Origin of the sequence: Enterobacter sp. BIDMC92, assembly GCF_001030225.1 — a bacterium.
Taxonomy (GTDB): domain Bacteria; phylum Pseudomonadota; class Gammaproteobacteria; order Enterobacterales; family Enterobacteriaceae; genus Enterobacter; species Enterobacter sichuanensis.
Genome location: NZ_KQ087598.1, coordinates 2339479 through 2396993, shown reverse-complemented (window position 1 = coordinate 2396993; position 57515 = coordinate 2339479). Strand labels below are relative to the sequence as shown.

Sequence of the window (57515 nt, the reverse complement as noted above, 5' to 3'; positions counted from 1 at the left end):
TCACGATCGTCGCTGTCGATAGCCAGGGTGATGGTCTTCATGGCCTCCTCCAGCCCTTCGCCAAACAGGGCCAGCAGCTCCTGGACCAGAGCAGGGTCGTCAGCACACTGCTTCAGCAGACGTGCTTCATCCGGGAAGGCAGAAGGGTCATCGTGGCGCGGGAGCACGCGAGCAATCTCCTCAGCGAGACGCTCCTGGCTGATGGGTTTGGCAATGTAGCCGTCGAAACCCATCTGAAGACAGCGCTCTTTATCCCCCTGCATGGCGTGTGCCGTCATGGCGACGGTGGGCTGAGCCGGTCCGGGCCGGGCGCGTTCTTCTTCACGCAGCAGGCGAATGGCGGTCTCACCGTCCATCTCTGGCATCTGAAGATCGATCAGCAAAACGTCCCACACGCCCGCGCGCCAGCGTTCCAGCAGTGCGACGCCATTATCGACGATCTGACAGGTGTGCCCGAGCCGCTCAAGCAGGCGCGCGGCGACCTTCTGGTTGACCAGATTATCTTCCGCAAGGAGGACCCTGAGCCCGGCTGTGTCCGGCGCGACGGTGGCTGCGGGCGCGCTTTCACTCACCTTCCTTGGCGTACGTTCAAACGCCGCGGCAATCGCCTGATGCAATTCATTCTGGGCGATAGGTTTATGCAGGTAGTTCTGGATACCGATCCGCTTCAGCATATTGATATCAAAATGTCGGCTCATGGAGCTCAGCATGATGATATGGCTCTCAGCAACCTGTGGCAGCACCGAAAGTTCGAGAGCCAGCGACACGCCGTCCATATCCGGCATCTGCGCGTCCAGCAGGATCAGGGGCCATGCCGTTCCGGTTTTAACCCGGTTGATGGCCTCGCTGGCATTATTAACGCAGGTGGGTTTCAACCCCATCTGGCTAAGCATGGCGGCCAATAGCCGCAGGTTGGTCGCGTTATCATCAACCACCAGCACGGGTTCCCCGTTAAAGCGATGGCTATGCCGGCGTTCCTCCGGGCCAGGCGCCTGGGCCGCAAGCGGTAGCACGAAGGAAAATTCGCTGCCTTTCCCCGGCTCGCTGGAGACCGTTAATTCGCCGCCCATCGCCGCGACCAGTCGCGCAGAGATGGTTAGCCCGAGCCCCGTACCGCCATAGCGGCGGGTGGTAGAGTTATCCGCCTGGCTGAAGGCTTCAAAAATGGCTTTCTGCTTATCTGCCGGAATGCCAATGCCGCTGTCGCACACCCGGAAACGCCATCGATCCGTGTTATCCGCGGGCTCAACAATCAGGATAACTTCACCCTGATGGGTAAACTTCAGCGCGTTACCCAGCAGATTGGTCAGGATCTGGCGCAGCCGCGCGCCGTCGACAAGCAGCACGTCGGGAACGTCGGGCGCAATATCGACCAGCAGCTCAATGCCTTTTTCGCTCGCCCCCGGCATGTGGGGGCGAATAAGCGACTGAATGAAGGGGCGGACCGGGACGGGCTCCGCCTCCAGCTCCACTTTACCGGCTTCAATCCGGGAAAAGTCGAGAATGTCGTTGATGATATGCAGCAAAGACTGGGCAGAACTCATCACCAGCGTCAGGTAATCGCGCTGATCGGCGCTGAGCGCTGTATCCAGGCACAGTTGAGTCATGCCAATAATGCCGTTCATGGGGGTGCGAATTTCATGACTCATATTCGCCAGGAATGCGCTTTTTGCCTCATTGGCTTTTTGTGCCTCAATGGCTGAGGCGAACGCCTGAATTTCAGCCTCCTTACGGCGCGTAATATCCTGCAGCGTGCCAATCACGCGCTCGGCGTTTCCCTCAATGGAGAGCGTGACCACCTGGCCGGAGAGCAGCATCCAGCGCAGACCTTCGGTAGGGTGATGCACGCGAATTTCACATTCAAAGACCGGACGATGATCCTGCTTCGACGCGTGCAGCGCCTTGCGCAGCGCAGCGCGATCGTTCTCGTGGACCTGATTGAGCAAAAAACGCACCGGATATCGCCACTGGGTGCGCGACTGGCCCAGCATGGCAAGCAGGGTATCGTTGACCTGGAGCGTGTCGCCAGAAACCTGCCAGTCCCAGATCCCGATATGGATGGATTCCGCCGTCAGCAGAAAATCGTCATGCAGCTGATGACGTGCCCGCTGTGCTTCATCCAGCTCCGTGACATCGCTGTGCAGGCTGACAATGCCACCGTCCGCAAGGCGCTGGTGCTGGACGAAGATCCGCCGCTGGCCTGCCTGCCGCACTTCGCAGTGTTTATCCTGCCGACAGTTGCGCACGATCGACTCGCGCAGCGTCAGGCGAAGGCCGGGATCTACGTTGTAAACGGCGTCGATAAAGCGTTCCGCCAGCGACTCCAGCGTTGTACCCACCTTCAGCCACGGGGTAATGACCGGATAAAAAAGGGCCACGTTGTGATTCCAGGCCTGCAGGCGTTCTTCGCGGTCATAAATCATGACGGCGGCCGGCAGCGCGTTAAGATCGTACGTGAATGCGCTCATCGTGATCCTCCTACGCGCGGTAGTGCAGTTCTGCCTGTCGGCGCAGGTATTCCAGCCCGGGCGCGATCGCCATGGCCCAGGCCGTCAGGATCTCATCGTCGCACTGCGGATCGCGCAGGCTCACCGCGTTCAACATCGCTTCGCGCCACAGGGCGAAAAAACGCGGCGGGAGGTGAAGACCGTCGTCACTTTGCTCCCGCGCCAGCCGCTCGAGAAAATCAGGCACGATTAACGCGCCGTCTACCGCAAGCATGGCGAAGAAACTCTTAAACAGAGTCTGCTGACCCTCGCTATCCGGCAGGCGAGAAAAATGCTGCTCCGTCTCGGGTGACATATGGACGAATGCGTCATAGAACGTCTGAAAAAACGCCGTTTTATCATTATCCGGAAAGACGCGGTTAAGACTGGATTCAAACAGATCGCGGTAAAATTTCACGGCGTCCTCCTTACGGCATTTTCGCCCGGTATACAGTGCCCGACGGGCGTATAGTCATCTGCCACACGGCGCGTAAAGTAGCTCTCTTTTTTAGCCCGGCGGGCGTCAAACAGGGGGCCCGCGTTGTGTTTAAAGAACAGGGCTTCCAGCACCGTGGCATTGGTGGAAAGGGTGAGCGCAGCGTTAGTATCGCCCGTGGCTTCCTGGCGGCCTTCGTACCAGCCTTTTTGCGGATCGTTAAGATGCTTTGTCACCGACATCAGCACGTCGGTGTACGGGGTGTCCCACAGGGCCCACAGGGCAAAGACCGCTTTGGTCGACACCTGTGCGAAACGGGTGTAGTCCCGGCCATCGTCACCGACAGAGTTCCAGGCATAGCCATTTCCCCAGACCGTATCCTGGATATGCCAGGGCGCCTGCGGGAGCGAGAAATCTGCCCTGGCCGTCAGGATCTTATCGGTCTCCCAGCGGCTCTTCTGGCTCAGCCAGACGTTTTCGGCCTGCTTGCGCAGGTGCTTTTGCCGATCGGCCGCAACGCCTTCGGGCTCCCAGCCAAACTCCAGGCCCGGAAGCATATAGGGAAGGGTGGTGATCAGGGAGGGCTGCCACGTGGTGCGCGGATCCCGGGCATCGACGGCCAGACGCCGCTGGGCGATGATGACGTGGTGCGCCGGGGGCGTAAACGCTTTCTCCGGGGAAAACCCCCACAGCTGAAACGCCGTTGCGGCATATTCGCTCTCGCCCAGGCGCAGCTCCTCGCGCACCACCGGCTGGCCGTTTTGCAGGGAAGATGACCACAGTTCGCCTTCGCCGTCGATGACCGGACAGAAATTCCAGCGCAGGATGATTTTATCGAGGTATTCGCTGTACTGCGGTTCCCGCTCTGCGGTGAGGCGCAGGGCGAGCATCAGACGCGCCATGTCGCGCGCGGACCAGCCATTTTTAACGGGCTTGCCGCTAAAGTCGATCGGCGTCGCCGTCTGGCTGGAATAGAGTCGACCGGGCGTCCGGGCCTCGGTCAGCATCATGCGGTTGAGGGTGCCCATCAGCCGCGTCAGGCGAGCATCATACTCGGCCTCCTCAATCAGCCCCAGCTCTTTGGCCGCCAGCAGGGCGATAAGCGTATCGCCCATTTGCCAGAGCGTGACGCGGGGCTGTTTGTCGCTGCCGTTGACCAGCCCGGTTTGCGGCTGGGTATTATTGACGAAATAGCGCCAGGCGATCGCCGCCCACGTCTGCTCTTCCGGCGTCAGGGCGGCAATACGCGCGCTGGAGTGCCAGCCGCCACTGATGAGCCAGCGCCAGCCTGCGCCCTGATGGGCAAACAGCGCAAAGACGATCGCGCCTGCAAGGAGTAATCCCGCAAGCCCTCTGGCTAAGGTTTTAAGCATTGCGCAGTCACCGGAGGCAGTTTAACGGGCTCGTCCGCGCTGCATGACGCGCACTGACAGGCCTGACAGGCGGGTTTGGTACGCTGCGTGACGCCGGTCCGGTCGCACCAGTTTTTTACGGCCGGTGTGCTGGTCAGGAACGGGCGACTGCGCAGCGCGTTGTTCTCTTCAAACTGATCGAGCAGCTTTTGATCCCACAGCGACGGCGCAAAATCCTTGCTCTTCGGGTTGTCGGTGTTGAAGGCCAGCAGTTTTCCCTCTTTTTTGAACAACAGGGCCTCCAGCATGATGCCGTTATTGTTCGCGGTGAACTCTTTGATCGGCCCGTCACCGTTTTCATACAGCCCTTCGTAGTAGCCTTTTCCCTCTTCGTTGGCATTCTCAATGGTGTTCAGCAGGCGGTCGGTATAAGGGGAGTTCCACAGCACCCACATGCCCAGCGCCGCCTTCAGCGAAATCGCGGCAGCGTTAGGGACGAACTGGCCCTTATCGGTAATGGTGTTCCAGTTGTATCCGTCGCTGAAGACGGTGTCATAGACGAAGTAAGGCGCCTTATCGAGCTGGTGCTCGGAGCGCGCGGTCAGGACGCCGGTAATGGTATAGCGGTTCTCCTGAGCCTGATAAACCCGGTCAGCAAAGTTTTTCATCCACGTCAGGGAGTAGTCGCGCGGGGCGTTATCCCGGTCGGTCGGTTTATCAAAGCCGAACTCCAGCCCGTAGAGCAGGTAGGATTCTGTCACCACGTAGTTATGCTGCGACGTGTTGCGCGGGTCGCGCGTATCGTACGGGACCAGCACGCAGTAGATTTCGGCCAGCTCGTAAGGCTGCGGACTGCTGGCTTTGCAGGTATTGAACCCCCACAGCTGGAAACCGGCCGCGCCGTACTCTTCATAGCCCAGTCGACCTTCCTGAACGTACTTCGGCTGGCCGTTCTCCAGATAGGCCCCGTACAGCGTGCCGCAGGGGTCGATCGCGTGACTGAAATCCCAGCCGAGCACCACGTTATCAATGCTGTTGCCGTATTCCGGGTAACGCTCCTTGATGATTTTCAGCCAGACCAGCATTCGCCCGATATCCAGTGCCGAGAAGCCAATTTCGCCGGGCTTGTTGGTGTAGTCCACCTTCTGGCCGCTGATGGTGTTATAGGCCTTGTTGGGCAGCTCGTTGCGAAACAGTACCAGGGTGTTTAACGTGGCGAGAAACTTCAGCATCCGGCGGTCAAATTCCGCTTTATCAATGATCCCCAGCTCGCGCGCCGCCGTAAGGGCGGCCAGATAGGAGGCGCTGTCCCACATGGTGGTGGAGGGATATTTGTTGACCGCATTCACCAGACCCGTCGTGGGCTGATAGTTGGTGACGAAATACTGCCAGGCGTTTTTCGCGATGGTCATCTCTCGGGCGGTCAGCTCGCCGCTGCGCGGGGAGTAACCTGATGCAGGGAGCTCGGTATCCGCACGCACGGTCGATAGCGCCAGCCAGCAGATCGTTATTCCCGTGAGCAGGTGGAAAAGGATCGGGGATCGTGGCTTCATGGCGTTGCTCCTGCTGAGGGGGAAGTGTAGAGGCAGGCCAGACAGAGCATCTGGCCATGCGCGATGTAAGACAGACTTTCCAGCACAATGGCGTTGGTATCGGCGTCCACGACGTCATTGACGCTGTTGTTGAGATTTAACCCGCGCTGCCAGCCTTTACCCGGCACCTGAAGCGCCAGAACCTGCTGGCGCAGCGCTTCGCTCCAGCTGTTGCGGAAAAGGGCATACCAGGCAAACGCGGTGCGGGTGGAGGTAATCGCCACTTTCTCCGGCACCTCGTCGCGCAAGTTGCGGGCCTGTACCGGCTGCCTGTCCGGCAGATCGTTAACGTAATCCGGCGCGGGTTCGGCATAATCCGTGCTGACGGGGGGTTTTGGCGTGCGCAGGCCATGACGCCGCTGCTGGATCTGCATAATCCGCCACGCAATTTCAGCGCTCTGCGCATCAAAGCCCAGCTCAAGCCCGGTTAACAGATAGGGGAGACTGATCAGCGAGGTTTGCTTGCCCCAGGGCGTGCGAAGCCCTTCATCGGGCACCATTACGCCATCCAGATCGATCATCTTTTGCCCTTCAGGGGGATTGGTCACCGCGAGGCCTGCCGCGCTGTCTATCAGACGCAGCGTATGGCTGGCATAGAGACGGTAGCCAAAAGTGTCCCGCTGTTCATCGTCGGCCAGCGTCCAGTGGTGGAGCGGCACCGCCGCCTGGCTTTGGGTGCTATTTTCAATCAGCGCCGCGGTGCGCCACACGCTCAACAAATCGCGGATGGCCGCCGCGTGCTGGGGATAGCGCCAGAGCAGGGTCTGTAATGCCGACAGCAGCCGGCTCAGACCAATTGCGGAGGCGTCAGGTTTGCCAAGGATCTTGAGCGTGTCCGCATGGTAATAGGCGGCGGGGAGACCTTTGTCATTGAGCGGCAGTTGCCCCAGCGTGAACACGGCGGTGCTGACCCTCTCATCAAACTCATCGGCGGAAATGATATTGAGCTGCTCTGCGGCAGCGGTCGCAAACAGGTAGCTTCCCACGCTCCAGAGGCTCAGCCAGGGTTCACCGTCGCTGGCATTCGCCAGGCCGTTTGGCTGGGTATTGTTCACGTAGTATTGCCAGGCGACCCGCGCCCAGATGGCTTCGTCATAGGTCAGCGCCCGTTTTGTGGGCAGCGGCGGGAAGTCTTTACTGAGCGCGATGCCGCCGCTGCTTTCCACGCGCGTGGGCATCTGTTTCTCCACCCAGACCACAATGGCAAAGCCGATCAGGAAGCCGAGCAAAATGGTGAGGTAGCTGCGCGCGGGCAGCAGGGCGTCACGTATCCTCATTGGGTGACCTCGTCCTCTTCAGCGGGCGTCCACATGGCCGCGAAAATCAGCGGCAGCATGGCGGCGATGTTCACTCCTCCCCAGAAAATATTGATGACGTAGCCGGAGGGGTCGTCCACCTGTCCACGCGCCACCTGAATACCGCCCCAGATAAGCCCTGCGAGGGTCAGCACCACGATGGCAATCTGCGGCTTCACCAGGTAGAGAAAACGGCCCGTCTGCCGCTCTTTTGGCGTGACGTGAAATTTGATCTGTTCGCCCCGCAGCACCGTATTGAGCGCGCGCAGGTTCATGGAAAAGAAGGAGAGGTATGAGGCCCTGCCATCCCAGGCCGAGATCCCCCAGGTGCCGAACATAAACGCCAGTTCAGAGAAGATAAAAAACGGGAGAAAGTGGAGATAGAACGGCGTCGACCAGGCGGACACCGGCGGAATGCCGGTGAATAGATAGATAATGGGTGAAATCAAAAACACCGTGTTCCACACGCAGGCCATGTAAGACCAGAAGGTGGTGGCATACATCAGCGTCTGGGGGAGTGAAAGCCTGAAGCGGCGACGGCTGAAGATGTTGTCATGAAACAAAATATCCAGCGAGCCGGCGGCGTACTTAAAGCGCTGGATCATCCAGGTGAGCATATCCTGCGGAGAGAGCATCTTCGACTCAACCCGCGGATGCATAACCGAGCGCCAGCGTCGTGCGGCGTCGCCGTGCAGCAGCACCGAGGTGTAAATATCTTCCGAGACGTGGAATTTGTAGGGGGTAAGCTCGGTGTCAAACGCCACGTGCGGACGCATTGCATTCTGCAGTGCGTCCCGGGTCTCCTCATCGCGAATGTCGCGCGTATGACGATGGATCTCCTCTTCGACGGACCAGACATAGCTTCTCAGCGCGGCCTGCATGACCGCCTCGCGACGGTGAATGGACGCTGCGCCGCAGCAGAAAGCCGCGTTCGCCCAGTTGCGCCGCCGCAGGATCACGTCATAGAACATGCGCGGATCGTTAAAAAACGGGTCGCGGCCAATCGTGATCGGGCCAACACACTTTTGAATCAGCCAGCCCAGACCGTAGCCCACTTTTCCGGCTTTTCGCTGGCCCCAGCGCGACAGGTTTTCTCCTTCCGGAAGATCGAAGAACCACTGCGGCGTCTGTACCCAGGCCACGTCCGGATCGCGAAAATAGCCCAGCGTATGGCTGAGCAGGGTGGGAAATACCCGGGTGTCGGCGTCGCAGATAACAATAAAATCGCCGTCGGTTTGCTCAAGGCCGTTGCGAAGGTTGCCGGCCTTAAAGCCGATGTTGGTCTGGCGAGTGATATAGTTAACGCCTTCTTCTTCACAGACGGCTTTCATCTCCGGGCGGCGGCCGTCATCAAGCACGTGGATGCGGTAGTCAATCGGGAACGGGTAAGTCATCTTCAGAGCATCGCGAATGGACAGCCTGACCAGCTCGGTGTCTTCCGAGTAGGTGGCAATGAACAGATCCACCTTGACGGGACGGGGCTCTACGGCCTCTTCTGGCGACAGGCATTCGTTAATTTCGCCGGGCGGCGGACTCTGAGGAGGATCCTGTTCTTTCCACAAATTGATGGTAAACAGCACGGTGCCAATCCACGCCAGGGTTTCGGCGAGGACCAGCGGAATGGCATACCATAATGCGTCAGTATTCAGGGAGGCGGTCCAGCGCCAGTAAATATAATTGGCACCCAGAATAAGTGCCGCGACCGCTAACACCTGCCAGGTGATCATTACCCAGCGAGGTGTTGTTAACGGTTCCGGAGGACGACGATGTTCAAAACGGGAAAAATAAAAATCCATAGTTCCGGCGTTCCTGATTCCGTGAAAATGCAGACCCATTCTGCTGCGCAGACAGTTTCCCAAAAGCGAAAGAAAATAGCGATTAAACAAGATTTAAGATAAGTGTAGAACGCCGAATAAAAGTGTCCAGCCACGTTTTTATTATTATTTAGCGGTGATTAATTCGGTTTAAATTCTGCTTAATGATGTTTCATCCGCCGTCGATAAATTGCGGTTACCATTCCTTTAGGCTATCTAATTTATTTAGACCTTAATTTTCGCTTTCAGGCAAAGGACACCCTATGAGCCATGTTGCGCCGTCGGTAGCGCAAGAAGATGACGCTAAATCAACAGCATGGCGTTATGCCGTAGCAGGTGCACGGGACCTGAGAATTGACTTTATGCGCGGCATAGCCCTCGTCATGATGGTCGTGGCGCATACGGAGGTCATGTCGGTATTTAATATATTCTCCTGGGAACGTTTTGGGCTAACAACCGGTGCAGAAGGCTTTGTCATTCTCTCGGGGTTTATGCTTGGCATGCTGAATCGCGCGCGTCTGCAAAAAGTGGTTTTACTCACGGTTTCCTGGGGGCTTTATCTCAGGGCGTGGAAAATATATCGCGTAAATATCATTATCATAGTGTCATTTATTCTCCTGGCCTATATCCCACATATTAATGTGTTCGAGGTCACCCATTTTACCGACCGTTTTTCGGGTGAAAGTTGGTCGCTTTATCCGGTTACGCCTCAAATAAAAGAGACCTGGTTCAACATTATCCTCTATTTGCAGATTGGCCCTCATCAGACGCAAATTCTGGGGCTGTATATCTTTTTGCTGCTACTCAGCCCGCTATTTTTGGGGATGCTGCAGAAAGGCAAAGTGTGGTGGCTGCTGGGGCTGTCGCTGCTGGTGTACAGCCTGTGGCAGCGATGGCCGCTTCGGCTGACGCCGTCGGAATTCGAATTTGCCTTCCCGCTGCTCGCCTGGCAGTTCATCTTTGTGCTGGGCATGGCCAGCGGCTGGTATAAAGCCGAACTGCTCTCTTTCGCCCGGACGCCTCCGGGGAAAGGGGTGGTAGTGGCGCTGGTCATGGTGTCGCTGGTGCTGGGATTTGTCGCCCAGAACCATACCAACCCGTTTATGCCGCCCGCGCTGCTGATGCACGTCATCCCGCCTGACAGCTTCAATTCGTTTTATCACACCTGGGCGGCGAAGAACGGGCTGGGCCCGGTGAGGGTGTTAAACGATATCGCCCTGATGGTCACCGTCTACCTGGTGCTGACGTATTGCTGGACGCCGCTCAATCGCCTGCTGGGATGGTTCCTGATCCCGCTCGGCCAGCACTCGCTTTATACCTTTATTTTGCATGTGTACGTGGTGCTGCTAGTGAGCCAGTTCATCACCTTCGACTTATGGCGACATGCCTGGATAGAGAACACGTTAGTGCATGCGGCGGCACTGGGTATTTTGTGGCTGATGGCAAAATACGACGTCGGCGCACGCTGGATACCTAACTAAGGATGGCGGTTATGCGCGAAAAATGGCTTCTGGCGGGCGTGCTGCTCGCCGCGATCCCCGCCGCAGAGGCGGCGAAAAGCAGTGAAAATGAATCCCTGCGCGATAAGAACGGTGAACCTGTTCAGGCTGGCGTCTTTACCAGCCGCTGGGGGCGCCTGTTCTCGGGTAACGATAAGAAATTCTCAGGTGCGCTGAGCTTTAGCTCGGGACTGAAAGAGCAGTGGATGAGCATTCCTAACAGTTCAGACACCGCCACGGAAAAGAAAAAGATTAACCAGACGCTGAATCTCAGCCTTCAGTATTCCCCCTACAGCTTCTGGTTTGCCAACATTACGTCCCGACTGCCGGTCAGAGACACCAGCCGCTACACCGCCGATTTTCGCTACAGCTTCGGCTACGATGACTGGCACGCCAACACCGTCAGTCTGGTTTACAGCAACTACGGCGATAACCATTTCTGGACATCGGGCAGCCGACGACACACCTATTTTGAACAGGGCGCCTTCACGCTGGCCTATAAGTTTTCGCTACCGAAACCGGTCGAAAACACGCTCCTGATTAATAAAGGGGATTCCATCATTTGCCAGGTCGGGTACAGCTGGGTGCCACGCTACTACGACCTCAGCAGCGATGACATCCGCAAAAATAAAAACGTCATGCTCGGCGGCTGTGGCTACACCTTCAAACAACATTTCTTCGTTCGCGCGACGGCATTCTGGTTCCCGGACAGCAGCCAGCAGCAGCCCTGGAACGGCGATTACAGCTACAGCTTCGGTTATGCCGGCTATACGCCGGGTTCGTTCTCCATCCAGTACGCGAACTATGCGGGAACGCGCTATCCGGGGCACGGCAACGGGAATGCAAAATTCAGGGAAGGGACCGTGAGCCTCATCTGGTTCTTACCGCTTTAGGAGGGATGTATGTCGGCGCTGCACGTGTTAATCGTTGAAGATTCGCTGATTTATCGTCGGTTACTCTCCCGAATGCTCACCCAGTGGGGGTATATCGTGAGCGAGGCGGAAAATGGCGTCGCCGCGCTGGAAATACTGTCCAGCCAGCCGATCAGCATGGTGATAAGCGACTGGGACATGCCGGAAATGGACGGACTCACGCTCTGTCAGACCATCCGCAACCGTCAGTTTGGCCACTACGTCTATGTCATTCTGCTCACGGCACGCGAAAATGCCGGGGATTTAACGCAGGGCTTTGATGCCGGAGCCGATGATTTTTTAAGCAAGCCGGTCGAGCAGGATGAACTGCGGGCGCGTCTGCACGCCGGGGGCCGTATTTTAACGCTGGAAGCGACCCTCGCGGCGCACAACAAGCGCCTGAGTGAAGCGTTGCATCAGATTGAACAGGATCTTGAACTCGCGGCGCGCGTTCAGCACTCCGTGCTGCCTTCGCACCGCTTACGCTTTGGGAACTACTTTTCCGACTGGCTTTTCTTACCGTCTGCGTGGGTCTCAGGCGATGTGTTCAATATTTTTCCACTCGATTCTCACATTGGGTTCTATTGCGTGGATGTGTCCGGTCACGGCGTGGGGGCCGCGATGATGTCCCTTGCGGTGGCGCGTCAGTTCTTACATGGCCGGGTGGTAGACCGTTTTTTGTTTACCGATCAGGGCGGTATTCAGTCCCCTGCGGAGGTGATCAGGATCCTGAACAGCCGCTTTTGCAGTGAAGAGAGCGACATTACCAGCTATTTCACCATTATCTACGGGGTGATCGACCCCGAGAGCGGACGAGGGGTGTTGTGTCAGGCCGGGCATCCTACTCCCGTCATTGTGAACGCAGACAGCGCCGTCACGTCCGTGGGCGATGGCGGCCCGCCGGTCGGCCTGATCCCAGACCTGAGCTGGGAGGATGTCGCGTTTACCCTCAATCCGGGGGATCGCTTATGCTTATTCAGTGACGGTATTACGGAGTGTGAGAACGTCAGCGGTGAGCAGTTTGGCCCGCAGCGTCTCGAACGCTGGCTTCATGACCATGCCCGACTTCCGGTTGACCAGCTCCTGGCGCGGTTCGGTGACCACCTGACCGGCTGGCGCAACGCAAATCGTGATGAACCGACCGCCTTAACCGATGACGTTTCACTGCTCGTGATCGAGCGTCAGGGAGAAAAGAATGATTATTCACACTGAACGACTACCGCATGCCAACATTCTCACGCCCGCAGTCCGGCGGCTGGATGCCTCCGTTGCCGCGACGTTTAAAGCGTCCGTGACGGAAGAAATTGGCGACGATCGCAAGGCTTTGATTGTCGACTTCAGCAAAGTGGATTTTATCGACAGCAGCGGGCTGGGAATGCTGGTGTCGTTGTTTAAGCTGATGAACGGGAAAGGCGACATGGCGCTGTGCTCTCTGAACCCTGGGATCATGAATATGTTCACCTTGACCCGCATGGACCGCATATTCCGCATCTATCCGGACAAAAGCAGCGCGCTTGCGCAGCTGGGGCAGTAGATGCAGACGCCGGTGCAGGCAGAATTTCCGGCGGTGCTCGGTTCCCTGACGCCGCTGGCCTGCTGGCTGGAAGCGCGGCTGAGCGAGCTTCCCGTAGATGATGAGTGGCGTTTCGCGCTCGATCTCGCCGTTTGTGAGGTGGCGACGAATATCATCCGGCACGCGCTGCATGAGGATGCCTCGCGCACATTCAGCGTACGTTTCGATATCCGCGACAGCGACGTCTGCATTGTTTTTACCGACGCGGGTGACGCGTTTCCGCTGGCGCGGCTTGAGGCCGCCAGGCGAGACCGTTTTTGTGAAATCTCGCCGCTGCTGGAGAGCGGCAGGGGGCTGATGCTCATTTTGCTGAGCGTCGATCGTTTCACTGTGGAACGCGTGACGGGTGAAAACATCGCCACGCTTGAAAAGAAAATCAGCGTATGATCCGTGGGCCATACGCGTGGTGTTTTTATTTCGCGTTGCCAGCAAACAGCTCCGGCGCCCACGGACGCGGATCCACCTCCATAAACGGCGCGCGCTCGAAACGATCCTTCAGCGCCCACGGCACCGTGCAGTCGAAGATCGTCTTGCAGGAGATGCCGTTTCCGCGAATCGAGGTGCTGTAATCCGGCGACTGGGACGGATCCAGCTGGTGGCCGCGGATCCCAGGAATATTGGTGATGCTCACATCGCCCTGCATGCGGGTGGTCATCGCCCACAGGATGTCGTCGCTGTCGAAAATATCCACGTCCTCGTCGACCAGAATAATGTTCTTCAGCTCCGAATAGGTGGCTAAGGCGATAAGCGCCGCCTGGCCCTGACGTCCTTCGTCTGACGGCTGGCGTTTTTTCACCTGCAATATCCCGAGGAACTTGCCGCCGCCCGCGGTATGGGCATAGACGTTTTGCAGGAAGCCCGGAATAGCCTCCTCTACGGCATTGCGGATGCTGGCCTCGGTCGGCAGTCCGGCCAGCGTGGTATGTTCTTCCCCCGGTCCCACCAGCGTTTGCAGGATCGCGTGGTTTCGCATGGTCACGGCTTTCACTTTGATCACCGGCAGGGAGGGATTCGCTTCGCCGCAGTAGCCCGGGAACTCCGGCATCGCGTGGCCGGTATTGGTGTGCTGATCCTCTCTCACGCGCACGCCCGGCAGCAGTTCACCTTCGATGATGATCTCCGCTCGCGCGATGGCTTTCTCTTTGACCGCCACGCCCTGTACCAGCTCAACCGGCTGCTGGCGCAGCGCCCCGGCGACGCCCAGCTCGTTGTAGCCAAACGGCGTGGTAGGGGCCTCAAAGCACGCGCCGATGTAGATGGCGGGGTCGAGACCCATGTTGATCGTCACCGGCAGCGGCTTTCCGGCATCCTCCGCCTTTTTGCGGAAGACTTCGATATGGCGCCCGGCGGCAAGGAACATGGAAAGCTCGTCGCGCTCCTGAACGCAGAGGCGGTGGATGGTGACATCCGTCAGCGAGCTGTCTTCCGGATCGCTTGCCAGCACCAGCCCCAGACAGAAGAACGGACCCGCATCAATCGGCGTGTTGGTTGGGGCCGGAAGCAGCTTGCGAAGGTCGAAGTCAGGATCGTCAGCGTAAAAGACCTGCTCCTGGCAGGGGGCCTGGGAGGCCGGAACGACAACCGGCGCAACCGGCTTTTTCACCGCCTGGCCGACGTGCTTTGCCAGTTCCGAAGGCTCACAGCCCAACAGCAGCGCCGCGCGCTCGCGGCTGGCGTGCATGCCCACCAGGATGCGGGAGTGCGGATAGCCCTTCACGCTGTTGAACATCATCGCCGGGCCCGTGCGGGTCGGACGTTTGACCGTGCCGCCTGCGCCAATATGGCGGTAGACGCCCGCCAGTTCCGCGTTGGGGTTGACCGGACGATCGGTTTCAATGTACTGCCCTTCGTGGCGCTGCAGTAAGGCGATGGCGCTGCGGAGATCGTTAATCTGGTTTTCCATATTTTCCTCCCTCGGTTGAATACCTCCATTTTTATGGCAATGACCAATAGCATCAATTGCATCATTACTGTTAAATTGATAAGTAAATTAATATCAATTCAGGAGGTCGTCTCGTGCAGTTTCGCCAGATGCGCCACTTCATCGTCGTGGCCGAAGAGCTCCATATGCACCGGGCCGCGGAGCGTCTGAACATGGCGCAGCCGGCGCTGAGCCAGCAGATAAAGGCCCTGGAAGAACGTTTAGGCGTCACGCTTTTCAGCAGGGCGAACCGCCGCTTGACCCTGACGCCCGTGGGCGAAGCATTTCTCGTGAAAGCCCGGCTTGCCATCTCGCTGACCGAACAGGCGGTGCTGGACGCCAGACAAACGGCACGGGGCGAGCAAGGTGTGTTAAACCTCGGGTGCGTGTCGAGCGCGATGTTTGACGGCAGGCTACCCGCTGCGCTGCGCCAGATGCACCGCCGCTGGCCCGCCATTACCATGTCGCTGATAACGGGAAATGTGCAGACGCTCTACGCCGCCGTGCAGAGCAACCAGCTGGATGTGGCCATCATCCGCGCGCCGCTGCCGTCGCTGCCGGACGATCTGCAAAGCCGGCCATTCACCTCGGAGAAAACGGTGCTGGCGCTTTATCGTCAGCATCCGCTGGCCGGGTCCGCCGCGCTGACGCTCTCGTCGGTGAAAGACGAAAAATGGATCTCCCTGCGCGACCCGGAGGGAATGGGGCTGGAGCAGTACTTCTATGACGCCTGCAGCGGAGCGGGCTTTCAGCCGGACGTGGTGCAAAATGCGACCGACGTGCCCACGGTGATAAGCCTGGTTTCGGCGGGGTTTGGGCTGGCGCTGCTTCCCGCGTCGGCAAAGGCGGTGAGCGTTGAGAACGTCGTCTACGTGGACATCCTCGACCGACTACGGGAGAGCGAGCTCACCCTGGTTTGCCACCGGATTATTCGCTCAGAGGTGCTTAAAAAGTTTCTGGTTACGCTCGATCACACCTGACGTCCAGCCGCCCGCAGCAACTGCTCGCGCAGCCAGGCGTTCGCCGGGTCCTGGCTGTTTTTCGGGTGCCAGTACATGTTGATGGTAATCGGCTGTAGCGGCAGCGGCGGCGCAAAGAGATCCAGCGTGCTGGCAAACTGCTTCAGCATTCGTTCCGGCAGGGTGCATACCAGGTCGGTACCGGCAACCAGCGCAGGCGCCACGGCGTAGCTCTGCGTGGACATGGCAACGTGTCGCTGGTGGCCCAGCCCGGCGAGGGTTTGATCGACAAAGCCGGTGAACGGATCCCCCGCCGACGACACCACCAGATGAGAAAGCGCGCAGTAGCTTTCCAGATCCAGCGGACCTGTCCCGCGCGGATGGCCTTTACGCTGGGCGGTGGCAAACGCGTCGTCGAGGAGTTTGCGCCTCACCCACCCGTCATGGGCGCCCGCGCTTACGCCGATGTAGATATCCACATCCCCGTTTTCCAGCTGCTGGGGCAGTTCGGCCATCTCGGGCAGGGCGAAGCGCAGGCGAATACCGGGAGCATCGGTAACCACCTGGTTAAGCAGCCCGGTGCCGAGCATCAGCGCCGGGTTTTCATGCAGCGCAATAACAAAGGTCCGGCGGCTGGTTTGCGCCTCGAACGTGGTGGGGGCAAACATCGCGCTGATGCCGCGCAGCACGCTTTCCACCTGGGGCTTAAGCGCTTCCGCTCGCGGCGTAGGTAATACCCCGCGTCCATGTGGGGAGGGGATAAACAGCGGTTCGCCAAACAGCGTGCGCAGACGCGCAAGACGGGCGGACAGCGCGGGCTGGCTGATGCCCAGCCGCGCGGCCGCATGGGTGATGTTCCTGTCCTGAAGCAGGGCATCCAGCGTCAGGAGCAGGTCTATGTCCATGTCAGATATCCGCGTCATCTTATTTCGCGCTGCTGGCGTCCCGGTTGGTATAGGTCACAGGGACCCAGGCATAGCCGCCTTTCTCGCCTTTCGTCACATAGCCGATGCCCGGGAACGGCAGATGAGGCGCGGCAATGAGGTCCTTGTTTTTCACAAAGTCAGCGAACGCATGCTCGCGTACGCTTGCCGCTTTGTTCTCATCTTCATCGTAGGTGATGGTCACCGCAGGCTGCGGGAACTGGACCGCCGCGGCGTGAATGATGTCGCCGACAAAGGTGATCTGCTCGCCTTTACTTTCCAGGGTGTAGAAGGCTGAACCCGGCGTGTGTCCGGGATGAACCGTGCCGGTAAGCCCCGGAAGAATCTCCGATGTGCCGCTAAACGGCACCACTTTACCCGCGTCAAGATAGGGTTTTAAGGTCTTCTGTGCGACATCGAAGTAGTTCTTGCCGTAGCCAGTTCTCTTCTGATTGTCGTCGTTAAAGAAAAAGTCGATGTCCGGTTTACCAACGAAAACGCGCGCGTTGCTGAACACCACCTTGCCGTCTTTCACCAGGCCGCCCGCATGATCGGAGTGGGCGTGGGTCAGCAGGACTTCAGTGATGTCCTCGGGTTTTATTCCCTGCGTGGCGAGGCTCTCAACCAGACGTCCACCGGTATCAGGACCAAAGAGCTGGCCCGAGCCGGTATCCACCAGGATTTTATGTCCGGGTATCGCAATCAGAAAAGCGTTGATGGACACCTCAGCCGGGTTGGTCTGAAAGTTTTTCGCGAGCAGCGCATCAATGTTTTGCGGCGTTGTCCGGCGCAGCAGCGTGTGCAGATCCTGCGCGACGGTTCCGTCAGTAAACGAGGTGACCAGAACATCGCCGACCTGCACGCTGTAACCGCCCGCCGGTTGTTTAACGACGTGCTGCGGCGTTTCTGCAGAGGCCTGTAGCGCAGGGTAAAAAAGCAGTGAACTGGAAATCAGCGTGGAAAGAGCAAGTTTTTTCACGGTAAGCATACGAGTCTCCTTTGAAAGTGCTCATCTTACTGCTCCGTAAAATTATAAGAAGCTGCCCAGAAATGATAGGACCTATAAACGGGATGGATAGGAAACCGAAGGGCCGGGAAGGCGCACGATAGCTTTCCCGGCCCGTAAGACATTATTTTTTCAGCGGTGCGTTCCAGCTGTCCGGCGTGGCTTTGGACCATGAGCCATAAGCGGCATTAGGCAACACAATCCAGTCATTGCCGAAGTGTTCCGCGCTGGCCTCAACCAGTTCACGCTGCTGTTCGCTCGGTTTTTTGTTTTTAAACTGCACGGCGAAATCCGGCAGGCTGTCGCCGAACAGCATCACGATCTGCTGCTTTTTCAGAATGCTCTGGCGACGCTCTTCCTTGCTGACGGTATCCAGCAGCACGCTTTCGTCGGAGACCTGCGGAAGTCCGAGGGCTTTTAAGGTATTGAGCGTATCGGCTTTGTTTTCCTGCATGCGATCCGAGACATAGTAGATACGGACCTTACTTTGATTCACGTGGTCAAGAAACGCTTTCGCCCCCGGGATCAAACCGGGTTTCCCCTGTTTCTCCCAGTCGCTCCAGGTGTCCCATTTTGTATAGTCGTGGCACTGCTCTGTGTCGCGCACCAGCAGAGGCGTGTTGTCCAGTACCGTTTCGTCCAGATCCATCACCACGGCGTAATTTTCGGGCGTTTTCAGATTTTTTAATTTTTCATTGAAACGCTCGGTGGCAAACCGATATGTCTGTAGCTGCAGGGCCATAATCTCAGCCGATTTCTGCTGATAGCGCAGCGCCATTTCGTACGCTTTGGGTTCACACAGGTTGCTCTCAGCGGCCGTTGCCGTCGCACTCAGAACAGGTAATGCCAGCAGTACTGCCTTCGCCATACAATTCACACTTCTTTCCTCAACGCCTTGTTTAAAATCCGGAAAGGGTAGTGAAATTTAATGACAGATTGATGAATGCCGCGCCGCTATACCAGCATGTAATACCAGAACAGAGCGACCTCGTCTTTTTCCGGTAGGGCGTTGTAGAGATAACGATCGTATCCGCCCAGGGTAAATCCGTAGTGACGGTAAAACAGGCAGGCAGAAACGTTCACATTTTGTGTTTCAAGCCGTAATCCCGGCGCGTTTACGCTGCGGGCCCACACGTGCGCGGCGGCCATTAATTTATGCGCAGCGCCGGTTCTGCGTTTGGTGCGCTCAACGGCAATATAATCCACTGAAATAAATTTATTCCAGCCGACTGACGCGGTAATAAATCCGGCTATTTCACCGTCGTCCGTTTCCGCGACAAGAAATATGGCGTCCGGATTAACGCAGTGATTTTCAAGCGTTTGTATGTCGAGCTCGTAGGTTTTTATCCAGGGCTCGGCAACGGCTTCGATATGCAAATCACAGTGGATAAACGGCTCTCGGGCAATGTGGCTTATGATGAAAGAAAAGTCACAACATTCAAGACGAACGAGGTCGGTATTTAATCCTTTTCGAATCTGCATAGTATTCTCTGTAGTGAGTTATTTCATAAAGAATAGACGAAGCGGATAAATCCGCTGAGCTCACGCACTTTTAATCCTGAACTAAGCTTGTACTTCATTCCGCGTAAAATGTGGGTCATTCGAGGACAATGAATGGAATTCAGGACATTTCAAAAGCAGTGGGGTGCTGAGTTTATTTCCGATGACGTTGTACGTTTTCGCGTCTGGGCAGAAGGACAGAAAAAACTTACGCTTCGTCTGGCCAACGCCGACGTGCCAATGACGGCAACGGGGTGTGGCTGGTTCCAGGCAGACGTACCCGGCGTCACACACGGGACAGAATATCAGTTTGTCCTGCAGGACGGGATGACGGTGCCCGATCCCGCGTCGCGCGCGCAAAAGGGGGATGTTAACGGACCTTCCGTGGTTATCGATCCCCGGCGCTGGCAGCCCGTTAACCCGGAATGGTCCGGACGGCCATGGGAAGAGACGGTCATCTACGAACTGCACATCGGCACTTTTACCCCGGAGGGCACCTTCCGGGCGGCCATCGACAAGCTGCCTTACCTGGCAGAGCTCGGGATCACCCAGCTTGAAGTGATGCCCGTCTCCCAGTCCGGCGGTTCCCGCGGCTGGGGGTACGACGGCGTACTGCTGTATGCTCCGCACGCCGCCTACGGCACACCGGAGGATTTCCACGCGTTTATTGATGCCGCGCATGGGCTGGGGCTTTCCGTGGTGCTGGATATCGTGCTCAACCACTTCGGCCCGGAAGGGAATTATCTGCCCCTGCTGTCACCAGCGTTTTTCGATGCACAGCGCACGACGCCCTGGGGTAACGGCATCGCCTATGAGCTGGAGCCGGTCAGGCAATATATTACCGACGCGCCGCTCTACTGGCTGACGGAATATCATCTGGATGGCCTGCGGTTTGATGCCATCGACCAGATTAAAGACGCCTCGGATACGCATGTTCTGGTGGAGATAGCCGGGAAGATCCGTGAGGCGATCCCGCACCGGCACGTTCACCTGACCACGGAAGACAGCCGCAACGTGATTTTCCTGCATCCGCGCGATGAACAGGGCCACACGCCCCTGTTTACCGCCGAGTGGAACGATGATTTTCACAACGCTGCCCACGTGTTTGCCACCGGCGAAACCCATGCTTACTACCAGGATTTTGCCTTTGAACCGGAGAAAAAATTCGCCCGGGCGCTGGCCGAAGGGTTTGTCTACCAGGGCGAAGTGTCCCTGCAAACCGGTGAATCCCGCGGGGTGGAATGCCGCTCGCAGCCGCCACAGTTCTTTGTCGATTTTATTCAAAACCACGATCAGACCGGGAATCGCGCCCAGGGCGAGCGTCTTATCTCCCTGGCGGGTGCCGATAAGACGCGGGTACTGCTGGCCGCGCTGCTGCTTTCCCCCCATATCCCGCTGCTGTTTATGGGCGAGGAGTACGGTGAAACGCACCCGTTCCTGTTCTTCACCGATTTTCACGGTGAACTGGCAAAGGCGGTGCGGGAAGGGCGCGCGAAAGAGTTTACCGGCCACGCGGGGCACGATGACGACGTACCCGATCCGAATGACCTGAACACCTTTCTCCGCTCAAAACTCGACTGGCATAAAATCGCCACCGACGAGGGCAAAACCTGGCTGCGGTTTACGCGCAACCTGCTCATGCTGCGTCATCGCTATATTGTTCCGCTGCTGCAACAGAGGGGCGCCGTTGAAGGCAAGGTGGTCGCGACGGCCCCCGGCATGGTGGCGGTGAGCTGGCGCTTCCCGTCAGGGACACTCTCACTGGCGCTGAATATCGGAACCCGACCCGTCGGGCTGCCCGCGCTCGCGGGGGAGACGCGCTTTGCCTGGCCGGACGTAGACGACGTTTTACCCCCGAACAGTATTGTTGTTCGCTTTGCTGATGGAGAAGCATCGTTATGATCCCTTCCGCCACATACCGTATTCAGTTCCGTAACGGAATGACCTTTGACCGCGTCGTCGCGCTGGTGCCGTACCTGAAAGATCTCGGTATCAGCCATCTCTACGCCTCGCCGGTGTTTACCGCAACAAAAGACTCTACCCACGGCTATGACGTGACCAACCCGAATGAAATTGACCCCGCCATCGGCGGACGAGAAGGGTTTGACCGCATGGCCGCGGCGCTAAGGCAGGCCGGTATGGGGCTGATTCTGGATATTGTCCCAAACCATATGTCCACCTCGCTGGAAAACGCCTGGTGGCGGGATGTGATTGAACATGGCCCGCAGAGCCGCTACGCGCGCTATTTTGATATCGACTGGTCGCGACCGCTCACGCTGCCGTTTCTTGGCGATACCTTTGAGGTGGAGCTGGAGAAGGGAGCTATCACGCTAAAACGTGACGCTGTCACAAAAAAAGCCGCCCTGGTCTACTATGACGCCGCATACCCGCTCAACCCGGGCACGTACAGCGAGGAGAAGAGCATTGCCGAGCTGCACGACGCACAAAGCTGGCGGCTTATGTCCTGGCGGGAAGCGCCAAAACAGCTCTCATGGCGACGCTTCTTTGAAATCACCGGGCTGGTTGGCGTCCGGGTTGAAGATGAGGCGGTCTTCGACGACACGCACCGGCTTATTCTTGATCTGGTCCATGCGGGCGTGGTGGATGGCCTGCGCATTGACCATATCGACGGCCTGGCCGATCCGCTGGGCTATCTGCAGCGCCTGCGGCAGGCAACCGGCCCCGACTGCTACATTACGGTCGAAAAAATTCTCGCGAAGGGAGAACAGCTGCCCACAGACTGGCCGGTCTCCGGCACTACCGGCTATGAGTTTATCGCCTCGCTGGCGGAGGTGCTGGTCGACGACGCTAACCTGCCGCGCCTGGAGAAAATCCACGACGAGACGCTGGGGGGCACGGTCGATCGCCACGCTGAACTGCGGGACGCTAAGGGCCTGATGACCGATCGCAATTTTGAGGGTGAATTCACCACGCTGCTCACGATTGCGGCTGACCTGGCCCAGCGCAATGACGTTGCGCTGCCGCGCGATGAGATCCGCCACGCGCTGCGCGAACTGCTTATCGCTTTTCCGGTGTACCGCACCTATGGCACTCGCGAGGGGTTAACCCCGCCGGACGTGGCGCTGCTCAACCGCGTGGTCGCCAGCGTGGAGACTTCTGAAGCGGCGCTCAGCCTGATTGTGCGCATTCTTACCGGCGACCTGCCGGAGGATTGCCGCGAGAGCGCCGCGCTGTTCAGAACCCGCTTCCAGCAGCTGACCGGGCCGCTGATGGCGAAGTCCGTTGAAGACACGCTGTTCTTTCGCCACAACCTGGAGCTGGCGCTGAATGAAGTGGGCGCCGACCCGACGCCGCGCGCGTTCTCGCTATCCCGCTTTCACCAGGAGATGCGCATTCGTCTTGCCCGTCAGCCCGACGCGCTGCTGGGTACCTCCACGCACGACACCAAGCGCGGGGAAGATGCCCGGGCGCGTCTTTATACCCTGACGGAAGCCCCGGAACAGTGGGGGGAAAACCTGGCCCGCTGGCGACAGATGAACCAGACCCAGGTGCGTTTCCTTAATGACGGTACCGCGCCGAACGCCGCCGATACCTGGATGATCTACCAGGCGCTGGCGGGTGTCTGGCCTGCCACGCTGTCTCCCGACGACGTGGACGGGCTTAAATCACTGGAAGCGCGTTTCCTCGGTTTCCTGGAGAAAGCGCTGCGCGAGGCGAAACAGCGCACCGACTGGATCGACAGCAACGAGAGCTATGAGAGCGTGGTGCTGAGCTACGCGCGGCACCTGCTTTCCCCGGACAACAGCCCGTTTCTGGAGGATTTCAGCAAGGCGATGCAGCCCTTTATCCGCGCCGGGCTGATGAACAGCCTCAGCCAGACGGTGATCAAGCTGACGGCACCCGGTGTGCCGGATATCTATCAGGGCAGCGAGGCGCTTAACTTTAGCCTTGTCGACCCGGATAACCGACGCGAGCCGGACTTTCCGGCCCTGGTGCAACACCTCAGCGCGGCGGATGCCGGGGTGTTTGACAACCCGGCATGCTGGCGGGACGGACGGGTCAAACAGTTTGTTACCGCCACGCTGCTGCGGCTTCGACCGCACTACGACGCGCTTTTCCGCTACGGCGACTGGCTGCCGCTTAAGGTCACCGGCGAGCGGGAAGAGAACCTGATTGTTTATGCGCGCGTTAAGGATGACGAGGCGCTGATTGTCGCCGTGCCGCGTCTGGTTTTTGGCGTCACGGATAATCATCAGCTGTGGGTCAATACCACGGTGGCGATACCCGACGAACTGGCCGGGAAGCGCTATCGGGATCTGTTCAGCGGTGAAAGCCGCATTCTGCAAGAGACGCTGGATTTAACGTCAGAAAAGGGATGTGTACTGGTTCTGCTTACCTGCGAATAATCGTGGAGAACGAAAATGGCTAAGGATACAACGTTTGAAATTCGGGCCGGTCATGGCCAGCAGTTGGGGGCGAATTATGACGGGAAGGGGGTCAACTTCGCGCTGTTCTCCGCTCACGCCGAGCGGGTGGAACTCTGTCTGTTTGACCCGTCCGGGAAAACAGAAATCGCCCGGCTGGAACTCCCGGAGTATACCCACGAGATCTGGCACGGTTACGTACCGGATCTGAAGCCCGGCGCGCTGTACGGCTATCGCGTCTACGGTCCTTACGATCCGGAAAACGGTCATCGCTTTAACCCGCATAAGCTGCTTATTGACCCTTATGCCCGTGAACTGGTGGGCGATATCGACTGGAACGACGCCCATTTCGGCTATGAGCTTGGGCACGACGAGTTAGATTTGAGCTTTGACACGCGCGACAGCGCGCCGTTTACGCCGAAATGTCGGGTCATCGACCCCAATGCCTTTGACTGGCAGGACACTAACCGACCAAACGTCCCCTGGCCGCATACCGTCGTTTATGAGAGCCATGTGAAAGGCTTTACCCAGCTTAACCCGGCCATACCGCCCGAACTGCGCGGCACGTTTGAGGGGATGGGGCATAAAGCCTCGGTCGACTACATCAAGAGCCTGGGCATCACCGCGGTAGAGCTGCTGCCGGTTCACTGGTTCCCGGACGATCAACACCTGCTCGACCGTGGCCTGAAGAACTTCTGGGGCTATAACACGCTGGGCTTTTTTGCCCCGGCGTCACGTTATTACGGACCCGCGGGGATCCAGGGCTTTCGCGATATGGTGCGCGCGTACCATGACGCGGGCATCGAGGTGATTCTGGACGTGGTGTATAACCACACGGCGGAAGGCAACGAACTTGGCCCCACGCTCTCGTTTAAAGGGATTGATAACTACAGCTATTACCGCACGCTGCCGGACCAGCACCGGTATTACATCAACGACACCGGTACCGGGAATACGGTGAATACCTCGCACCCGCGCGTGCTGCAGATGGTGATGGATTCCCTGCGCTACTGGGCGGAATCGATGCATATCGACGGTTTTCGTTTTGACCTCGGGACAATTCTGGGTCGCGAGCCCGAAGGGTTTGATCCGCGCGGCGGCTTCTTTGACGCCATGACCCAGGATCCGGTGTTATCCCGCCTGAAGCTGATTGGTGAGCCCTGGGATATCGGTCCTGGCGGGTATCAGGTCGGCGGTTTCCCGCCGGGCTGGGGGGAGTGGAACGACAAATACCGCGACACCGTGCGCGAGTACTGGAAGGGAGATAACGTCTCTACCGACTTTGCCGCGCGTCTGCTCGGCTCCGGCGACCTGTACGATCTGCGCGGGCGTCGCCCGTGGGCCAGCGTCAATTTCATCACCGCCCATGACGGCTTTACGCTGAACGATCTGGTGTCGTACAACGAGAAGCATAATGCCGACAACGGCGAGGACAACAACGACGGCCACAACGATAACCGCTCGTATAACTACGGCGAGGAAGGGCCAACCGGGAACACGGACATCATCGCCACCCGGGAGCGGCAGAAGCGTAATTTCCTGGCCACGCTGCTGCTGTCTCACGGTACGCCGATGCTGCTGGCCGGGGACGAGTTTGGCCGGTCGCAAAAGGGCAATAATAACGGGTACTGTCAGGACAGTGAGATCTCGTGGATCAACTGGAAGGGACTCTCTGACAACGACACCGCGCTGCGCGAGTTTACCCAAAGGCTGATCGCCCTGCGCGCGCAGCAGCCGCTGCTGCGCCGTGAAAGCTGGCGCGACGGGCTGGAGATCCGCTGGTTCAATGCCGGCGGCGGTCCGCAACAGGCCGAGCAGTGGGATGAAGGCTCGACGCTCGGGGTCTCCATCAGCAGGCCGGATCTTCAGCAGGAGGAGGGCATCTGGCACGACGTGCTGATGCTGTTCAATCCGTTTGAAGGCACCGTGCCGTTCCAGATCCCACAATTTGGCGAAGGGGGATGGGTGCTGGAACTCTCCACGGCGGATGACGCCGCCGGGACAGCGATCACCGAAACCGTCGAGTACGCACTGGCCGGACGCAGCATTACTCTGTTCAGACGTCCTTAGCCTCAGAGTGATGCCGCCGCGCGGGCGGCGGTGTCATACAGGGAGGAGATCGTGCGTAACAGCTGCGCGGTTTCCCCAATCGATTTCCCGGCAATTCCGCTCTCCGCGTGGATCGCAATTAAACACGCTTCCCGAACGTCCCGGTACTTCATGCACAACGCTTTCCCCTCCTCGGTGGTGGAGAAAAAGAGCTCTTTGCCCGCTTTTTCACTCGTCACGTAGCCCGCTTTGACCAGCTTTTTCAGGGCGTAGGTCACCACGTGGGTATCTTCCACGTTGAGAACGAAACAGATATCGGCCAGCTTTTTCTTGCGATCGCGGTGGTTTACGTGATGCAGCAGCGAGACGTCAAAGGCGCCCATGTCGGGCTCGCCCGCTGCGGTCATGCAGCGCACCATCCATTTGTTGAAGGCGTTGCTGGTCATGATCAGCGCGTATTCCAGCTCTGACAGCTCCGCGCAGCGCTCGGACACCAGATGGCGGGAGGAGACGATCCGGCCGTCGTTGATATCGTCGTGATGGGGGCTAGCACTCTTTTCTGAAGTCATAACGTTCCTTAGCCAGAAATGTAAACTCATCGATAAAATAAGAACATTTTATTGATAAATTGTTTACATGTTTTTGAGGTTCAGATATAGCTTTTTAGCGCAGGTTTGCCAAACCTGACGAAAAACACAACATCGCTCGCCGCAAATTAAAAAAATAGCCGTCGGCGCGCAACGCTCACTTTCGATAGGGTAAACGTTATGGACGGTACTACGCTGTTGCCGCTGATCGGGATACCGATCGTGGTCATTGGTTTTGCACTGCGCTTCAACCCGCTGCTGGTAGTTGTGGTCGCGGGGCTGGCGACGGGTCTGCTGGTCGGTATGGATTTCGGCATGCTGCTGGAGACCTTCGGCGAGAAGTTCGTGAACAGCCGCTCGCTGGCCACCTTCATTCTGATCCTGCCGGTAATTGGTCTGCTGGAATATTACGGGCTTAAGGAGCGCGCCCAGGCCTGGGTGGCGAAGATCGCCAGCGCCACCTCGGCGCGCATTCTGATGCTTTACTTTGTGGCGCGTGAAGGCACCGCCGCGCTGGGGCTGATGTCGCTGGGCGGCCATGCTCAGACGGTCCGTCCGCTGCTGGCGCCGATGGCCGAAGGGGCGGCGCTGAACGAATACGGCGAACTGCCGCAGCACATCCGCGACAAAATCAAAGCCCATGCCGCCGCGTGTGACAATATCGCAGTTTTCTTCGGGGAAGATATCTTTATTGCCTTTGGCGCGGTGCTGCTGATTGACGCGTTCCTGAAAGAGAACGGCATTGAGGGTATCGAACCGCTGCATATTGGCCTGTGGGCCATTCCAACCGCCATTGCGGCATTGATTATTCATATGACGCGCCTGCTGCGCCTTGATGCCAGCATCCGTCGCGACGTCATGGCCTGGCGCGCCGAACAGGGTACGCAGGAGGCCGCGCAATGATGACGCTTATCTCCATTAACCGCGTGTATTACCTGATTGGCTTTGTCGTGATGCTGCTGGTTGTGATGACCCTGCGCGATCGCGCCAACCCGAAGCGTTTTACCACCGCGCTGTTCTGGTTCTTGTTTGGCGGGATCTTCCTGTTTGGCGACCTGATGGTGCAGGAGCTCGGTAAATCCCTGGCGTACCGCATCATCGGGGGTGGCGTCATTGTTATCGCGCTGCTGGCGGGCTTTGGCCTGGTGGGGAAAGGGCACTATAAAATGTCCACCGAGGAGGAGCGCGTCGCCTCTTCGAACAGACTGAAGAACTGGCTGTTCCTGCCCGCCCTGATGATCCCGGTGGTGACGGTGATCGGCACCCTGTTCCTGAAAGGGGTGTCGGTTGGCGGCGTGTTTCTGCTCGATCAGAAACAGCTCACCCTGGCGGCGCTTTGCGTGGCCTGCGTTGCGGCGATCCTTACCGGCTGGTGGCTGACCAAAGGCACGCCGCTGCATGCGGTTCGCCAGTCTCGTCGTCTGGTCGATACCATTGGCTGGGCGGTGATCCTGCCGCAGATGCTGGCCATGCTCGGTGGGGTCTTCGTGGTGGCGAACACGGGGGACTCGGTGCAAAAGGTGGTGAGCCTGTTTGTGAACCCGGATAACCGCTTTATGCTGGTGGTCATTTACTGCGTGGGTATGGCGCTGTTTACCATGATCATGGGCAACGCCTTTGCGGCCTTCCCGGTATTAAGTGCCGGTATCGCCTTGCCGTTCCTGATTAACGTGCATCACGGCAACCCGGCGCCGCTGCTGGCGATTGGCATGTACGCGGGCTATTGCGGCACGCTAATGACGCCGATGGCCGCGAACTTCAATATCGTTCCCGCCGCGCTGCTGGAGCTGAAGGACAAATATCAGGTGATCAAGATCCAGATCCCGACCGCGTTAACCCTGCTGGTGGTGAACGTGTTCTTAATGTATTTCCTCGTGTTTCGCTAAGGAGCTGTCATGGAATTAACGCAACATCAGGCTGACGCGTTTGCCCGCATGCCTTTGACCTATTTGCGCCAGGAATACCCGAACCACATCATGCACCTGCTGAATGATGATGGCGACGTGCTGCCGCCGCGTGAACTGCACCCGATTTTCTACGGCTGTTTCGACTGGCACTCTGCGGTGCACGGATACTGGCTGCTGCTGCGCTGCGTGCGTCTCTATCCCGACTTGCCGTGCCGGGAAGCGATCGTCGCGCTTTTCGACGAGCACCTGACCGAAGAGAACGTGGCGAAGGAGCTGGCCTATTTCACCGCGCCGTTCCGCGCCTCGTTTGAGCGGCCGTATGGCTACGGCTGGCTGCTGGCGCTGGCTCAGGAGTTAAAACAGTCGTCGTTGCCGCAGGCCGCAGGCTGGTATCAGACGCTGGCGCCGCTCACCCAGGACATTCGCAACCGGCTGGTGGATTATCTTGCAAAGCTCACCTATCCGATCCGCGTCGGGACGCACTACAACACGGCATTTGCGCTCGCGCTGGCGCTCGATTATGCCCGAGCCGTAGAAGACAGCGCGCTTGAGCAGGCTATTCTGTCCTCAGCCGAGCGGTTTTATCTTGCCGACACGCGCTATCCGGCCCACTACGAACCCGGCGGTGATGAGTATATTTCCGGCGCGCTGACGGAAGCGCTGCTGATGAGCAAAGTATCAAAGGATTTCCCGGCATGGTTTGACGCGTTTCTGCCGGATGTTGGCTCCGTTGCGGCACTGATGAACCCGGCAGAGGTGAGCGATCGTACCGACCCGAAAATTGCCCATCTTGACGGGTTAAACCTCAGCCGCGCGTGGTGCATGAAGCACATTGCGAAAGCGCTTCCTGCCAGCCACCCGGCGCAACCGGCGCTGCGTGATGCGGTGGCGAAACACCTGACGGCGAGCGTCGGACATGTGGTGGGCAGCCACTACAGCGGGGGACACTGGCTGGCGAGCTTTGCGCTGCTGGCGCTGGAGTAAACCATTGCGCCGTCTTTCTTGCCGGGTGGCGCTGCGCTTACCCGGCCTATAAAACCCGTAGGTCCGTGCAAGCATAGCGCCGCAGGGCGAATCAGGCTGATGCCCTCACCGCCGGGCGCAGCCTGCTCAGGCTAAACAACACCGATCCCGTCGAGGCGATGACGGCTATCCACAGTGCAACCTGGATGGCATGTTGATGGTCCCATCCCGCCGTCGCGGCCAGCAGTACGCCCACCGCGGCGGCGCCGAGACACTGGCCAAACGTCCTGACGATAGACAACACTCCTGAGGCATAGCTGGCATATTCCCGCGCCACGTTAGAGAGCATCTCCCGGTTATTGGGGCTCTGGAAGCAGCCAAACCCAATCCCGCAAACCAGACTGCGCAGGCAGATATTCCATGCGGAAGGGCTGTCTGGCAACGTCGCCAGCAGGACCAATCCACCGACAAAAATCATCAGCCCGAGGGTCGAGATCAGCGGCGCGGAAAGGCTATCTGCCCAGCGCCCCGCATGCGGCGCGATGAGCACAATGCCAATCGGCCACGGGGTGAACAGCAGTGCGGAAACCACCGGGCTGTAGCCATACACGCTCTGAAACAGGAAAGGCAGCGCGACAAACGTGATCCCCTGGCTCACAAACGACGCCAGCGAGGTCAGCGCGGCGAGGGTGAAACGTGCGTTTTTGAACATCACGGGCGGCAGGATGGGACTGTGCGCGCGACGGACATGCCAGATAAAGGCGAGGGCACTTACCAGAGCAAGTACGCCCCAGCACACGGTGGCCCGGTTAAGGTGTTGCGTTACATGCTGAAGGCTGTCGGCCATCATGATCGCGGAACCTAACAGCACGGCGGAAAGCACGGCGCCCGGTGCATCAAAGGGCGATCGATCAGTAGCCGAAGCCCGCGGCAGGGCCCGCCATGCCAGCAGCAGAGCGATACTGCCCGGAATAATGTTAATGGCGAACAGCCACTGCCAGCTCAGGGCGTCCAGTATTGTTCCGCCGAGAACCGGGGCAATCGCCGTACTGGAGGCGATAAGCAGGGCGTGCAGCCCCAGAATGCGGCCAAGCAGTCGACCCGGGAAAACGGAACGCAGGATCGCCGGGGCGATACTGAGGGTGGCCGCGCCGCCGACACCCTGCAGAATACGCATCCCGGTTAACATCTCCGGCGTGGTTGCCAGTGCGCAGCCGAGTGAGGTGAGCGTAAAGGTGGCGAGCCCGGCCAGAAAGACCGGGCGATAGCCCACACGTGCCGCCAGCGCCGCGAAGATGGCTAGCGTCATCGCCGCGGAGAGCAGATAACCGTTGGCGAACCACACCGCGATATTCGCAGGAACCGCCATGGCCTCAGCCATCGAGGGGAGCGCAATGTTGATCATGGTCCCGTCAAACACGCCCATCAGCGTGGTGGTCATGACGGCGGCCAGGACCCGGGCGCGTTCATGCCCGGGTAAACCTTCATCGCCGGGCTGGTTTGAAAATAGCGTCATCGTCGTCACTCCAGAGAAGAATATTGATGACGAAACTATATTCATGCGCTATACAGGGCGGAAGACGCAGCAATTGCACTTTATTAATGCATGTAACGCCCTATCTGAGGATTCACCGTGTCCGATCCTGATTTTAACCTTCTGGTTGCGCTCGATATTTTGCTGGCAGAAGCCAGCGTGGCGGGTGCGGCGCGACGTTTAAACCTGAGCACCTCCGCCATGAGCCGTACCCTTAGCCGGCTGCGGGAGGTGACCGGCGATCCTATTCTGGTGCGGGCCGGGCGTCATATGGTCCTGACGCCCTGGGCAGAAGCCACCCGGGACCGCGCCAGAAGCGCCGTGTATGAGGCAAGGGCGGTGCTCCAGCCCTCCACTGAAACGCTGAAGGTGGAAAGCCTTGAGCGGTTGTTCACCATCCGCGCGAACGATGGTTTCGTGGTGGCGTTTGGACCGCTGCTGATTGCCGCGGTGGCGAGCGTTGCTCCCGGGGTCTGTATTCGTTTCTCGCCGAAACCTGAAAAAACGTCGCGCTATTTGCGGGAGGGGCTTGTCGATCTGGAGATTGGCGTACAGGGCAATATGGGGCCTGAAATACGTCTGCAAAGACTCTTTCAGGACCGGTTCGTTGGCGCGGTGCGCAAGGGGCATCCGCTGTCGTCACAGCCGGAGGTCAGCCTGAGTGACTACATTGCCTGGGGGCATGTGCTGGCTTCGCCTGACGGCTCGTTACGCGGTTTTGTCGATGAGGCGCTGGCGGAACGGGGGATGAAACGCAAGGTCGCAAGCGTAGTGCCCGGTTTTCCGACGGCGTTATCCGTGGCGCTGGCGTCCGATCTGATTGCCATGGTACCGGCGCTGTACCTGCTCAATCAGCCGATGTCAGAGCGCGTACACGTCTTTGAACTGCCGTTTAAGACCCGCACCATTACGGTTTCACAGATGTGGCATCCGCGTATGGAGCGGGATCCGGGGCATCGCTGGCTCAGGGAAAAGGTCCTTGAGGTGTGCCGCACGGTTTGCTGACGCTCAGGGCACTTTTCCCGGTACGGTGAGGATGAAGCGCGTCGACTCCGAGTCCGATTCGACGCGGACTTTTCCGTGGTGCGCGGTGACGATGGATTTCACGATCGCAAGCCCAATCCCGCTGCCTTCCCCCTTACGCTGCCTGGACGGATCGACGCGGTAAAAGCGGTCAAAAAGCTTCGACAGATGCACCTGCGGGATCGGCGTGCCGGGGTTTTCTGTGACCAGCTCAACGTCGTTACCCCGTTTGCTGATGGAGACCGTCACCGTTTTCCCTGTTGGGGTATAGCGCAGGGCGTTGGATAACAGGTTATTGATGGCTCTTCTGAACATCTGCGGGTCGCCTTCTATCAGGCAGGGCACGCCGTGAAACGTCAGCGTGATGTGGCGTTCTTCCGCCCAGGCCTCAAAGAACTCGAAAACTTTTAGCACCTCTGCGCCGAGGTCAAACAGCACCCGGTCAGGGATCAGCTGGTTGTTGTCCGCCTGTGCGAGAAAAAGCATATCGCTGACCATCCGGGTCATTCGGTTGTACTCTTCCAGGCTGGAGTAGAGAACATCTTCCAGCTCCTTTTGCGTCCGGTGCTGACTCAGCGCAATTTCCGTTTGCGTCACCAGGTTGGTGATGGGGGTTCTTATTTCATGCGCGATATCGGCGGAAAAATTGGCCTGCCGGGTAAAGACATCTTCAATTTTCCCCATCATCTGGTTGAACGAGATCACCAGCTGTTCCAGCTCAACGGGCACGCGAGACGGCTCCAGACGCGCGTCCAGATTTTCCGAGGTGATATTTTTAATGGCGTTACTGACGTTACGCAGGGGTAAATGTCCCTGGCGAACCGCGATGCGAATGATGAGCACAATCAGCACGCTAATCACCGCGGCAATCGCGAACAGGTTCTTTTTCAGCGCCTCAAGATAGTGAAGATGAAAATTAATAGAGAGCCCGATCAGCATAACGTAGTTCTGCGTTTTGCCCTGCAGCGTCGCCGTTCCTGAAGAGGCGATAATCCGGTAGGTTTCCATCTTCATGTCGGACCCGGCATGCATGGCCATGTCCGGGTCATCGACCGTCCAGAGAAACACATCCTGTGCCTGACGGTGTTGGCTAAAGTTCGCCGTGTTCATCGCCGGGCGTAATGCTGCGCCTTGTGCCGAGCTGAAGAGGGTATTGCCCTGCGGATCCAGAAGCAGGACGGCAACGTTGCGGTAGCCGGCAAGCGACTCTTTGAGCTTGCTGATTTTCTTTTGATCGGGATCGGCCGGGGACTGCAGTATGCGGTGCATCGCGCTGCTGATTTGTTGCAGGTCGCTGACGTCCTGCTCGGCGAAATGCTTTTCGACGGAATGCAGCATAAACCAGGTAAAGGCGAAGAAGGCCAGTAGCGTGGAGAGGCTGATAAAAAAGGTCAGCCGCAGGGCGAGAGAAAAAGGGCGCCTGGGAAGCTTAACGGGCATCCGGCACCTCCAGCATATAGCCCACGCCGCGCACCGTCTGAATCAGTTTGGGTTCAAAATCGCTATCGATTTTTGCGCGCAGCCGCTTAACCGCGACATCTATTGCGTTTGTGTCGCTGTCAAAGTTCATGTCCCACACCTGGGAAGCAATCAGGGAACGGGGAAGCACCTCGCCCTGATGACGCAGGAAAAACTCCAGCAGGCTGAACTCTTTGCTGGTGAGCTGAATGCGACTCCCGGCCCGGCTCACTTTTCTCGACACGAGGTCAACCGTCAGGTCTGCCGCCTGAAGCTGGCTTTCTGCAATCACCGTATTCCCGCGCCTTAGCAGCGTTCTGACCCGGGCGAGCAGCTCCGCAAAGGCGAAAGGCTTAATCAGGTAATCATCAGCGCCCAGCTCAAGTCCTTTTACCCGGTGTTCTATCGTCCCGAGGGCGGTCAGCAGCAGTATGGGCATCCCCTTGCCGGCAGCACGGAGCATGCGGACGATATCCCAGCCGTTTACATCGGGCAGCATGATATCCAGAATCAGCAGGTCATATTCCGCCGTCATGGCGAGGTGGTACCCGGTCAGGCCATTATCCGCGTGGTCCACGACAAACCCCGCTTCCGTCAGCCCTTTGCTGAGGTATTCCCCGGTTTTCATTTCATCTTCAACGATCAGTATTTTCATCTTGCTCCCCAGACTGGCTGCTGAAGACATTCTAGTGAGCCCGGGATCGTTCACAATGACTTATGCCAAAAATGACAGCATTGTCATTATCCTGTCACCGGTCAAACAGGATGCGTTCAGTAGAGTAACCCTAAAAATACTCTGGACTTCATGAACCATTATGTTCCTGTTAAAACGACTCAGCATCAGTGTGGTATTTATCCTGGCAGGCTGCGTTTCGCTGGCCCCTGAATACCAGCGCCCGGCGTCACCGGTACCCCAGCAGTTTTCGCTCTCGCGTAACAGCCTGACGACCGTGGCGGCCGGGTATCAGGACACCGGCTGGCGCAACTTCTTCGTCGACCCGCAGATATCAGGATTGATTGAAGAAGCCCTGAAAAATAACCGCGATGTAAAAATGGCCGCCCTGAAGGTTGAAGAGGCCCGGGCGCAGTTCAGCGTGACCGATGCGGATCGTTATCCTCAGCTAAACGCCTCCTCGGGAATCACCTACAGCGGTGGGCTGAAAAGTGACAAACCCGCCACGCAGCAGTACGACGCCGGTCTGGCGCTTAGCTACGAACTCGACTTTTTCGGCAAGCTGAAGAACCTGAGTGATGCCGACCGACAAAACTTTTTCGCCAGCGAAGAGGCCCGCCGCGCGGTGCATATTCTGCTTGTCTCGAACGTGTCGCAGAGCTATTTCAACCAGCAGCTGGCGTATAAACAGCTGCGCGTTGCCCGGGAAACGCTGAACAACTACCAGCAATCGTATGCTTTCGTTGAGCAACAGCTGGTTACGGGCAGCACCAACGTGCTGGCGCTGGAGCAGGCCCGGGGACAGATTGAAAGTACTCAGGCAGATATTGCCAAAAGAGAGGGGGAGCTGGCGCAGGCCAACAATGCCCTGCAGCTGCTTCTCGGCACGTATCGCACGCTGCCGGGCGACGGCGGGATGAACGCCCGCGACATTGCGCCGGTAAAGCTGCCACCCCATCTTTCATCGGCAATCCTGCTGCAGCGTCCGGATATTATGGAGGCGGAGTATCAGCTTAAAGCGGCCGATGCGAATATCGGCGCGGCGCGCGCCGCCTTTTTCCCGTCCATATCCCTGACCAGCGGCCTTTCAACAGGCAGCACGGAATTATCCAGTCTCTTTTCCGCCGGGAGTGGCATGTGGAACGTTATTCCCAAAATAGACATTCCCATTTTTAATGCCGGCAGAAATAAAGCCAACCTGAATCTCGCCGAAATTCGCCAGCAGCAGTCGGTTGTGAATTACGAGCAAAAAATTCAGGCCGCCTTTAAACAGGTCGCCGACGCGCTTGCGCTGCGGGACAGCCTCAGCCAGCAGCTTGCAGCGCAGCAGCGGTATCTTGATTCGCTAAACATCACCCTGCAGCGTGCCAGAGGGTTATATACCAGCGGCGCGGTGAGCTATATCGAAGTATTAGACGCGGAACGCTCGCTGTTTTCCACGCAGCAAACCATTCTCGATCTTACTTATGCCCGACAGGTTAATGAAATTAATCTCTTCACCGCGCTGGGCGGCGGTTGGGTCGAATAACCTCATTTAATTAAAAAGGAAATTAAACATGCGCAATTCACTTAACGTCGTTGTATTTGGGGCAATTATTCTGTTTTCTGTCGGCCTTCAGGCTGAGGTTCATCAGCACGCGGAGATGAGCACTGCCAGCGAAGGTGCCTCTGAGCAGGTCATCACCGGAACCGGCATTGTGAAGGACATTGATCTGACGAACAAAAAAGTGACGATTTCTCATGAAGCCATCCCGGAAATTGGCTGGCCCGCGATGACCATGCGTTTTACTTTTATGCAGGCCGACGCGAGTATTACTGCCTTAAAAGTCGGCAGCCACGTGAATTTCTCGTTTGTTCAGCAGGGCAATCTCTCTGTACTCAAGAGTATTAAATAGCGAGAAACGGCATGGCTTCTTTAAAAATAAAATATGCCGCCACGATTATCACCAGCCTTATTGCAGGAGGGCTGATAGCCGTGACGGCATGGCAGACGATGCACTCATCGACAACGCCCGAAAATAGCACATCTGAAAGAAAGGTGCTTTTCTGGTATGACCCGATGAAGCCCGACGTTAAATTCGATAAGCCCGGTAAATCGCCGTTTATGGATATGGATCTGGTGCCGAAGTATGCCGATGAGAATGATAAAAGCAGTGCCGGGATCCGTATTGATCCAACCCAGGTCCAGAACCTGGGATTAAAAACGCAAAAGGTCACGCGCGGAACGCTGAATTATGTCCAGACGATCCCGGCGAACGTCAGCTATAACGACTATCAGTTTGTCATTGTGCAGGCGCGCGCGGAAGGGTTCGTTGAGAAAGTGTATCCGCTGACCCTCGGCGATAAGGTGAAAAAGGGCACGCCGCTGATCGATCTTACAATCCCGGACTGGGTCGAGGCCCAAAGCGAGTTTCTGCTCCTCTCCGGCACCGGCGGTACGCCCACGCAGATAAAAGGGGTACTGGAACGGCTCAGGCTGGCCGGTATGCCGGATGAGGATATTCAGCGACTGCGTGCGACCCGCACTATCCAGACCCGGTTTACCATCAAGGCGCCGATCGACGGGGTTATTACCGCCTTTGACCTGCGCACCGGCATGAATATTTCGAAAGATAAGGTGGTGGCGCAGATTCAGGGGATGGATCCGGTCTGGATCAGCGCGGCCGTCCCTGAGTCGATTGCTTATCTGCTGAAAGACACCTCGCAGTTTGCCATAACGGTACCGGCCTGGCCGGATACCGCCTTCCCGGTTGAAAAATGGAATCTTCTGCCGAGTGTGGACCAAACCACCCGTACGCTGCAGGTGCGCCTGCAGGTTTCAAACAAAGATGAACTGCTGAAGCCGGGCATGAATGCGTACCTGACGCTGAATACCCACAGTCAGGAGATGCTGCTGATCCCGTCTCAGGCCGTTATTGATACCGGCAAAGAGCAGCGCGTCATTACCGTTGATGCAGAGGGGCGCTTTGTGCCGAAACCGATCCACGTTCTGCATGAATCTCAGCAACAGTCCGCTATCGGTTCTGGCCTTAAAGAAGGGGAGTCAGTGGTGGTCAGCGGTCTGTTCCTGATTGACTCTGAGGCCAATATTACCGGCGCGCTGGAGCGTATGCGTCACGCTGAATCCGCTGCCGACGCGCATTCAGGCCATTAAGGAGGCGATGATGATTGAATGGATTATCCGGCGGTCTGTCGCCAACCGTTTCCTGGTCATGATGGGCGCACTGTTTCTCAGCGTCTGGGGAACATGGACTATCATCAACACGCCTGTCGATGCCTTGCCCGATCTGTCTGATGTTCAGGTGATTATCAAAACGAGCTACCCCGGCCAGGCCCCGCAGATTGTGGAAAACCAGGTGACCTATCCGCTCACCACCACCATGCTGTCGGTTCCCGGCGCAAAGACCGTACGCGGCTTTTCTCAGTTTGGTGATTCGTATGTGTATGTCATTTTTGAAGACGGGACCGATCTGTACTGGGCCCGTTCTCGCGTGCTGGAGTACCTGAACCAGGTTCAGGGCAAACTGCCCGCTGGCGTGAGCTCTGAAATCGGCCCGGATGCCACGGGCGTGGGCTGGATCTTTGAATATGCGCTGGTGGATCGCAGTGGAAAGCACGATCTCGCCGAGTTGCGCTCACTGCAGGACTGGTTCCTGAAGTTTGAGCTGAAAACTATCCCGAACGTTGCTGAGGTGGCATCGGTGGGCGGCGTGGTGAAGCAGTATCAGATCCAGGTCAACCCGCTTAAACTTGCCCAGTACGGCATCAGCCTGCCCGAAGTTAAGCAGGCCCTTGAGTCGTCTAACCAGGAGGCTGGTGGGTCGTCAGTTGAAATGGCGGAAGCGGAGTATATGGTCCGCGCCAGCGGCTATCTGCAGACGATGGAGGATTTCAATAACATCGTCCTGAAAACCGGCGAAAACGGCGTACCGGTTTACCTGCGCGACGTTGCCCGCGTACAAACGGGGCCGGAAATGCGCCGCGGCATCGCCGAGCTTAACGGGCAGGGAGAAGTGGCGGGTGGGGTGGTGATCCTGCGTTCTGGCAAAAACGCGCGTGAGGTCATTTCGGCGGTAAAAGACAAACTGGAGACGCTGAAGGCCAGCCTGCCGGAAGGCGTTGAGATTGTGACGACTTACGATCGCAGCCAGCTCATCGACCGGGCCATTGATAACCTGAGCGGCAAGCTTCTCGAAGAGTTTATTGTGGTGGCCATCGTCTGCGCGCTGTTCCTCTGGCACGTCCGTTCCGCGCTGGTGGCAATTATCTCTCTGCCGCTTGGCCTGTGTATCGCCTTTATCGTCATGCGCTTCCAGGGGCTGAATGCCAATATTATGTCCCTGGGCGGCATTGCCATTGCCGTGGGGGCGATGGTGGACGCCGCCATCGTGATGATTGAAAACGCGCATAAACGGCTGGAAGAGTGGGATCATCAGCATCCCGGTGAAGATATTGACAACGCCACGCGCTGGAAAGTGATCACCAACGCCTCCGTGGAAGTGGGGCCCGCGCTGTTTATCAGCCTGCTGATTATCACCCTGTCGTTCATTCCCATTTTTACCCTTGAGGGGCAGGAAGGGCGATTGTTTGGTCCACTGGCCTTCACAAAAACCTACGCCATGGCGGGGGCGGCCGCGCTGGCTATTATCGTCATTCCGATTCTGATGGGGTTGTGGATCCGGGGGAAAATCCCCGCAGAGAACAGTAACCCGCTGAACCGGCTGCTGATTAACGCCTATCATCCGCTGCTGCTTAAGGTACTCCAGTGGCCAAAAACAACCCTGCTGGTTGCGGGCTTGTCCATCTTCACGGTTATCTGGCCGCTGAGCCAGGTGGGCGGTGAGTTTCTGCCGAAGATCAACGAAGGTGATCTGCTGTATATGCCGTCGACGTTGCCCGGCGTCTCTCCGGCAGAAGCGGCGGCGCTCCTGCAAACCACGGACAAACTGATCAAAACCGTGCCTGAGGTGGCGTCCGTTTTTGGCAAGACCGGAAAAGCAGAAACGGCAACGGACTCCGCGCCGCTCGAAATGGTGGAAACCACTATCCAGCTCAAACCTGAAGATCAGTGGCGGCCCGGCATGACGATTGACAAAATTGTTGAGGAGCTCGACCGGACCGTTCGTTTGCCCGGTCTGGCTAACCTCTGGGTTCCGCCTATTCGCAACCGCATTGATATGCTCTCGACCGGGATCAAAAGCCCGATTGGTATCAAGGTGTCAGGAACCGTGCTGTCGGATATTGACGCCACGGCGCAGAGCATTGAAGCCGTCGCCAGAACGGTGCCGGGGGTGGTGTCTGCCCTGGCAGAGCGTCTGGAAGGCGGGCGCTACATTGATATCGATATTAACCGGGAAAAAGCCTCCCGCTACGGGATGACGGTGGGCGATGTGCAGCTATTTGTTTCATCCGCTATTGGCGGTGCGACGGTGGGTGAAACGGTGGAAGGCGTTGCCCGGTATCCAATTAATATTCGCTATCCTCAGGACTACCGGAACAGCCCGGGCGCATTGAGGCAGATGCCGATCCTGACGCCAATGAAACAGCAGATTACGCTGGGTGATGTTGCAGAGATTAACGTCGTTTCAGGCCCAACGATGCTGAAAACGGAAAATGCCCGCCCTGCGAGCTGGATCTATATCGATGCCCGCGGCAGGGATATGGTGTCCGTGGTGAACGACATTAAGACGGCCATCGCGCAGAACGTAAAACTGAGGCCGGGAACCAGCGTGTCCTTCTCCGGGCAGTTTGAACTGCTTGAGCATGCCAATAAGAAGCTGAAGCTAATGGTGCCGATGACGGTGATGATCATCTTCATTCTGCTCTATCTGGCGTTCCGTCGCGTGGATGAGGCGTTGCTGATCCTGATGAGCCTGCCGTTCGCGCTGGTCGGCGGGATATGGTTCCTGTACTGGCAGGGCTTCCATATGTCTGTAGCAACCGGCACCGGGTTTATCGCCCTGGCCGGGGTGGCGGCAGAGTTTGGGGTGGTCATGCTGATGTATTTGCGTCATGCCATTGAAGCGCATCCGGCGTTGGCACAGCGTGAGACGTTTACAGAGCAGGGGCTTGATGACGCCCTTTACCATGGCGCCGTGCTGCGCGTGCGGCCAAAGGCGATGACCGTCGCGGTGATCATTGCGGGCCTGCTGCCCATTCTCTGGGGGAGCGGCGCAGGGTCAGAGGTCATGAGCCGTATAGCGGCGCCGATGATTGGCGGGATGATTACGGCGCCGCTGTTATCGCTGTTTATTATTCCAGCGGCGTACAAGCTAATCTGGCTGCGCAGGCAGAAAACACCCACGGCGGTTCGTGAAGATGACAGAGGGGTCAATACCTGATAAATTAGCTATTCAATAAGCTATTCATAAAGCGATTCAAAGCCATGATAAATCGATCCGAAACGCTACGACAACTGCTGAGGCAAGGCCCCATATCGGTAAGGCAACTTACTGATATTATGGGGATTAGTCAGCCAACCGTTTCGCGATCGATTAAAGCGCTTGGCGATGAGGTTGTTCGTATTGGCTCAGGTCCATCTATTCACTATGTGCTACGTGATGCGCATCGCGGGTTCAGTTCGGCTCCCGTTTATCGCATAACGGAAGAGGGTACGGTAAAACCGCTGGGTAAACTCGTTCCGGTTTATCCTGACGGCTTTGTGATGGAGCAAACGGACAATATATGCCTCCATAGCGATGGATTGCCGTGGTGGTTGTTTGACATGCGGCCTCAGGGATACCTTGGCCGGGCGTATGCATCCCGATTTTCATCCGAACTGGGCCTGCCGCCGAATCCAGAGAACTGGAGTGACACTGACGTTATCCGGGCTTTGCTGGCTCACGGGCACGATGCGGTGGGGAACCTGTTAATTGGAGAACAGGCGCGGAATCATTTTGTCGAGATGCCGTCGCCTGTTGCCGTGGAGCGGGCAACCGCTTATCCGTCTCTGGCCCAGGCTGTGAGCGCCGGCGATGTACCGGGCTCTTCTGCAGGCGGCGAGCAGCCAAAATTCTGCACTTACACAGAGCGTGGCCATGTCATTGTGAAGTTCACGGCACCGGACGATAACCCTGTAAGCGAACGCTGGCGAGACCTGCTGCTGGCGGAACATCTGGCGTTAAGGGTGCTTGGCGTCGAAACAGCAGTGTTTGATTTTGGCGGACAGCGCTTCCTTGAGATCCCGCGGTTCGATCGTACGGGACCACTTGGTCGTAAAGGGCTCTTTTCTTTACGTGCGCTTGAGGCGGAGTTTGTCGGCCGGGCAAGAGAAACCTGGCCGGTACTGGTGAACGAGCTGGCAAAGCAGGGTTGTGTTCACCCGGACGCGGTCGCCAGTACGGCAAGGCTTTGGGCGTTTGGCACGCTGATCGGCAATACCGACATGCACCACGGTAATTTGTCGTTTATCAGTTCCCATGGACGACCTTACGATCTTGCGCCAGCCTATGACATGTTGCCCATGGGCTTCGCACCGAAATCAGGAGGCGCACTGGTGAATATGCTGCGTCCGGTTACGCTTATCGACGCGGTCGCAGGAGAAATCTGGCATGAAGCGCTGGAGCTGGCTGAGCGTTTTTATGCTCTGGCCAGTGATTGCCGCTGTTTCTCTGCCAGTTTCTCGCCATGTCTTGCGGCATTGCGCAGCCATCTGGACGAGGCGAGGTCAAGGATATCGCGTCTGGGATAATGGGGCGGGATGTTTACGAGGGGCAGGCTTAGCGTGGCATATGTGCATCGCGAGTCTGTCTGATCAGCTTGCGCCAGGCGCGATTATGCAGAGTAAATAGCAGCATTTTATAAAAGGCTGTGGAGAGGATAGCACTACCACTAAGCAATAACATGACGATACTCACCAGTGCCGCAGTCAGACTGACGCCCGGAAAAGGGCTACCGCTCAGCGCGGCCAGCAGATAGGCTGCCGTTAATACCAGGCTTATCACCGCCAGCGCAAGGTGTATACGTACGGCGCGCATGCTGCCTTTGCCAATCATGAACATCGTCACGCCGTTGATGCCAGCGAAAAGCAGGGCGACCAGCACAACCCACACGAATACGCGTTCAGCTGGCTGCCCGAGTGCGGCGAGTACCCCATAGCCCAACCACAGCTGCGGAATGGCGAAACTGACAATCACCCCGAGCGTACTGATCGCTGCCGGAATACCCATGGTATGTAGTCCCACAGACTTACCCATCTGTTCGGACAATTGTGTCTTTAACTGCTGCAGCTGTGTCGGGGAGGCATTGCTCATGCTGTCGGCCAGCGCGTTACAGTGTTTCAGACGAAGGGATAAAATTTTAATCATTTGATTATACGGCTTTTAAAAGAGTGAAGGATATCCGCTACGGGGCGATAAAGACGGCATCGCATCGTCCCGCATGGAAGCGCTATTTCACAACCCCAGCGGTCTGGCCTCCTGTATGAACTCAATCAGAAGGCGAAGCCCGGTCGGCAGTTGCCGGCGGCTTGAATAATAGATATAAAAACCTTCCTCCAGCGGGGACCATTCCGTAAGCACCAGGCGGAGCCGTCCATCCTTCACATAGGGTGCAACAAGAGGCTCCGGAAAATACATCAGGCCGGCTCCGCCTAAGACGGCGACAAGGCCCGTTTCAGCCTGGTTGACCGTCACAGAGCCAGGCATAGTGATTTGGTACGTTTCGCCGTCTCGTTCAAGTTCCCAGCGATAAATCCGATCGTCGCCGAGACGATTGCTTATACAGCGATGGTGTAATAAATCATCAGGATGTTCAGGCGTTCCGTAACGTTCCAGGTAGTCTGGGGATGCGGCGATAACCCAGCGAATATCGGCAGATAAACGCCGGGCAACCATGTCTCCCGGGACGGTGCCACCATAGCGGATACCGGCATCGAAGCCCGCGTCAGTGACGTCAACCATACGGTTGCTGGCCACAATATCGATTTCAATATCGGGATAGCGATCCATAAACGCGGGCATTACCGGCGCAAGCAAAAGATTGGCCGCTTCAACGGCTGCATTGATGCGGATACGCCCGCCAGGGGTATTACGATACTTGTTAAGCGATTCAAGTGCGCCTTCTATCGTGTCGAAAGGCTGAAGGACAGACTGAACCAGTTCTTCACCTGCTGCCGTAGGGGTGACGCTCTTGGTCGTGCGATTAAGCAGGCGAACCCCGAGCCGGGTTTCCAGTCCCTTCAGGGCATGACTAAGCGCTGATGCACTGACACCTAATTCAATCGCCGCACGGCTGAAACTGCGATGACGTGCAATAGCCATGAAATAAATGAGATCGGCGACATCAGCTCTGCTTATTTGCATACAGAATCCTTTTCCTTGTGCCTTAACGCCCGACTGCGTTGATATGGAAATGATATACACCATAGACCGATTAGCGCTAATCCGTTGCTGAATTTTTTTCACAAGTCCATCCACTTATCGCCTCTCCCTGAAAACGGTGTGCTTCGTTATTCTTGAAAATAATGAGACCCGGCAACGCCGGGCCAGGGAAGGGTGTTAACGGTTCTGTATTGCTGAAGGCGGCGTGAGTGAAGGGGGAGTATCAGGAAGCGGGGGAATGATCCCGTCGACGGGGTGCGGCAGATAGAGTGCCTCGAGTTCCGTGATTTCAGCATCGCTAAGTGAAAAGTCCAGTGCGCTGATAGCCGTGGAAAGATGTTCTGGTTTGGTCGCGCCAATGATCGGGGCAGTGATGACCGTTTTTGATAACAACCATGCAATTGCGACATGAGCTCTTGGCACATCGTGCTTTTCGGCAATTCTGGCAACAACATCAATAACGGGCTTATCCAGAAGGGCTGCGTTCTCGTACATTTTTAATGCAAAGGCATCGTTTTGCGTTCGTCGGGACGTGACACTCCAGTCGCGCGTAAGCCTGCCGCGCGCCATCGGACTCCAGGGGATCACTCCAACGCCCTGGTCTTCACACAGGGGCAGCATCTCGCGCTCTTCTTCCCGGTAAAGCAGGTTGTATTGCGGTTGCATCGTAATAAATCGGGTCCAGCCGTTACGCTCTGCAGTATGCTGCATTTTTGCAAAGCGCCAGGCTTCCATAGATGATGCGCCGATGTAACGTACTTTTCCTGATTTAACGAGGTCATGCAGAGCCTCCATGGTCTCTTCAACAGGCGTGGAGTGGTCAAAGCGGTGAATCTGAAAGAGATCCACATAATCCATACCTAAGCGCGTCAGGCTATCGTCAATAGACTGAAAAATGGCCTTGCGGGAAAGAAAACCCGTATTGGGTGAGTTGCGCCACGGAAAGAAGGTCTTTGTCGCCACAACGATCTCATCGCGTCTGGCCATTTCTCTCAGCGCTTTTCCTGTGATCTCTTCAGAACTTCCGCCCGAGTAGATATTCGCGGTATCAAAAAAATTAATGCCTGCTTCAAGCGCCTGACGGATGAGCGGCCGTGATGCCTTTTCATCCAGGGACCAGGGTTGAGGCAGGCGTTCCGGTTCACCATAGCTCATACAACCGAGGCAAAGACGGGAGACTTTCAAACCGCTACGACCAAGATTCACATACTTCATTCAGTGTTCCTTCTTTTTATTGCCAGCAATTCTGTATACGACAGGGTATTGCACTAACATGAAGGGAACCAGCATGCGCCATCGAATGGTGTTGTGAGCTTTTTTCACTAATGGTCGTAATCGTTATTCATATCATCATTCCTGAAATCATTTAACGCAGTACGACAGACCTAATGGATTAAAAGGGGGGACCTCAAAATTCACAACATGCTGATTTCTGGAACCGTATGATAATCGACCCACAAAGCCTATTTAACATAATATACATTATGCGCACCAATGAGAAGTTGTTCAAATATAGATGTTCTTGTGGCTTGTATGGACCCCATCTATGGCTATCGCTCACTATCCGATAAGGTCTTGACCACACCGTATCCTGGCTCAACATTCATTCAGGTTCCGTGCGCCCGGTGTCTTTGCTGCCGCATAACACTCTCTCGAATGGACAACTCGTTGTACGCATAAATCCCGGATTTGCGGTCGAATCGGTTTCAGCAAGCGCCAGCGTAAGCACTTCTCCGGATGAACTCTCCGTTCCGTTACCTCGCGTTCATTTTTCTTTCTTTATAAATACAAAAGCATTTACCTCAGTTTTTTGCCTTAGATAATTTCCGTCTCGTTCTCTGATACTCACACCAACTTCATCTTTCAACTAAAAGTAAAGATCTATGATATATGTAGCACTGTAAAACCTCTGGCCTGGATGCCAGAGGTTCCCGGTTGCCATCGGCTCAGGGGATCTCAGCGCTGCGCCCTCTTGATATAAGCCTGTAAATCCTCAGCCAGAAAATCAAATACCGTTTTGCAGGCCTGACTGTGGCGTAAGTCCTCATGCATCACCAGCCAGGTGTCGAGATGCAATGCAAAAAAATCAGGCATTATCCTCTGTAATGGCGTTGGAAAATCGGCCAGTTGTACTTGGCACATACCGATACCGGCCCCTGCCCGTATAAGGTTTAATTGGGCAACGTCACTGTCGGTTCGCACGGTAAACAGCTCGCGGTTTAGCTGAGGAAATTGCTTAAGGGACTGTAAAATAAAGGGTGTAATGGTATCGAAACCCACCAGTGTATGGGTGAGTAACTCCTCAATACTTTCCGGTGCACCATGCCGTGACAGATAGGCCGGCGCGGCATGCAGACCTATTTCAATCTTTCCAGTTCGACGCGCAATCAGTTGCTCCTGCACTGGCGTGGTCATGCGTACTGCAATATCCGCTTCCCGATTCAGTAAATCCTGAACGCGATTAGACAGAACCAGCTCAACGGTTATGTGTGGGTATGCATCCTTTATTCTGGCGATCGCCGAAGGCAGAACCTCCGTGCCGATGATGTCACTGGCAGCAACGCGCACCACGCCGCGTAACCCGGTTGCCCCGGCACTGAAACTGGCCGCCGAGCGCTCAATCATCAGGGCGGTGTTTTCCATTGCTTGCGCATGACCCAGGAGTTCGACGGCTGCATCTGTGGCCTGCAGCCCGGTCTGCGAACGGGTAAATAAAACAAGACCAAGGGCTGATTCCAGCGCTGCAATATGGCGTCCGGCTGTTGGCTGGGTAATGGCAAGCCTGCGGGCGGCTCCTGACAAGGACCCTTCTTTCATCACGGCCAAAAAGGTGCGGTACCATTCCCATGGGATAGTTAGCTTCATACAAAAATGCATACCTGCCTGGTTATATTATGCAATTACATTTAGCCCGTGTAGTCACTAAGATGTCAATCAGGTATCCAACAAGAGTAAAAAAAATGAAAAACACTAATAAGGTACTGATACTGGGCGCAACGGGAGGGATTGGTGGCGAAATTGCCCGTAAATTGATCCGCGATGAATGGGATGTTCGCGCATTGTGCCGCAGAACTCCGCAAAAGGACGAGCACAACTCACATATCCACTGGATTAGCGGCGATGCGCTAAATGCAAAGCAGGTAGAGGCTGCGGCGTCAGAGTGTGGTGTGATTGTCCATGCCGTTAACCCGCCGGGTTATCGGAACTGGGATCGGCTGGTCTTACCCATGCTTCATCACACCATCAGCGCCGCGGAGCGAAACGGAGCGTTAATCGTTCTGCCGGGCACGATTTATAACTACGGCCCCGATGCTTTTCCCCTCTTACGCGAGGATTCTCCTCAGCATCCTGTTACCCGGAAAGGCGCAATACGGGTGCAAATGGAGCAGGCTCTTTCAGACTATGCGCAGCGTGGCGGAAAGGTGCTGATTTTGCGTGCGGGGGATTTTTTTGGTCCCCGTGCAGGTAACAACTGGTTTTCACAGGGATTAGTTAAACCGGGTCACCCGCCGCTGATCGTTAAACAACCCGGGAAAGCCGGAACAGGCCATCAGTGGGCATATCTGCCGGATGTCGCCGAAACGTTCGCAGCACTGCTGGCGCGTCGGGATGAGCTTGAACCGTTTTCCCGTTTCCACATGCGCGGGCATTGGGATCCTGATGGAACAACGATGGCCGCAGCCATAACATTAGCCGCAGAGCGTGCCGGGGTTAAGGCGAAAGTGAAAATGTTTCCCTGGTGGCTGGTCTCCGCGATGAGTCCCTTTAACACCACACTGCGTGAGATGCAGGAGATGCGCTACCTATGGGAGCAGACGGTTGAAATGGACAATTCAAAACTGATTGCTTTTTTAGGCCATGAGCCGCAGACCCCCCTTAGCGATGCCGTGCATTCCACATTAGCGGGGTTGGGGTGTATTTAACATAACTTCAAATTCCTCGTTTAGAGAGGATTGAAAAATGTCTGATATACTTAAGCTTTTGATAAATACTGCCCTGAACAAATGGAAATTGAACTGGATAAGAGTTTTAAAGAGCGAATCTTTCATGCCGTCATTTTTGAAGTGACGGCCAACGTTATCATCGCCCTGTCGCTTGCCTGGCTGATGAACGTGTCGGTTCTCCAGTCCGGCTCGCTGTCCGTGATATCTGCACTTACCGCAACGGCCTGGAATTTTGTGTTTAATAAACTCTTTGACTCCCTGCAGAAAAAACGCCAGTTTCAACGAACCTTCCTCGTTCGTGCTATCCATGCGGTTGGTTTTGAAACTGGACTGATCGTCACCTTAATCCCTGTCGCTATGGTGATGCTGAATTTAACAATGACTGAGGCATTTTTTGTTGAAATCGGTCTTGTGCTGTTTTTCCTGCCATACACGATGCTGTTTAACTGGCTTTATGACTACCTGCGCTGGATATGGGTCGGACGGAAACGCTCTGCCGTGTAGCGAGATATCCGTCACAATGACACGCTCCTGAAAGCATGCGACTCCACTCGCCTTCTATACTCTTAATTTCTCTACATCTTTTCAGGAGTCGACAATGTTTGATCATGTTAAATTCGGCGTGAGTGATTATGAAAAAAGTAAAACGTTCTTCCTGGAGGCGCTAAAGCCGCTTGGGGTGGAGCTCATTGATGAAGGCACGCCAGACTACGGTGTCGAAATGAGTTCAGGTGACGTTTCGCTCTGCCTTTACCAGACCCCGGAAAAACCGGCGCCGCTTCATCTGGCCTTTGTTGCTAATACCCGTCAGCAAGTCGATGCGTTTTATCATGCTGCCCTGCGCGCCGGCGGACGGGATAACGGTGGGCCGGGATTACGCCCGTACAGCGAACACTACTATGCCGCTTTCGTCATCGCGCCTGATGGTCATAACATCGAGGCGGTGTGCCATGCGCCGCAGAGCGTGTAGCTCAACGCTTCTTCACTCATGCCCTGAGGCTAGCACCACGGATACTCCTTTATCCGATAACGCGCGGATCCAGTTCTTATCGGTATTGTCTTCAACGACGATAGTATTTACCGAAGACACGTCCCCGATGACGAACGATGAAGCAGCGTTTATCTTTTCCGGAGACGCCAGGACTACCGTCTCGGCGGCTCTGGCGGAAAATGCTCGTTTGATGCATGCCTCTTCAAAATCACCGGTTGTCAGTCCCGCGTCAGGATGGATACCGGTCACACCCATAAAGAACAGATCCGCGTGAATATTTTCGATCCCTTCGATGGCCGCTGCGCCAACCGCGACAATAGAGTGTTTATATAAACGGCCGCCGATCAGAATGACCTCGATGGACGGATGATCGACGAGCCCCAGGGCAATACTCGGGCTGTGCGTGACCACTGTGATACGCAGGTCAGGCGGTAAAAAGGTAATCAGCGCCGACGTTGTGGTGCCACCGTCGACGATCACCACCTGGCCTGATGAAATCAGCAGCGCGCCTTTGCGGGCCACACGTTGTTTTGCATCCATTTTCACAGACTGGCGTTCAGCAAACGGAGCAACGGCGGAGGATGACGGCAGAGCGCCGCCGTGCACGCGCTGTAAACGCCCTTCTGCCGCCAGCTCGCGTAAATCGCGTCGGATGGTGTCTTCTGAAACATCGAAGAGCACGCTGAGCGCTTTAGACTGGACCTGACCCTCGGCGCTGAGTTTTTCAAGGATCAATTGTTTTCGCTGACTGGTGAGCATCATGACTTCCCAAGGTTGCATGTTTTATCTTGAAACTGCACGATAATGCTGTTTATGATGATTACTCTACGTAAGGAGGAACAAACGTGCAATCAAAACGTGCAGATGTACGCATCATCAACAGTGAAACGCTGTCAGATAACTGGTACGTCCTTAAAAAATACACCTTCGACCTGCAGCGACGTGATGGCGAATGGCAGCGGCAGCACCGTGAAGTCTACGACCGTGGCAACGGCGCGACGATTCTGCTCTATAACCGCGATAAAAAGACGGTGATCCTGACCCGCCAGTTCCGCTTTCCTGTGTTTATTAATGGCCATGAGGATAATTTGATTGAAGCTGCGGCGGGGTTACTGGACAACATGGATCCCGAAAGCCGCATAAAAGCCGAAGCGGAAGAAGAGACCGGCTTTCGCGTGTCTCGCGTGCAGAAAATCTTTGAAGCCTATATGAGCCCGGGCTCCGTCACGGAAAAACTCTATTTTTATGTTGCCGAGTACCAGCCGAAAGACCGTACCGGCACAGGCGGCGGGATCAAGGCAGAGGGAGAAGATATCGACGTGCTGGAAATGCCCCTTGAAGAGGCACTACGCGGCATTGAAACCGGCAAGATAGTCGACGGGAAAACCATCATGCTGCTTTATCATGTTGCGCTGAAAGGCATTCTGTAACCGCCTGCTCTCCTGACGCCTGCCACGGTGCAGGCGTCTGCCTGTGCTATTCTTGCAGAAGCATGCAAAACGGAGAACCGAAGATGGCCGACTGGAACCCTGCTCTTTACCTGCAGTACGGCGCAGAAAGAACGCGTCCTGCCGCGGAACTGCTCGCCAGAATTCCTCTTGATGAGGCCGCCGCCATTGCCGATCTGGGCTGCGGGCCCGGAAACAGCACAGCGTTGCTGAGGCATCGCTGGCCTTCCGCACACATCACCGGCGTTGATAACTCCCCTGCCATGCTCGAGGAAGCACGCGCCGCGCTACCTGACTGCCACTTCGTTGAGGCCGATATTCGCCAGTACAAACCGGCTCAGCCCCTGAGCCTGATCTATGCCAACGCGTCGCTGCAATGGGTTCCTGACCATTACACGCTGCTGCCTCACCTTGTCTCCCTGCTCAGGTTAAACGGCGTGCTGGCGATCCAGATGCCTGACAACTGGCTGGAACCCACGCATGTGGCAATGCGTGAAGTGGCGCTGGAGCAAGACTACCCTGACCGCGGCCGCGAAGCTCTGCCGGGCGTACATGCCTATTACGACATCCTGTCGGAGGCCGGTTGCGACGTAGATATCTGGCGGACCATCTATTTCCATAAAATGAATTCGCACCAGGCGATTATCGACTGGGTCAGCGCCACCGGTTTACGTCCATGGCTTCAGGAGTTGAATGAGAGCGAGCAGAAACGTTTTCTGAAACGCTACCATGAACTGCTGGAAGAGCAGTATCCGCTCCAGGAAAACGGGCAAATACTGCTGGCTTTTCCGCGGTTGTTTATCGTCGCTCAACGTCAGCCCTGAGCCGATTATGAACGGGCTTCTTTGAGCAACTGCTGAATAACTTTTTCCTGTTGCTCATAATCACCTTCGCCAAAGGCGGTATAGCGCAGCTGCCCTTTGGCATCAAAATAGTAATGTGCGGGCCAGTACTGATTGCCGAACGCATTCCAGATTTGATAGTTGTTGTCCGTCACCACCCGATACGGCAGTTGCCATTTATTGACCGCATTTTTTACCGACGAAAGAGGTTTTTCCCAGGGATATTCCGGAGTATGGACCCCAATCACGACCAACCCCTGAGATTGGTATTTGGTGGCCCAGTCCCTCACATGGGGGAGCGTATGCTGGCAGTTGATACAGTCCCACGTCCAGAAATCGATCAGGACAACCTTCCCCCGCAATGATTCAGACGTGACAGGGTCACCGTTTATCCACCCTGTTCCACCGCTTAGCGACGGCAACTGGCTGCTGGGTTCGGTCATGACTACCGGCTGGAGCTTCACCGGCGTGGTCGCAGGCTTCGCCAGATTTAAGAGCGCGGTCTCAAGACGGTCTGCGACGCCGTTTGCCCCTTTCAGCAGCGAAGTCATCCCTGTCGCGTTCAGGACGACTGCCGCTAACATCACCACTCCCGCCCCCTGGCGCAGCTTCGCCATCAGTGCCGACTTTGCTCTTAACGGTGCCATCAGCGTGCGGCCGCCGAACCCGAGCAAACCCAGCATCAGCGCGCATCCGCTGCCATAGGCGGCCAGCAGTGCGCCGGTAGCGATGGCCGAATGCCCCGCGATATTAATGCTGAAAATAGCGCCCAGAATGGGCCCCGCGCAGGGTGACCAGAGCAACCCGACCGCCAGCCCGGCCAGAAACGCTGATGCCATATCGCGCGTTTGTCCGCTTCGGGTGTTGAGGACGTTTCCGGCGCTCACGGCAGGGCCCGCCATGCGCTGGGCGAAGGACGGGAAAATTAAGGCCAGCGCGGCGGCGGCCAGAATGACGAGCGCGATCCAGCGCCCGATAAGGGTGGCTTGCGTTATCCACTCGCTGGCGACAGTGACGACCATCGCGACCAGAGTGAACATCACGATCATCCCCGCGAGCAGCGCCAGAATATGGCGCCGCTGCCCCTGAAAACCGGCAAACAGGAGTGGAATAACCGGGAGCGTACATGGACTGAGCAGGCTGATCATCCCGCCCAGAAAAGCGATTACCAGAAACATAGTGACCTCACAAAACAAGTCCTGCGACGCTGCAGTGAGGCTATTTCATCGTACGGATGTGTTCCGGATGTGTGCAAATTCACAGGTTTTGTCTGGCTTTGTATCCTGGTAGCGGGAGATACAAAGCCGTACAATTAACGGCGCGGAAGCGTAATGGAGACCTGCAGCCCGCCCCCGACGCGATTCGCCAGATTCAGCTTTCCTTCAAGCTGAGCGGTGAGCTGCGCGACGATCGCCAGGCCAAGCCCCGTTCCGCCAGTATCGCGGTTGCGTGATGTTTCAACCCGATAAAATGGCTGTAAAACCGCCTCAAGCTCGGCGTCGGGGATCCCCGGTCCGTCGTCCGCAATGTGAATAACTACCTCGCTCTCAGACGAATCATCTATCGCAATCGTGGCTCGCTCGCCGAATTTGAGAGCGTTATCCAACAGGTTGGTCATTACCCGTCGTAGCGCCTGCGGGCGCGTAACAATCGGCAGGCGGGTCTCGTTTGCCTGAAACTGCACGTTTTTACCGATATCCTGATAATCGCAGGCGATGCTGTTGACCCAGGCGTTGAGCTCCAGCTTCAGAGAGGTCTCTTCCAGGGATTCTGATGACCGGGCATAGGCAATACCCTCCCGCACCAGACGCGTCATGCTATCAAGATCGTTCAGGAGCTTGTCGCGAAGTTCAGGCTCCCCGGCCATTTCGACGCGCAATTTCATGCGGGTTATGGGTGTCTGGAGATCGTGCGAAATGGACGCCAGAATCTGTGCGCGCTCCCGCAGGTAGGACTGAATACGCGCCTGCATCGCATTGAAGGCGTGCGCTGCCCGCTGTACCTCCAGTGGCCCTTTCTCGGTCATTGGCGTGCTGGACGCGGGATCCAGAGAATCCACCGCACGGGTAAAGTGCGAAAAAGGCCGCACCACCTGCCGCACGGCTATCCAGGAGCAGGCCGCCAGAAGCAGCAATTGCAGGATGAGCACCACCGGTAGCCAGCTGGCGACGGGCGGCATGCGTGGGATCAGATCGATGGTCAGCGGCGCACCATCGTGTAACGTAAGATGAGCCTGAATATGGGAAACGGCCCCAGGAACCGCGGTAAAGCTGAGCGGGTACTGTGCCGTGAGCGTCGCGGTCAGGGTGCGGATGGCATCCTTTGAACGCTTATCCGTCGGCGCGGCGCCGGGCTCTCCGCGGCCCAGGATATACCGATAGTTACCCCGTTCGAGCCGCCCAAGCCAGGCGGCGCGTTCACTGGCCGGTAACCGGTCTAAAATGGCGACGCTCGTTGCGACATCGTTTTCCAGATTGCCGAGCATCACCGTGCGGGCGCTGTGCATGCGTTCGATCATGACCAGCGTCAGGCTCAGGGCGTTCGCCAGCAGCAGACCGGTCAGCACAACGATCAGTAAACGGGCCAGTAGCGAGCGTGGCCAGAGCCTCATTCATTAGCCTCTTTAATAATCACCGGCATGGTAAAAACATAACCTTCGCTGCGCACGGTTTTGATATAGGCGGGTGTGCGGGCATCTTCATTCAGACGCTGACGAACACGACTCACCAGCAGGTCGATTGAACGTTCAAACAGCTCGGCGTCGCGCCCCTGCGTCAGGTTAAGCAACTGATCCCGGGTCAGCACGCGCTGAGGATGGTCCAGGAACACGCGCAGCAGGCGATACTCCGCCCCGCTGAGCGCCACAATCACCCCTTCAGGATCGATTAAGTGGCGGGCGACGGTATCAAGCTGCCATTCACCGAACATCACCAGCCGCCCGGCTTCCGTTACCTGTAAATTGGGCGGCATTGTGCGAAAACGACGTAAAATGGCTTTGATGCGCGCCAGGAGTTCCCGGGCGACAAACGGCTTCACCACGTAGTCATCCGCGCCCATTTCCAGGCCCAGGATCCTGTCCGTCTCTTCGTTGCGCGCCGTCAGCATCAGAATGGGCAGATCTTTATGTTTGCCGCTGCGCAACTGTCGGCATAGCGTAAGTCCGTCATCGCCGGGCATCATGACATCCAGCACCACCAGGTCGATATGCTGTTTATCCAGCACAACACGCATCTCTTTGCCGTTGGCCGCGCCCGTCGCGCGGTAGCCAGATTTCCCGAGATAATCGACAATCAGTTCACGAATATCCCTGTCGTCATCGACGACAAGGATATGATCAATATGCTCCACCGAACTCTCCTGACTGAGGGGTAACGTATTGAAAATAGCACATATCACAGCTTATCCGCGTCGATAACCGCCTTGACGAAATCCTGCGGATCTTCCTGAGGCGGGTTGTGCCCCACGGTTGCCCCGAAGGTGCGGTGCTCATATTTACCGGTAAATTTAGCTGCATAGGCCTGTGGTGCCGGGTGTGGCGCGCCGTTGTTTCCGCCCTCAATGGTGATGGTCGGGACGGTAATGTTCGGTAAGGCGGCCAGTTTTCGCTCGTAGCTGTCGTATTTCCTTTCCCCTTTTTCCAGCCCTAACCGCCAGCGATAGTTGCTGAGCGTCACCGCGACGTGATCCGGGTTATCAAGGGATTTGGCGCTGGCGTTAAAGACCGCATCGCTAAATTTCCAGTCGGGCGATGCCTGCGACCAGATTAAGCGCGCGAAGTCATGCGTGTTTTTGGCATAGCCTTGTGCGCCGCGCGCGGTGGCGAAATAGAACTGATACCACCACTGCTGCTCTGCTTTTGGCGGCAGCGGCTGTTTACCAATCTGCTGGCTGCTGATGAGATATCCGCTCACCGAGACCAGAGATTTCACGCGCTCTGGCCACAAAGCCGCGACGATATCTGCCGTACGGGCACCCCAGTCGTATCCGGCAAATACCGCTTGTCTGATATTCAGGGCGTCCATCAGGTTGACGATGTCTTTCGCCATGGCCGAAGGCTGACCGTTGCGCGGCGTTTTTGCTGACAGGAAGCGCGTGGTGCCGTAGCCGCGCAGCGAAGGCACAATGACGCGGTAGCCTTTTGCCGCCAGCGCGGGTGCGACTTCGGCGTAGCTGTGAATATCGTAAGGCCAGCCGTGTAACAAAATGACCGGTTGACCCTCTTTCGGGCCGATATCGACATAACCGACGTTTAGATCGCCGGCGTTAATTTGCTGCGGATGATCAAAGGCGGCCGCAAAATTTGTGCCGGTGACTTCGGCCTGACAGGACATCACGGTGCCAAGAGAAACGGTCAATGCGAGGGTTGAGTAAGCAAGTTTGCTGAACATGTTGGTATCTCCGGTTGAGTACAATTCACGGGGATATCACAACATCTCAATGTATAGCGGATATGTGCGAATGCGGGTTTATTGCAAGCCTGTGTAAGTATCAGCAACGCGGATACAGTGTGATACAAACCCAGGCGTTTAAGCGTTATAGCGAGAGGCGGTAGCGAACGTAGTCGTCAGCCTCAGCGTATTTGTCATAGAGTTTACGCGCCGGGTTGTTCTCCCGGGTAACCCAATACAGTTTTGACCACCCTTCACGCTTGCCTTCGCCAATCAGGGCATCAATGAGTGCTTTACCCGCTCCTGCCCCACGTTCGGAGGCATCCACAAACAGGTCTTCAAGGTAACAGACTGGGGCCGTTGACCAGGTGCCTTCATGCAGAATGCACATCGCAAAACCGATGACCTTTTTGTCCTTCTCTACCACGCGGCAGAACATGGGTGAGCTTTCAGATAGCGCCCTTTCCCATGTTGATGCCGTGACCGACTCATCAAGGTAGCAGTCATAAAAATGGGTATAGCCGTCCCACAGCGGTCGCCAATGGACGTAATCGTCTGCGCGTAAAGGTCTTACCGTAACAGCCATGCGTTCCTCACATTACACATTGATTGCCATTTCAAAACAGCGTAAATCAGCGCCCGCCATGCGCGAGTGATGATATTTTTCGTTCAGCGTGACAAAGCCCAGTTTCTGGTAAAACGTCCACGCGTTAGGCGTTGCATCGAGCGTCAGGCGGGTTATCCCCCGGCTGCGAGCTTCGTGTTTGAGCGCCTCGATAATTCGGGTCGCCATGCCTTTACCGGTTGCCGCGGGCAAGGTGAATATCGCCTCCAGACAGTGGGTATCCAGATCCAGATAACCGGTCGCCGCGACGTGGCCCTTTTCATCTTCCACCACGTAAAATGGATATTCAATGACCATCTGCCGGTAGCGTTCGGGCATCAGATCGGGCGTCCAGCGCGCAATGACATCCGCGTCGTAGCTGGCTTTACAGCCGTGACGAATCGCCTGATTGCGAATATTCCAGAGTGTTTCGGCTTCCTGCGGCTTCGCTTTTCGTAACGTCATATCACCTCTTTAACGGCCTTTTAACCGGATTTCACGTGCAACGCTGGCAAGATGCTGAGTGCGACAATAGAGGGTAAACAGCACAAAGCCGCTGCTATTCATCACCCTCCGACAAAGTATCAGCGCGAAGGATGCAATGACCAGTGGCCAAAGGCTCCCGTCATGAGAGAACAGGAGAAGCAGCGCCTGAACGAAGGTCATGACCAGCAGAAGGATGAACACTGCCATCAACCCCAACAATCCTGACGTCACCCCTCGGGCCAAAAGCACGCTGATAACAATGAGCGCGCCAGTCATGATTAATGATGGTACGAAAAAACTCAGCGCATGCTGTAAAGGGGACAAACCGTGCAACGTGCTGAGAAAAGGCAGAAGGTTTAACGCAAACGCCACCAAAAACAGAGGTAACAATGCCGCGACCGGATAAGGATTTTGACGCGGAAGCTCGCTGAGGGGACGCGACAAAAACCGTTCCTCTTTACCCTGCTGGAGGAGATCCTGAAAAACCCGTCCGACTAAAAAATCCAAAAAACGCATCTATATTTCGCCCATTTTTGGTAGTGAATAACCACAGCACGCCGCGACAGAATGTGATAGAGATGAAAATACCAGAACGCAAACAAAAGCATAACGCTTAAATATGGAGATAGGCGGATGACGATACCGACGCTCACGACAGAACGCTTGCTGCTAAAACCGCTGGTTGCCGAAGATGCGGTCCAGATACAAAAGCTCTATCCACGCTGGGAGATCGTCCGCTATATGGTCTCTTCCGTGCCCTGGCCCTACCCGGATGACGGCGCGGAAAATTATGTTAACAACGTGGCGCTGCCGGATATGGCAAAAGGGATTGCGTGGTTCTGGAGCATAAGACGTCGCGAGGTGCCGGATGCGCTGATGGGCATTATCTGTCTGTACGATATTGAGGATAACAACCGCGGGTTCTGGCTGGCGCCGGAATTTCAGGGACAGGGATATATGCGCGAGGCCAGCATTGCGGCAACGGATTACTGGTTCAATACGCTGAACAAACCGGTCTTACGCGCGCCGAAGGCCGCCGCCAACAGCCGCTCCCGTCGTATTTCAGACAGTAGCGGCATGCGGCTTATCAAAACGGAACAGAAAGCGTACGTCAGCGGCGTGCTGGATTCTGAGCTGTGGGAGATCACCCGCGACGAGTGGAACGCCCGTCAGGTCAATTGATAGTGCTTATCCGGCATCAGCCTTTCCGGAATGTGCTCTTCATCGTTCATCTGCAGCAGATCGCGCTCCATCATGTTGCAGATGGCGTCCAGCGGCAGGTCGTTATCTTCGGTGCCAAACGGATCTTCCAGCTCTTCCGCCAGGGTATCCAGCGAGATAAAGGTGTAGGAAATCAGGGCCGAGACGAAGGGCGTCATGTAGTGCAGGTCCACAACCAGCGCGAACGGCAGCATGATGCAGAACAGATACACCGTGCGGTGCAGAATCAGCGTATAGGCAAACGGCACCGGCGTTGTCGCAATCCGCTCGCAGCCTGAAAGGACGATGGACATGTCGTTGAGTCGGTTATTCAGGCTGTGAAACAGAATGTCTGAGAGTTGCCCGTTACGTCGCCGCACGGCCAGCCACTCCCCCATGATCAGCAAAATACGGTTCGCCGGTGAGTTGGCGTCCATGACTTTAGG

52 protein-coding genes (2 of these 52 only partly in view) are annotated in these 57515 nt (G+C 56.7%); 24 read left to right on the top strand and 28 right to left on the bottom strand.

Going from position 1 to position 57515, the window contains the following annotated elements; translation table 11 throughout:
• The 6 genes in view from SP99_RS11235 to SP99_RS11210 are tightly spaced (at most 10 nt apart) and all read right to left on the bottom strand, a layout consistent with a single transcriptional unit that may run on beyond the window.
• A protein-coding gene (locus SP99_RS11235; protein WP_047958631.1) for a hybrid sensor histidine kinase/response regulator crosses the window boundary here: on the bottom strand, positions 1-2468 show its 5' portion. It extends 199 nt beyond the left edge of the window; only the first 2468 of its 2667 coding nucleotides appear in the window; the start codon lies at positions 2466-2468; its stop codon lies beyond the left edge, outside the window.
• A 10-nt stretch (positions 2469-2478) separates the two neighbouring features.
• Entirely contained in the window at positions 2479-2904 is a 426-nt protein-coding gene (locus tag SP99_RS11230) for a globin family protein (RefSeq protein ID WP_025756486.1), read from the bottom strand.
• A complete protein-coding gene (locus SP99_RS11225) occupies positions 2901-4295 on the bottom strand; it encodes a DUF3131 domain-containing protein (protein WP_047958630.1) in 1395 nt (464 codons plus the stop codon). The genes SP99_RS11230 and SP99_RS11225 overlap by 4 nt, the downstream gene beginning before the upstream one ends.
• Positions 4280-5827, bottom strand: a complete 1548-nt coding sequence (locus SP99_RS11220) for a DUF3131 domain-containing protein (RefSeq protein WP_047958629.1) — start codon at positions 5825-5827, stop codon at positions 4280-4282. The genes SP99_RS11225 and SP99_RS11220 overlap by 16 nt, the downstream gene beginning before the upstream one ends.
• Complete coding sequence (locus SP99_RS11215) at positions 5824-7143, bottom strand: DUF3131 domain-containing protein (protein ID WP_047958628.1); 1320 nt, start codon at positions 7141-7143, stop codon at positions 5824-5826. Before SP99_RS11215 ends, SP99_RS11220 begins: the two co-directional genes overlap by 4 nt.
• Entirely contained in the window at positions 7140-8957 is a 1818-nt protein-coding gene (locus SP99_RS11210; protein WP_045285746.1) for a glycosyltransferase family 2 protein, read from the bottom strand. Before SP99_RS11210 ends, SP99_RS11215 begins: the two co-directional genes overlap by 4 nt.
• A 281-nt stretch (positions 8958-9238) precedes the next feature.
• Here SP99_RS11210 and opgC point away from each other — a divergent pair, with 281 nt between their 5' ends.
• From opgC to SP99_RS11185, 5 genes are read left to right on the top strand one after another with little or no spacing between them, the layout of a single operon-like run.
• The gene (gene opgC, locus SP99_RS11205) at positions 9239-10456 is read left to right on the top strand and encodes an OpgC domain-containing protein (RefSeq protein ID WP_023327506.1); all 1218 of its coding nucleotides are present in this window, start codon (positions 9239-9241) and stop codon (positions 10454-10456) included.
• A gap of 11 nt (positions 10457-10467) precedes the next feature.
• The gene (locus tag SP99_RS11200; RefSeq protein WP_008501670.1) at positions 10468-11367 is read left to right on the top strand and encodes a hypothetical protein; all 900 of its coding nucleotides are present in this window, start codon (positions 10468-10470) and stop codon (positions 11365-11367) included.
• Positions 11368-11376: 9 nt separating this feature from the next.
• The gene (locus SP99_RS11195) at positions 11377-12597 is read left to right on the top strand and encodes a PP2C family protein-serine/threonine phosphatase (RefSeq protein ID WP_047958627.1); all 1221 of its coding nucleotides are present in this window, start codon (positions 11377-11379) and stop codon (positions 12595-12597) included.
• On the top strand, positions 12581-12919 hold the full coding sequence (locus tag SP99_RS11190; protein WP_025756479.1) for an STAS domain-containing protein: 339 nt from the start codon (positions 12581-12583) through the stop codon (positions 12917-12919). The genes SP99_RS11195 and SP99_RS11190 overlap by 17 nt, the downstream gene beginning before the upstream one ends.
• Positions 12920-13345 carry an ATP-binding protein gene (locus SP99_RS11185; RefSeq protein ID WP_047958626.1) on the top strand — a complete coding sequence of 142 codons (426 nt, stop codon included), beginning with the start codon at positions 12920-12922 and terminating at the stop codon, positions 13343-13345. It abuts the gene before it with no gap.
• Between the two features lie 25 nt (positions 13346-13370).
• Here the strand turns inward: SP99_RS11185 and SP99_RS11180 are convergent, their stop codons facing one another.
• Positions 13371-14861 carry a UbiD family decarboxylase gene (locus SP99_RS11180; RefSeq protein WP_047958625.1) on the bottom strand — a complete coding sequence of 497 codons (1491 nt, stop codon included), beginning with the start codon at positions 14859-14861 and terminating at the stop codon, positions 13371-13373.
• Positions 14862-14974: 113 nt separating this feature from the next.
• On the opposite strand from SP99_RS11180, the gene SP99_RS11175 reads away from it, so the two are divergent.
• Positions 14975-15859, top strand: coding sequence for a LysR substrate-binding domain-containing protein (locus SP99_RS11175; RefSeq protein ID WP_047958624.1), 885 nt, complete (start codon positions 14975-14977; stop codon positions 15857-15859).
• Here the strand turns inward: SP99_RS11175 and SP99_RS11170 are convergent.
• The 4 genes from SP99_RS11170 to SP99_RS11155 form a co-directional block, all read right to left on the bottom strand.
• Positions 15850-16761 (bottom strand): LysR family transcriptional regulator, encoded by a 912-nt coding sequence (locus tag SP99_RS11170; protein WP_047958623.1) that lies wholly within the window; start codon positions 16759-16761, stop codon positions 15850-15852. The two genes, SP99_RS11175 and SP99_RS11170, sit on opposite strands and share 10 nt — an antisense overlap.
• A 1-nt stretch (position 16762) precedes the next feature.
• Positions 16763-17749: an MBL fold metallo-hydrolase gene (locus SP99_RS11165; protein WP_047958622.1), complete on the bottom strand. Its 987-nt coding sequence runs from the start codon at positions 17747-17749 to the stop codon at positions 16763-16765.
• Between the two features lie 142 nt (positions 17750-17891).
• On the bottom strand, positions 17892-18644 hold the full coding sequence (locus tag SP99_RS11160) for a 5'-nucleotidase, lipoprotein e(P4) family (RefSeq protein WP_047958621.1): 753 nt from the start codon (positions 18642-18644) through the stop codon (positions 17892-17894).
• A 77-nt stretch (positions 18645-18721) separates the two neighbouring features.
• Positions 18722-19249 (bottom strand): GNAT family N-acetyltransferase, encoded by a 528-nt coding sequence (locus SP99_RS11155; protein WP_047958620.1) that lies wholly within the window; start codon positions 19247-19249, stop codon positions 18722-18724.
• 132 nt (positions 19250-19381) lie between these two features.
• Between SP99_RS11155 and treZ the strand changes: the two genes are divergently transcribed.
• Genes treZ through glgX form a run of 3 tightly spaced genes read left to right on the top strand, consistent with a single transcriptional unit; the run spans position 19382 to position 25722 of the window.
• Positions 19382-21169 carry a malto-oligosyltrehalose trehalohydrolase gene (treZ, locus tag SP99_RS11150; protein ID WP_047958619.1) on the top strand — a complete coding sequence of 596 codons (1788 nt, stop codon included), beginning with the start codon at positions 19382-19384 and terminating at the stop codon, positions 21167-21169.
• Positions 21166-23634, top strand: coding sequence for a malto-oligosyltrehalose synthase (gene treY, locus SP99_RS11145; RefSeq protein WP_047958618.1), 2469 nt, complete (start codon positions 21166-21168; stop codon positions 23632-23634). The genes treZ and treY overlap by 4 nt, the downstream gene beginning before the upstream one ends.
• Before the next feature lie 15 nt (positions 23635-23649).
• On the top strand, positions 23650-25722 hold the full coding sequence (gene glgX, locus SP99_RS11140) for a glycogen debranching protein GlgX (RefSeq protein WP_047958617.1): 2073 nt from the start codon (positions 23650-23652) through the stop codon (positions 25720-25722).
• 2 nt (positions 25723-25724) lie between these two features.
• Here glgX and SP99_RS11135 read toward each other — a convergent pair whose 3' ends face one another.
• A complete protein-coding gene (locus SP99_RS11135) occupies positions 25725-26270 on the bottom strand; it encodes a winged helix DNA-binding protein (protein WP_047958616.1) in 546 nt (181 codons plus the stop codon).
• A gap of 198 nt (positions 26271-26468) precedes the next feature.
• Between SP99_RS11135 and SP99_RS11130 the strand changes: the two genes are divergently transcribed.
• From SP99_RS11130 to SP99_RS11120, 3 genes are read left to right on the top strand one after another with little or no spacing between them, the layout of a single operon-like run.
• The gene (locus SP99_RS11130; RefSeq protein WP_025756467.1) at positions 26469-27191 is read left to right on the top strand and encodes a DUF969 domain-containing protein; all 723 of its coding nucleotides are present in this window, start codon (positions 26469-26471) and stop codon (positions 27189-27191) included.
• A complete protein-coding gene (locus SP99_RS11125; protein WP_047958615.1) occupies positions 27188-28174 on the top strand; it encodes a DUF979 domain-containing protein in 987 nt (328 codons plus the stop codon). The genes SP99_RS11130 and SP99_RS11125 overlap by 4 nt, the downstream gene beginning before the upstream one ends.
• A gap of 9 nt (positions 28175-28183) precedes the next feature.
• On the top strand, positions 28184-29179 hold the full coding sequence (locus SP99_RS11120; protein WP_047958614.1) for a DUF2891 domain-containing protein: 996 nt from the start codon (positions 28184-28186) through the stop codon (positions 29177-29179).
• A gap of 91 nt (positions 29180-29270) precedes the next feature.
• Here SP99_RS11120 and SP99_RS11115 read toward each other — a convergent pair whose 3' ends face one another.
• Entirely contained in the window at positions 29271-30674 is a 1404-nt protein-coding gene (locus SP99_RS11115) for an MFS transporter (RefSeq protein ID WP_047958613.1), read from the bottom strand.
• Positions 30675-30791: 117 nt separating this feature from the next.
• Here SP99_RS11115 and SP99_RS11110 point away from each other — a divergent pair, with 117 nt between their 5' ends.
• Positions 30792-31697 (top strand): LysR family transcriptional regulator, encoded by a 906-nt coding sequence (locus SP99_RS11110; protein ID WP_047958612.1) that lies wholly within the window; start codon positions 30792-30794, stop codon positions 31695-31697.
• Positions 31698-31700: 3 nt separating this feature from the next.
• Here the strand turns inward: SP99_RS11110 and SP99_RS11105 are convergent, their stop codons facing one another.
• Together SP99_RS11105 and SP99_RS11100 are read right to left on the bottom strand one after the other, a co-directional pair.
• Complete coding sequence (locus SP99_RS11105) at positions 31701-33155, bottom strand: Cu(+)/Ag(+) sensor histidine kinase (RefSeq protein ID WP_047958611.1); 1455 nt, start codon at positions 33153-33155, stop codon at positions 31701-31703.
• Positions 33145-33828, bottom strand: coding sequence for a copper/silver response regulator transcription factor (locus SP99_RS11100; protein WP_047958610.1), 684 nt, complete (start codon positions 33826-33828; stop codon positions 33145-33147). The genes SP99_RS11105 and SP99_RS11100 overlap by 11 nt, the downstream gene beginning before the upstream one ends.
• 160 nt (positions 33829-33988) lie before the next feature.
• On the opposite strand from SP99_RS11100, the gene SP99_RS11095 reads away from it, so the two are divergent.
• From SP99_RS11095 to yjjJ, 5 genes are read left to right on the top strand one after another with little or no spacing between them, the layout of a single operon-like run.
• Complete coding sequence (locus tag SP99_RS11095; protein ID WP_047958609.1) at positions 33989-35374, top strand: efflux transporter outer membrane subunit; 1386 nt, start codon at positions 33989-33991, stop codon at positions 35372-35374.
• A 28-nt stretch (positions 35375-35402) separates the two neighbouring features.
• On the top strand, positions 35403-35741 hold the full coding sequence (gene cusF / locus SP99_RS11090; RefSeq protein WP_047958608.1) for a cation efflux system protein CusF: 339 nt from the start codon (positions 35403-35405) through the stop codon (positions 35739-35741).
• A gap of 11 nt (positions 35742-35752) precedes the next feature.
• Positions 35753-37000 (top strand): efflux RND transporter periplasmic adaptor subunit, encoded by a 1248-nt coding sequence (locus SP99_RS11085; protein WP_047958607.1) that lies wholly within the window; start codon positions 35753-35755, stop codon positions 36998-37000.
• Positions 37001-37010: 10 nt separating this feature from the next.
• Positions 37011-40187: a Cu(+)/Ag(+) efflux RND transporter permease subunit SilA gene (silA, locus tag SP99_RS11080; protein WP_047958606.1), complete on the top strand. Its 3177-nt coding sequence runs from the start codon at positions 37011-37013 to the stop codon at positions 40185-40187.
• A gap of 44 nt (positions 40188-40231) precedes the next feature.
• A complete protein-coding gene (gene yjjJ, locus SP99_RS11075; RefSeq protein ID WP_047958605.1) occupies positions 40232-41536 on the top strand; it encodes a type II toxin-antitoxin system HipA family toxin YjjJ in 1305 nt (434 codons plus the stop codon).
• Between the two features lie 28 nt (positions 41537-41564).
• Here the strand turns inward: yjjJ and SP99_RS11070 are convergent, their stop codons facing one another.
• The 4 genes from SP99_RS11070 to SP99_RS11055 form a co-directional block, all read right to left on the bottom strand.
• Positions 41565-42152, bottom strand: coding sequence for a hypothetical protein (locus SP99_RS11070; RefSeq protein ID WP_047958604.1), 588 nt, complete (start codon positions 42150-42152; stop codon positions 41565-41567).
• An 87-nt stretch (positions 42153-42239) separates the two neighbouring features.
• Positions 42240-43148: a LysR family transcriptional regulator gene (locus tag SP99_RS11065; RefSeq protein ID WP_047958603.1), complete on the bottom strand. Its 909-nt coding sequence runs from the start codon at positions 43146-43148 to the stop codon at positions 42240-42242.
• Positions 43149-43343: 195 nt separating this feature from the next.
• Positions 43344-44381 (bottom strand): aldo/keto reductase, encoded by a 1038-nt coding sequence (locus tag SP99_RS11060; protein ID WP_025756450.1) that lies wholly within the window; start codon positions 44379-44381, stop codon positions 43344-43346.
• 741 nt (positions 44382-45122) lie between these two features.
• A complete protein-coding gene (locus SP99_RS11055) occupies positions 45123-46031 on the bottom strand; it encodes a LysR family transcriptional regulator (RefSeq protein ID WP_047958602.1) in 909 nt (302 codons plus the stop codon).
• 95 nt (positions 46032-46126) lie between these two features.
• Between SP99_RS11055 and SP99_RS11050 the strand changes: the two genes are divergently transcribed.
• The 3 genes from SP99_RS11050 (at position 46127) to SP99_RS11040 (ending at position 48080) form a co-directional block, all read left to right on the top strand.
• Entirely contained in the window at positions 46127-47089 is a 963-nt protein-coding gene (locus tag SP99_RS11050; RefSeq protein WP_047958601.1) for an NAD-dependent epimerase/dehydratase family protein, read from the top strand.
• An 81-nt stretch (positions 47090-47170) separates the two neighbouring features.
• Positions 47171-47614: a PACE efflux transporter gene (locus tag SP99_RS11045; protein WP_025756445.1), complete on the top strand. Its 444-nt coding sequence runs from the start codon at positions 47171-47173 to the stop codon at positions 47612-47614.
• A gap of 94 nt (positions 47615-47708) precedes the next feature.
• Entirely contained in the window at positions 47709-48080 is a 372-nt protein-coding gene (locus tag SP99_RS11040; RefSeq protein ID WP_025756444.1) for a VOC family protein, read from the top strand.
• A gap of 12 nt (positions 48081-48092) precedes the next feature.
• Here the strand turns inward: SP99_RS11040 and SP99_RS11035 are convergent, their stop codons facing one another.
• The gene (locus tag SP99_RS11035) at positions 48093-48860 is read right to left on the bottom strand and encodes a DeoR/GlpR family DNA-binding transcription regulator (RefSeq protein ID WP_047959808.1); all 768 of its coding nucleotides are present in this window, start codon (positions 48858-48860) and stop codon (positions 48093-48095) included.
• 86 nt (positions 48861-48946) lie between these two features.
• Between SP99_RS11035 and SP99_RS11030 the strand changes: the two genes are divergently transcribed.
• Together SP99_RS11030 and tam are read left to right on the top strand one after the other, a co-directional pair.
• Positions 48947-49531, top strand: coding sequence for an NUDIX hydrolase (locus SP99_RS11030; RefSeq protein WP_025756442.1), 585 nt, complete (start codon positions 48947-48949; stop codon positions 49529-49531).
• Positions 49532-49614: 83 nt separating this feature from the next.
• Positions 49615-50373 (top strand): trans-aconitate 2-methyltransferase, encoded by a 759-nt coding sequence (gene tam / locus SP99_RS11025; RefSeq protein ID WP_047958600.1) that lies wholly within the window; start codon positions 49615-49617, stop codon positions 50371-50373.
• Positions 50374-50378: 5 nt separating this feature from the next.
• Here tam and SP99_RS11020 read toward each other — a convergent pair whose 3' ends face one another.
• From SP99_RS11020 to SP99_RS10990, 7 genes are all read right to left on the bottom strand, one after another.
• Positions 50379-51569, bottom strand: coding sequence for a cytochrome c biogenesis protein/redoxin (locus tag SP99_RS11020; protein ID WP_047958599.1), 1191 nt, complete (start codon positions 51567-51569; stop codon positions 50379-50381).
• Positions 51570-51703: 134 nt separating this feature from the next.
• Positions 51704-53002, bottom strand: coding sequence for an ATP-binding protein (locus SP99_RS11015; RefSeq protein WP_047958598.1), 1299 nt, complete (start codon positions 53000-53002; stop codon positions 51704-51706).
• Positions 52999-53739, bottom strand: a complete 741-nt coding sequence (locus tag SP99_RS11010) for a response regulator (protein ID WP_047958597.1) — start codon at positions 53737-53739, stop codon at positions 52999-53001. The genes SP99_RS11015 and SP99_RS11010 overlap by 4 nt, the downstream gene beginning before the upstream one ends.
• Before the next feature lie 44 nt (positions 53740-53783).
• A complete protein-coding gene (locus SP99_RS11005) occupies positions 53784-54779 on the bottom strand; it encodes an alpha/beta fold hydrolase (protein WP_047958596.1) in 996 nt (331 codons plus the stop codon).
• Positions 54780-54924: 145 nt separating this feature from the next.
• Entirely contained in the window at positions 54925-55365 is a 441-nt protein-coding gene (locus SP99_RS11000) for a GNAT family N-acetyltransferase (protein ID WP_047958595.1), read from the bottom strand.
• Between the two features lie 12 nt (positions 55366-55377).
• Positions 55378-55848 (bottom strand): GNAT family N-acetyltransferase, encoded by a 471-nt coding sequence (locus SP99_RS10995; protein ID WP_047958594.1) that lies wholly within the window; start codon positions 55846-55848, stop codon positions 55378-55380.
• A gap of 9 nt (positions 55849-55857) precedes the next feature.
• Entirely contained in the window at positions 55858-56385 is a 528-nt protein-coding gene (locus SP99_RS10990) for a hypothetical protein (RefSeq protein ID WP_047958593.1), read from the bottom strand.
• Between the two features lie 117 nt (positions 56386-56502).
• Here SP99_RS10990 and SP99_RS10985 point away from each other — a divergent pair, with 117 nt between their 5' ends.
• Positions 56503-57051, top strand: coding sequence for a GNAT family N-acetyltransferase (locus SP99_RS10985; protein WP_047958592.1), 549 nt, complete (start codon positions 56503-56505; stop codon positions 57049-57051).
• On the opposite strand, the gene SP99_RS10980 is transcribed toward SP99_RS10985, so the two are convergent.
• Positions 57039-57515, bottom strand: partial view of a bestrophin family protein gene (locus SP99_RS10980; protein WP_047958591.1) — the 3' portion only. 438 nt of this gene lie beyond the right edge of the window; only the last 477 of its 915 coding nucleotides appear in the window; the start codon falls outside the window, past its right edge; the stop codon is at positions 57039-57041. The genes SP99_RS10985 and SP99_RS10980 overlap by 13 nt on opposite strands.

What these genes read in the sequence shown, in the direction of transcription:
- SP99_RS11065 (WP_047958603.1), bottom strand. Translation starts at nt 43,148, where the DNA reads ATGCAAATAAGCAGAGCTGATGTCGCCGATCTCATTTATTTCATGGCT.
- SP99_RS11155 (WP_047958620.1), bottom strand. Translation starts at nt 19,249, where the DNA reads ATGCAGATTCGAAAAGGATTAAATACCGACCTCGTTCGTCTTGAATGT.
- SP99_RS11220 (WP_047958629.1), bottom strand. Translation starts at nt 5,827, where the DNA reads ATGAAGCCACGATCCCCGATCCTTTTCCACCTGCTCACGGGAATAACG.
- SP99_RS11215 (WP_047958628.1), bottom strand. Translation starts at nt 7,143, where the DNA reads ATGAGGATACGTGACGCCCTGCTGCCCGCGCGCAGCTACCTCACCATT.
- yjjJ (WP_047958605.1), top strand. Translation starts at nt 40,232, where the DNA reads ATGATAAATCGATCCGAAACGCTACGACAACTGCTGAGGCAAGGCCCC.
- SP99_RS11070 (WP_047958604.1), bottom strand. Translation starts at nt 42,152, where the DNA reads ATGATTAAAATTTTATCCCTTCGTCTGAAACACTGTAACGCGCTGGCC.
- SP99_RS11060 (WP_025756450.1), bottom strand. Translation starts at nt 44,381, where the DNA reads ATGAAGTATGTGAATCTTGGTCGTAGCGGTTTGAAAGTCTCCCGTCTT.
- SP99_RS11170 (WP_047958623.1), bottom strand. Translation starts at nt 16,761, where the DNA reads ATGACGCGGATATCTGACATGGACATAGACCTGCTCCTGACGCTGGAT.
- SP99_RS11040 (WP_025756444.1), top strand. Translation starts at nt 47,709, where the DNA reads ATGTTTGATCATGTTAAATTCGGCGTGAGTGATTATGAAAAAAGTAAA.
- SP99_RS11045 (WP_025756445.1), top strand. Translation starts at nt 47,171, where the DNA reads ATGGAAATTGAACTGGATAAGAGTTTTAAAGAGCGAATCTTTCATGCC.
- SP99_RS11120 (WP_047958614.1), top strand. Translation starts at nt 28,184, where the DNA reads ATGGAATTAACGCAACATCAGGCTGACGCGTTTGCCCGCATGCCTTTG.
- SP99_RS11125 (WP_047958615.1), top strand. Translation starts at nt 27,188, where the DNA reads ATGATGACGCTTATCTCCATTAACCGCGTGTATTACCTGATTGGCTTT.
- SP99_RS11095 (WP_047958609.1), top strand. Translation starts at nt 33,989, where the DNA reads ATGTTCCTGTTAAAACGACTCAGCATCAGTGTGGTATTTATCCTGGCA.
- silA (WP_047958606.1), top strand. Translation starts at nt 37,011, where the DNA reads ATGATTGAATGGATTATCCGGCGGTCTGTCGCCAACCGTTTCCTGGTC.
- SP99_RS10995 (WP_047958594.1), bottom strand. Translation starts at nt 55,848, where the DNA reads ATGACGTTACGAAAAGCGAAGCCGCAGGAAGCCGAAACACTCTGGAAT.
- SP99_RS11000 (WP_047958595.1), bottom strand. Translation starts at nt 55,365, where the DNA reads ATGGCTGTTACGGTAAGACCTTTACGCGCAGACGATTACGTCCATTGG.
- SP99_RS11185 (WP_047958626.1), top strand. Translation starts at nt 12,920, where the DNA reads ATGCAGACGCCGGTGCAGGCAGAATTTCCGGCGGTGCTCGGTTCCCTG.
- SP99_RS11020 (WP_047958599.1), bottom strand. Translation starts at nt 51,569, where the DNA reads ATGTTTCTGGTAATCGCTTTTCTGGGCGGGATGATCAGCCTGCTCAGT.
- treZ (WP_047958619.1), top strand. Translation starts at nt 19,382, where the DNA reads ATGGAATTCAGGACATTTCAAAAGCAGTGGGGTGCTGAGTTTATTTCC.
- SP99_RS11085 (WP_047958607.1), top strand. Translation starts at nt 35,753, where the DNA reads ATGGCTTCTTTAAAAATAAAATATGCCGCCACGATTATCACCAGCCTT.
- SP99_RS11050 (WP_047958601.1), top strand. Translation starts at nt 46,127, where the DNA reads ATGAAAAACACTAATAAGGTACTGATACTGGGCGCAACGGGAGGGATT.
- tam (WP_047958600.1), top strand. Translation starts at nt 49,615, where the DNA reads ATGGCCGACTGGAACCCTGCTCTTTACCTGCAGTACGGCGCAGAAAGA.
- treY (WP_047958618.1), top strand. Translation starts at nt 21,166, where the DNA reads ATGATCCCTTCCGCCACATACCGTATTCAGTTCCGTAACGGAATGACC.
- SP99_RS11115 (WP_047958613.1), bottom strand. Translation starts at nt 30,674, where the DNA reads ATGACGCTATTTTCAAACCAGCCCGGCGATGAAGGTTTACCCGGGCAT.
- SP99_RS10985 (WP_047958592.1), top strand. Translation starts at nt 56,503, where the DNA reads ATGACGATACCGACGCTCACGACAGAACGCTTGCTGCTAAAACCGCTG.
- SP99_RS11135 (WP_047958616.1), bottom strand. Translation starts at nt 26,270, where the DNA reads ATGACTTCAGAAAAGAGTGCTAGCCCCCATCACGACGATATCAACGAC.
- SP99_RS11195 (WP_047958627.1), top strand. Translation starts at nt 11,377, where the DNA reads ATGTCGGCGCTGCACGTGTTAATCGTTGAAGATTCGCTGATTTATCGT.
- SP99_RS11225 (WP_047958630.1), bottom strand. Translation starts at nt 4,295, where the DNA reads ATGCTTAAAACCTTAGCCAGAGGGCTTGCGGGATTACTCCTTGCAGGC.
- SP99_RS11165 (WP_047958622.1), bottom strand. Translation starts at nt 17,749, where the DNA reads ATGCTTACCGTGAAAAAACTTGCTCTTTCCACGCTGATTTCCAGTTCA.
- SP99_RS11100 (WP_047958610.1), bottom strand. Translation starts at nt 33,828, where the DNA reads ATGAAAATACTGATCGTTGAAGATGAAATGAAAACCGGGGAATACCTC.
- opgC (WP_023327506.1), top strand. Translation starts at nt 9,239, where the DNA reads ATGAGCCATGTTGCGCCGTCGGTAGCGCAAGAAGATGACGCTAAATCA.
- SP99_RS11210 (WP_045285746.1), bottom strand. Translation starts at nt 8,957, where the DNA reads ATGGATTTTTATTTTTCCCGTTTTGAACATCGTCGTCCTCCGGAACCG.
- SP99_RS11015 (WP_047958598.1), bottom strand. Translation starts at nt 53,002, where the DNA reads ATGAGGCTCTGGCCACGCTCGCTACTGGCCCGTTTACTGATCGTTGTG.
- SP99_RS11105 (WP_047958611.1), bottom strand. Translation starts at nt 33,155, where the DNA reads ATGCCCGTTAAGCTTCCCAGGCGCCCTTTTTCTCTCGCCCTGCGGCTG.
- SP99_RS11190 (WP_025756479.1), top strand. Translation starts at nt 12,581, where the DNA reads ATGATTATTCACACTGAACGACTACCGCATGCCAACATTCTCACGCCC.
- SP99_RS11130 (WP_025756467.1), top strand. Translation starts at nt 26,469, where the DNA reads ATGGACGGTACTACGCTGTTGCCGCTGATCGGGATACCGATCGTGGTC.
- SP99_RS10990 (WP_047958593.1), bottom strand. Translation starts at nt 56,385, where the DNA reads ATGCGTTTTTTGGATTTTTTAGTCGGACGGGTTTTTCAGGATCTCCTC.
- SP99_RS11200 (WP_008501670.1), top strand. Translation starts at nt 10,468, where the DNA reads ATGCGCGAAAAATGGCTTCTGGCGGGCGTGCTGCTCGCCGCGATCCCC.
- cusF (WP_047958608.1), top strand. Translation starts at nt 35,403, where the DNA reads ATGCGCAATTCACTTAACGTCGTTGTATTTGGGGCAATTATTCTGTTT.
- SP99_RS11055 (WP_047958602.1), bottom strand. Translation starts at nt 46,031, where the DNA reads ATGAAGCTAACTATCCCATGGGAATGGTACCGCACCTTTTTGGCCGTG.
- SP99_RS11180 (WP_047958625.1), bottom strand. Translation starts at nt 14,861, where the DNA reads ATGGAAAACCAGATTAACGATCTCCGCAGCGCCATCGCCTTACTGCAG.
- glgX (WP_047958617.1), top strand. Translation starts at nt 23,650, where the DNA reads ATGGCTAAGGATACAACGTTTGAAATTCGGGCCGGTCATGGCCAGCAG.
- SP99_RS11005 (WP_047958596.1), bottom strand. Translation starts at nt 54,779, where the DNA reads ATGTTCAGCAAACTTGCTTACTCAACCCTCGCATTGACCGTTTCTCTT.
- SP99_RS11035 (WP_047959808.1), bottom strand. Translation starts at nt 48,860, where the DNA reads ATGCTCACCAGTCAGCGAAAACAATTGATCCTTGAAAAACTCAGCGCC.